This is a genomic window from Streptomyces sp. NPDC050617, from assembly GCF_040654795.1.
Lineage (GTDB): Bacteria > Actinomycetota > Actinomycetes > Streptomycetales > Streptomycetaceae > Streptomyces.
This window is the reverse complement of record NZ_JBFAIS010000011.1, coordinates 81,067-137,668: the sequence shown is the minus strand read 5'-3', so window position 1 is coordinate 137,668 and position 56,602 is coordinate 81,067. Positions and strand designations below refer to the sequence as shown.

General features: G+C 72.0%; 49 protein-coding genes and 7 tRNA genes (1 of these 56 cut by a window edge). 31 read left to right on the top strand and 25 right to left on the bottom strand.

Going from position 1 to position 56,602, the window contains the following annotated elements; translation table 11 throughout:
- A protein-coding gene (locus tag AB0I49_RS17300; protein WP_363227787.1) for an NAD(P)-dependent alcohol dehydrogenase crosses the window boundary here: on the top strand, positions 1-867 show its 3' portion. Its footprint begins 99 nt before the window's first position; only the last 867 of its 966 coding nucleotides appear in the window; the start codon falls outside the window, past its left edge; it ends in the stop codon at positions 865-867.
- A gap of 2,848 nt (positions 868-3,715) precedes the next feature.
- Here AB0I49_RS17300 and AB0I49_RS17295 read toward each other — a convergent pair.
- Positions 3,716-4,423 carry an MOSC N-terminal beta barrel domain-containing protein gene (locus tag AB0I49_RS17295; RefSeq protein WP_363227895.1) on the bottom strand — a complete coding sequence of 236 codons (708 nt, stop codon included), beginning with the start codon at positions 4,421-4,423 and terminating at the stop codon, positions 3,716-3,718.
- A 183-nt stretch (positions 4,424-4,606) separates the two neighbouring features.
- On the opposite strand from AB0I49_RS17295, the gene AB0I49_RS17290 reads away from it, so the two are divergent.
- From AB0I49_RS17290 to AB0I49_RS17255, 8 genes are all read left to right on the top strand, one after another.
- Positions 4,607-5,461, top strand: a complete 855-nt coding sequence (locus AB0I49_RS17290) for a Scr1 family TA system antitoxin-like transcriptional regulator (RefSeq protein ID WP_363227786.1) — start codon at positions 4,607-4,609, stop codon at positions 5,459-5,461.
- 12 nt (positions 5,462-5,473) lie between these two features.
- The gene (locus AB0I49_RS17285) at positions 5,474-5,665 is read left to right on the top strand and encodes a DUF397 domain-containing protein (protein WP_363227785.1); all 192 of its coding nucleotides are present in this window, start codon (positions 5,474-5,476) and stop codon (positions 5,663-5,665) included.
- A gap of 188 nt (positions 5,666-5,853) precedes the next feature.
- On the top strand, positions 5,854-6,132 hold the full coding sequence (locus AB0I49_RS17280; protein WP_363227784.1) for a hypothetical protein: 279 nt from the start codon (positions 5,854-5,856) through the stop codon (positions 6,130-6,132).
- A 38-nt stretch (positions 6,133-6,170) separates the two neighbouring features.
- Positions 6,171-6,419 (top strand): hypothetical protein, encoded by a 249-nt coding sequence (locus tag AB0I49_RS17275; protein WP_363227783.1) that lies wholly within the window; start codon positions 6,171-6,173, stop codon positions 6,417-6,419.
- Between the two features lie 534 nt (positions 6,420-6,953).
- Positions 6,954-7,406 carry an SRPBCC family protein gene (locus tag AB0I49_RS17270; protein WP_363227782.1) on the top strand — a complete coding sequence of 151 codons (453 nt, stop codon included), beginning with the start codon at positions 6,954-6,956 and terminating at the stop codon, positions 7,404-7,406.
- 321 nt (positions 7,407-7,727) lie between these two features.
- The gene (locus tag AB0I49_RS17265) at positions 7,728-9,107 is read left to right on the top strand and encodes an aspartate aminotransferase family protein (RefSeq protein WP_363227781.1); all 1,380 of its coding nucleotides are present in this window, start codon (positions 7,728-7,730) and stop codon (positions 9,105-9,107) included.
- A gap of 193 nt (positions 9,108-9,300) precedes the next feature.
- Positions 9,301-10,077 (top strand): GntR family transcriptional regulator, encoded by a 777-nt coding sequence (locus AB0I49_RS17260; RefSeq protein WP_363227780.1) that lies wholly within the window; start codon positions 9,301-9,303, stop codon positions 10,075-10,077.
- A gap of 247 nt (positions 10,078-10,324) precedes the next feature.
- The gene (locus AB0I49_RS17255) at positions 10,325-10,975 is read left to right on the top strand and encodes a hypothetical protein (RefSeq protein WP_363227779.1); all 651 of its coding nucleotides are present in this window, start codon (positions 10,325-10,327) and stop codon (positions 10,973-10,975) included.
- A gap of 40 nt (positions 10,976-11,015) precedes the next feature.
- On the opposite strand, the gene AB0I49_RS17250 is transcribed toward AB0I49_RS17255, so the two are convergent.
- Complete coding sequence (locus tag AB0I49_RS17250) at positions 11,016-11,765, bottom strand: SLATT domain-containing protein (protein ID WP_363227778.1); 750 nt, start codon at positions 11,763-11,765, stop codon at positions 11,016-11,018.
- Between the two features lie 224 nt (positions 11,766-11,989).
- Between AB0I49_RS17250 and purD the strand changes: the two genes are divergently transcribed.
- The 3 genes from purD (at position 11,990) to AB0I49_RS17235 (ending at position 17,400) form a co-directional block, all read left to right on the top strand.
- Positions 11,990-13,258, top strand: coding sequence for a phosphoribosylamine--glycine ligase (gene purD / locus AB0I49_RS17245; RefSeq protein ID WP_363227777.1), 1,269 nt, complete (start codon positions 11,990-11,992; stop codon positions 13,256-13,258).
- A 336-nt stretch (positions 13,259-13,594) separates the two neighbouring features.
- The gene (locus AB0I49_RS17240; protein WP_363227894.1) at positions 13,595-15,622 is read left to right on the top strand and encodes a hypothetical protein; all 2,028 of its coding nucleotides are present in this window, start codon (positions 13,595-13,597) and stop codon (positions 15,620-15,622) included.
- A 266-nt stretch (positions 15,623-15,888) separates the two neighbouring features.
- The gene (locus tag AB0I49_RS17235) at positions 15,889-17,400 is read left to right on the top strand and encodes a N,N-dimethylformamidase beta subunit family domain-containing protein (protein ID WP_363227776.1); all 1,512 of its coding nucleotides are present in this window, start codon (positions 15,889-15,891) and stop codon (positions 17,398-17,400) included.
- Between the two features lie 37 nt (positions 17,401-17,437).
- Here AB0I49_RS17235 and AB0I49_RS17230 read toward each other — a convergent pair whose 3' ends face one another.
- Positions 17,438-18,352, bottom strand: a complete 915-nt coding sequence (locus AB0I49_RS17230) for a LysR family transcriptional regulator (protein ID WP_363227775.1) — start codon at positions 18,350-18,352, stop codon at positions 17,438-17,440.
- Between the two features lie 101 nt (positions 18,353-18,453).
- On the opposite strand from AB0I49_RS17230, the gene AB0I49_RS17225 reads away from it, so the two are divergent.
- On the top strand, positions 18,454-19,707 hold the full coding sequence (locus AB0I49_RS17225) for an MFS transporter (protein WP_363227774.1): 1,254 nt from the start codon (positions 18,454-18,456) through the stop codon (positions 19,705-19,707).
- A 41-nt stretch (positions 19,708-19,748) separates the two neighbouring features.
- The gene (locus AB0I49_RS17220; RefSeq protein ID WP_363227773.1) at positions 19,749-20,648 is read left to right on the top strand and encodes a phosphoribosylaminoimidazolesuccinocarboxamide synthase; all 900 of its coding nucleotides are present in this window, start codon (positions 19,749-19,751) and stop codon (positions 20,646-20,648) included.
- Positions 20,649-20,785: 137 nt separating this feature from the next.
- Here AB0I49_RS17220 and AB0I49_RS17215 read toward each other — a convergent pair whose 3' ends face one another.
- Positions 20,786-21,796: an SDR family NAD(P)-dependent oxidoreductase gene (locus AB0I49_RS17215; RefSeq protein WP_363227893.1), complete on the bottom strand. Its 1,011-nt coding sequence runs from the start codon at positions 21,794-21,796 to the stop codon at positions 20,786-20,788.
- A gap of 20 nt (positions 21,797-21,816) precedes the next feature.
- A complete protein-coding gene (locus AB0I49_RS17210; protein ID WP_363227772.1) occupies positions 21,817-23,022 on the bottom strand; it encodes a UDP-N-acetylglucosamine--N-acetylmuramyl-(pentapeptide) pyrophosphoryl-undecaprenol N-acetylglucosamine transferase in 1,206 nt (401 codons plus the stop codon).
- Between the two features lie 127 nt (positions 23,023-23,149).
- Here AB0I49_RS17210 and AB0I49_RS17205 point away from each other — a divergent pair, with 127 nt between their 5' ends.
- Both AB0I49_RS17205 and AB0I49_RS17200 read left to right on the top strand, forming a co-directional pair.
- Positions 23,150-23,845: a response regulator transcription factor gene (locus AB0I49_RS17205; protein ID WP_363227771.1), complete on the top strand. Its 696-nt coding sequence runs from the start codon at positions 23,150-23,152 to the stop codon at positions 23,843-23,845.
- Between the two features lie 41 nt (positions 23,846-23,886).
- Positions 23,887-25,386: a HAMP domain-containing sensor histidine kinase gene (locus tag AB0I49_RS17200; protein ID WP_363227892.1), complete on the top strand. Its 1,500-nt coding sequence runs from the start codon at positions 23,887-23,889 to the stop codon at positions 25,384-25,386.
- Between the two features lie 23 nt (positions 25,387-25,409).
- Here AB0I49_RS17200 and AB0I49_RS17195 read toward each other — a convergent pair.
- From AB0I49_RS17195 to AB0I49_RS17160, 8 genes are all read right to left on the bottom strand, one after another.
- Positions 25,410-25,482: transfer RNA gene (locus AB0I49_RS17195), tRNA-Gly, on the bottom strand.
- A 33-nt stretch (positions 25,483-25,515) separates the two neighbouring features.
- Positions 25,516-26,223 (bottom strand): response regulator transcription factor, encoded by a 708-nt coding sequence (locus tag AB0I49_RS17190; RefSeq protein ID WP_363227770.1) that lies wholly within the window; start codon positions 26,221-26,223, stop codon positions 25,516-25,518.
- 62 nt (positions 26,224-26,285) lie between these two features.
- On the bottom strand, positions 26,286-27,776 hold the full coding sequence (locus AB0I49_RS17185; protein ID WP_363227769.1) for a histidine kinase: 1,491 nt from the start codon (positions 27,774-27,776) through the stop codon (positions 26,286-26,288).
- Positions 27,777-27,815: 39 nt separating this feature from the next.
- On the bottom strand, positions 27,816-28,643 hold the full coding sequence (locus tag AB0I49_RS17180) for an ABC transporter permease (RefSeq protein ID WP_363227768.1): 828 nt from the start codon (positions 28,641-28,643) through the stop codon (positions 27,816-27,818).
- A complete protein-coding gene (locus tag AB0I49_RS17175) occupies positions 28,643-29,584 on the bottom strand; it encodes an ABC transporter ATP-binding protein (RefSeq protein WP_363227767.1) in 942 nt (313 codons plus the stop codon). The genes AB0I49_RS17180 and AB0I49_RS17175 overlap by 1 nt, the downstream gene beginning before the upstream one ends.
- A gap of 192 nt (positions 29,585-29,776) precedes the next feature.
- A tRNA-Gly gene (locus AB0I49_RS17170) sits at positions 29,777-29,849 on the bottom strand.
- 76 nt (positions 29,850-29,925) lie between these two features.
- Positions 29,926-29,997, bottom strand: a tRNA-Gly gene (locus tag AB0I49_RS17165).
- A gap of 87 nt (positions 29,998-30,084) precedes the next feature.
- Positions 30,085-30,402 (bottom strand): Lsr2 family protein, encoded by a 318-nt coding sequence (locus AB0I49_RS17160; protein WP_363227766.1) that lies wholly within the window; start codon positions 30,400-30,402, stop codon positions 30,085-30,087.
- 323 nt (positions 30,403-30,725) lie between these two features.
- On the opposite strand from AB0I49_RS17160, the gene purS reads away from it, so the two are divergent.
- From purS to AB0I49_RS17125, 7 genes are all read left to right on the top strand, one after another.
- Positions 30,726-30,971, top strand: a complete 246-nt coding sequence (purS, locus tag AB0I49_RS17155) for a phosphoribosylformylglycinamidine synthase subunit PurS (RefSeq protein ID WP_362160031.1) — start codon at positions 30,726-30,728, stop codon at positions 30,969-30,971.
- Complete coding sequence (gene purQ / locus AB0I49_RS17150; protein WP_363227765.1) at positions 30,968-31,693, top strand: phosphoribosylformylglycinamidine synthase subunit PurQ; 726 nt, start codon at positions 30,968-30,970, stop codon at positions 31,691-31,693. The genes purS and purQ overlap by 4 nt, the downstream gene beginning before the upstream one ends.
- Positions 31,693-33,942 (top strand): phosphoribosylformylglycinamidine synthase subunit PurL, encoded by a 2,250-nt coding sequence (gene purL, locus AB0I49_RS17145; RefSeq protein WP_363227764.1) that lies wholly within the window; start codon positions 31,693-31,695, stop codon positions 33,940-33,942. The genes purQ and purL overlap by 1 nt, the downstream gene beginning before the upstream one ends.
- Positions 33,943-34,054: 112 nt before the next feature.
- Positions 34,055-34,567, top strand: a complete 513-nt coding sequence (locus tag AB0I49_RS17140; RefSeq protein WP_363227763.1) for an ArsR family transcriptional regulator — start codon at positions 34,055-34,057, stop codon at positions 34,565-34,567.
- 69 nt (positions 34,568-34,636) lie between these two features.
- The gene (locus tag AB0I49_RS17135) at positions 34,637-35,503 is read left to right on the top strand and encodes a M23 family metallopeptidase (protein WP_363227762.1); all 867 of its coding nucleotides are present in this window, start codon (positions 34,637-34,639) and stop codon (positions 35,501-35,503) included.
- Between the two features lie 10 nt (positions 35,504-35,513).
- Positions 35,514-36,356 carry a sterol carrier family protein gene (locus tag AB0I49_RS17130; protein WP_363227761.1) on the top strand — a complete coding sequence of 281 codons (843 nt, stop codon included), beginning with the start codon at positions 35,514-35,516 and terminating at the stop codon, positions 36,354-36,356.
- Between the two features lie 164 nt (positions 36,357-36,520).
- Positions 36,521-37,288: a hypothetical protein gene (locus AB0I49_RS17125; RefSeq protein WP_363227760.1), complete on the top strand. Its 768-nt coding sequence runs from the start codon at positions 36,521-36,523 to the stop codon at positions 37,286-37,288.
- Between the two features lie 88 nt (positions 37,289-37,376).
- Here AB0I49_RS17125 and AB0I49_RS17120 read toward each other — a convergent pair whose 3' ends face one another.
- The 4 genes from AB0I49_RS17120 to AB0I49_RS17105 all read right to left on the bottom strand — a co-directional run bounded on the left by AB0I49_RS17120 (position 37,377) and on the right by AB0I49_RS17105 (position 39,889).
- Positions 37,377-37,517, bottom strand: coding sequence for a hypothetical protein (locus tag AB0I49_RS17120; protein ID WP_363227759.1), 141 nt, complete (start codon positions 37,515-37,517; stop codon positions 37,377-37,379).
- A gap of 23 nt (positions 37,518-37,540) precedes the next feature.
- On the bottom strand, positions 37,541-38,035 hold the full coding sequence (locus tag AB0I49_RS17115; protein ID WP_363227758.1) for a hypothetical protein: 495 nt from the start codon (positions 38,033-38,035) through the stop codon (positions 37,541-37,543).
- A 140-nt stretch (positions 38,036-38,175) separates the two neighbouring features.
- Positions 38,176-38,604 carry a hypothetical protein gene (locus tag AB0I49_RS17110; RefSeq protein WP_363227757.1) on the bottom strand — a complete coding sequence of 143 codons (429 nt, stop codon included), beginning with the start codon at positions 38,602-38,604 and terminating at the stop codon, positions 38,176-38,178.
- A 55-nt stretch (positions 38,605-38,659) separates the two neighbouring features.
- On the bottom strand, positions 38,660-39,889 hold the full coding sequence (locus AB0I49_RS17105; protein WP_363227756.1) for a helix-turn-helix domain-containing protein: 1,230 nt from the start codon (positions 39,887-39,889) through the stop codon (positions 38,660-38,662).
- 206 nt (positions 39,890-40,095) lie between these two features.
- Here AB0I49_RS17105 and purF point away from each other — a divergent pair, with 206 nt between their 5' ends.
- Entirely contained in the window at positions 40,096-41,613 is a 1,518-nt protein-coding gene (gene purF, locus AB0I49_RS17100; protein ID WP_363227755.1) for an amidophosphoribosyltransferase, read from the top strand.
- A 49-nt stretch (positions 41,614-41,662) separates the two neighbouring features.
- Positions 41,663-42,757 (top strand): phosphoribosylformylglycinamidine cyclo-ligase, encoded by a 1,095-nt coding sequence (gene purM, locus AB0I49_RS17095; protein ID WP_363227754.1) that lies wholly within the window; start codon positions 41,663-41,665, stop codon positions 42,755-42,757.
- A gap of 89 nt (positions 42,758-42,846) precedes the next feature.
- Here the strand turns inward: purM and AB0I49_RS17090 are convergent, their stop codons facing one another.
- Positions 42,847-43,116, bottom strand: coding sequence for a DUF3073 domain-containing protein (locus AB0I49_RS17090; protein WP_363135364.1), 270 nt, complete (start codon positions 43,114-43,116; stop codon positions 42,847-42,849).
- A 294-nt stretch (positions 43,117-43,410) separates the two neighbouring features.
- Positions 43,411-44,544, bottom strand: coding sequence for a Glu/Leu/Phe/Val dehydrogenase dimerization domain-containing protein (locus tag AB0I49_RS17085; RefSeq protein ID WP_363227753.1), 1,134 nt, complete (start codon positions 44,542-44,544; stop codon positions 43,411-43,413).
- Positions 44,545-44,727: 183 nt separating this feature from the next.
- Here AB0I49_RS17085 and AB0I49_RS17080 point away from each other — a divergent pair, with 183 nt between their 5' ends.
- Together AB0I49_RS17080 and bldC are read left to right on the top strand one after the other, a co-directional pair.
- Positions 44,728-45,564 (top strand): hypothetical protein, encoded by an 837-nt coding sequence (locus AB0I49_RS17080; RefSeq protein ID WP_363227752.1) that lies wholly within the window; start codon positions 44,728-44,730, stop codon positions 45,562-45,564.
- 686 nt (positions 45,565-46,250) lie between these two features.
- The gene (gene bldC, locus AB0I49_RS17075) at positions 46,251-46,457 is read left to right on the top strand and encodes a developmental transcriptional regulator BldC (RefSeq protein WP_003949541.1); all 207 of its coding nucleotides are present in this window, start codon (positions 46,251-46,253) and stop codon (positions 46,455-46,457) included.
- Between the two features lie 583 nt (positions 46,458-47,040).
- Here the strand turns inward: bldC and AB0I49_RS17070 are convergent.
- The 3 genes from AB0I49_RS17070 to hrpA form a co-directional block, all read right to left on the bottom strand.
- Entirely contained in the window at positions 47,041-47,214 is a 174-nt protein-coding gene (locus tag AB0I49_RS17070; RefSeq protein WP_363227751.1) for a DUF6274 family protein, read from the bottom strand.
- 267 nt (positions 47,215-47,481) lie between these two features.
- Positions 47,482-47,556: transfer RNA gene (locus AB0I49_RS17065), tRNA-Asp, on the bottom strand.
- 77 nt (positions 47,557-47,633) lie between these two features.
- Positions 47,634-51,611 (bottom strand): ATP-dependent RNA helicase HrpA, encoded by a 3,978-nt coding sequence (gene hrpA, locus AB0I49_RS17060; RefSeq protein WP_363227750.1) that lies wholly within the window; start codon positions 51,609-51,611, stop codon positions 47,634-47,636.
- Positions 51,612-51,711: 100 nt separating this feature from the next.
- On the opposite strand from hrpA, the gene AB0I49_RS17055 reads away from it, so the two are divergent.
- Entirely contained in the window at positions 51,712-52,857 is a 1,146-nt protein-coding gene (locus tag AB0I49_RS17055) for an ABC transporter permease (RefSeq protein WP_363227749.1), read from the top strand.
- Between the two features lie 86 nt (positions 52,858-52,943).
- Here the strand turns inward: AB0I49_RS17055 and AB0I49_RS17050 are convergent.
- The 3 genes from AB0I49_RS17050 to AB0I49_RS17040 all read right to left on the bottom strand — a co-directional run bounded on the left by AB0I49_RS17050 (position 52,944) and on the right by AB0I49_RS17040 (position 53,217).
- Positions 52,944-53,017, bottom strand: a tRNA-Phe gene (locus tag AB0I49_RS17050).
- A gap of 4 nt (positions 53,018-53,021) precedes the next feature.
- Positions 53,022-53,096 (bottom strand) — tRNA-Asp (locus AB0I49_RS17045).
- Positions 53,097-53,144: 48 nt separating this feature from the next.
- A tRNA-Glu gene (locus tag AB0I49_RS17040) sits at positions 53,145-53,217 on the bottom strand.
- A 213-nt stretch (positions 53,218-53,430) separates the two neighbouring features.
- Here AB0I49_RS17040 and AB0I49_RS17035 point away from each other — a divergent pair.
- From AB0I49_RS17035 to AB0I49_RS17025, 3 genes are all read left to right on the top strand, one after another.
- On the top strand, positions 53,431-53,781 hold the full coding sequence (locus AB0I49_RS17035; RefSeq protein ID WP_363227748.1) for a metallopeptidase family protein: 351 nt from the start codon (positions 53,431-53,433) through the stop codon (positions 53,779-53,781).
- A 138-nt stretch (positions 53,782-53,919) separates the two neighbouring features.
- A complete protein-coding gene (locus tag AB0I49_RS17030) occupies positions 53,920-54,525 on the top strand; it encodes a hypothetical protein (RefSeq protein ID WP_363227747.1) in 606 nt (201 codons plus the stop codon).
- A 298-nt stretch (positions 54,526-54,823) separates the two neighbouring features.
- Positions 54,824-56,602: DEAD/DEAH box helicase (locus AB0I49_RS17025; RefSeq protein WP_363227746.1), on the top strand; the 1,779-nt coding region annotated here is incomplete at its 3' end.

Here is a 56,602-nt window from a genome sequence, read left to right as displayed (position 1 = left end):
GAGGTCCTTGTGAAGGTGCGCGCGTTCAGCGTCAACGGCGGCGAACTGGCAGCCCGTGCCGGCCGCCTCCGCCTCCTGAGCGGCCGCAAATTCCCCAAGCGCGTCGGCCTGGACTTCACCGGCGAGGTCGCCGCTCTGGGCGCCGGCGTCACGCGGCCTGCGACCGGCGACCGCGTATGGGGAGTCTTGGGCCGCACCTCCGGGTTCGGCAGCGCCGCCGAGTACGTGACCGTGCCCGCCGAGCGGGTCGGCCGGCTCCCCGACGGCCTCGACCTGGTGGACGCCGCCGCGCTGCCGGTGGCCACCACGGCCATCACCGTGCTGCGGGACAAAGCCGGGCTGCGCCCCGGCGAACGGCTCCTCGTCCGGGGCGCGGCAGGCGGCGTCGGCAACGCCGCCGTCCAGCTCGGACGGGCGTACGGCGCCGAGGTCACGGCCCTCGCCCGCGCGGCCAACCTCGACTTCGTCCGCGGGCTCGGCGCGCACAAGGCCGTCGACCACCGGACCGCGCGGCCGACAGAACTGGGCCGCTTCGACGTGGTCCTGGACACCGCGGGGACCGACCTGCCGGCCTTCCGCCGCCTGCTGAATCCCGGCGGGCGCATGGTCACCATCGCCCTCGACCTGAAACGGCCCGCCGCGTCGCTCGGCTACCTCGCGGCCAGCACGGTCCACGGACACGGCCGAGTGCGCTTCTTCAGCGGCAACCCCACACAGGCGCACTTCGACGACCTCGCCCGCCATGTGGTCGAGGGCAAACTGAGCCCCGCGGTGGACACGGTCTTCCCCCTGGAGGAGACAGCAGCGGCACACCGAGCACTGGAGACGGGCGGCGTCCAGGGCAAGTACGTGGTCAGGGTCGCGTAGGACCGTAGAACCCCTGTGAAGGCGCTGATCACAGCCACCCGCCGATGGTGGCCGCCGCTACGGTGGCCGCCGCTACGAGGACGGTCGCCTCTTTTAGCGGACCGCGAGCTGCCGGGTGGGGCGGCATTGGGGGAGGGGGTGGGCTGGGGTCGGTTCGCTGGGTGCGGGTGGGTTTGTGGCTGGGGTTAGGGAGGCTCGCTGCGCTTTGCGGCTGGCTGCTGCCGCGAGGTGGTTGTGGTGGGGGCTTCGGGTGCGGGGGCCGGGGGCGAATCGGGCCTGTGATTCAAGGGATCAGCGGTGGTGGGGCGGGGGTTGGTTGGCTACCTGGCGGCCGGTGTGGGGTTGGTGTCGCAGGCGGCTGCCGCGTGGGGCGGCATTGTGCTCGGTTGGGTGCGGTTCTCGTCTCGGACCCTTCGGTCCAGAGCGCTGGCAGCGGCAGGGAGGGGGGCGGCCTGGGGTCGGTTCACTGCCTGCGGGTGGGTTCGTGGCCGGGGTTAGGGCTGGCTCGCTGCGCTTTGCGCTGGCCGCTGCCGCGAAGTGGTCGTGGTGGGGGCTTCGGGTGCGGGTGCGGGGGTGGCTCGGGCCTGTGGTCCAAGGGATCAGCGGTGGTGGGGCGGGGGTTGGTTCGCTATGTGCTGCCCCGTGTGGGGTTGGGGTACCTGCGCGGCTGCCGGGTGGGGCGGCATTGCGCTCGGTTGGGTGCGGCTTTCGTCTCGGACCCTTCGGGTCCAGAGCGTCAGCAGCGGCAGGGGAGGGGGCGGGCCGGGGTCGGTTCGCTGCCTGCGGGTGGGTTCGCAGCTGGGGTTAGAGAGGCTCGCTGCGCATAGCGGCTGGCCGCTGCCGCGAGGTGGCTGTGGTGGGGTCTTCGGGTGCGGGTGCGGGGTGGCGCGGGCCTGTGATCCAAGAGATCAGCGGCGGTGGGACTGGGGGTTGGTTCGCTACATGCTGCTTGTTGTCGCGGGCGGCTGCCGGGTGGGGCGGCATTGCGCCCGGTCAGGTGCGGGCATCGTCTCGGACCCTGCGGGTCCAGAGCGCCAGCAGCGGCAGGGGAGGGGGTGGGCCAGGGCCGGTTCGCTGCCTGCGGGTGGTTTCGTGGCTGGGGTTAGAGAGGCTCGCTGCGCATAGCGCTGGCCGCTGCCGCGAAGTGGCTGTGGTGGGAGCTTCGGGTGCGGGCGGGGTCGGGCTCGGGCCTGTGATCACAAGCAGGGGCAGTGGCGCGCGGCGCTGCACCCGGGAGTACTGGCCGGGGAGGGTTCCCGCCCGTAGAAGAGCGGCCCAGGGCTGGGGAAATCCCACTCCGGCGGCCCGTGTGCCCGGTATGCCCGATAGGCCAGGCCCACCGTTCAACAGAGTGCGCCTACCGCCCGGTTCCGGGTCCGCTATGACGCTTTTGCCGGGTGGCAACTCAACCCTACCTATGAGTAGCCGACGAGCCGCCCCGGGCCGCCGCTCCTCTGCCGCCGCTGGCCGCTGCCGCGAGGTGGTCGTGGTGAGTTGGTGGGGTGCGGGGGTGGCGGGGAAGGTCCGGGGTCCGTTCGCTGGCCGTCGCCCGGCCCGAGGCCGGGCTGCATGAAGCTGCACTGCGCTCCGCAGGGGTACTCGCGGGTAGGGTGGAGTTACCGCCCGACAAAAGTGCCTTACCGGGCACGGAAGTGGGCTGTAACCCCACCCCGTTGCCCCATCAACTTCACAGGCCGGGCATATCGGGCACGCTGACCGCCAGGTGAGGGTTTCCCCACCCCAAGGCCCCGCCCAGCGGGCGGAAACTACCCCCGGGCCCCAAGCCCCGCCCCACGCGCCGCGATCCGCTGCCCTGCTTGTGATCACAGGCCCGCGCCACCCCGCCCCCGCACCCGAAGACCCCACCACAGCCACTTCGCGGCAGCGGCCAGCGCTATGCGCAGCGAGCCTCTCTAACCCCGGCCGCGAACCCACTCGCAGGCAGTGAACCGTCCCCAGGCCGCCCCCTTCCCTGCCGCTGCTGGCGCTTTGGACCCGAAGGGTCCGAGACGAAACCCGCAGTCGACCGAGCGCAATGCCGCCCCACCCGGCAGCCGCCCGCGACACCAAGCAGCACGTAGCGAACCAATCCCCAGTCCCGCCGCCGCTGATTCCTTGGATCACAGGCCCGCGCCACTCTCGCCCCCGAACCCCGCCAACTCACCACGGCCACTTCGCGGCAGCGGCCAGCGCTATGCGTAGCGAGCCTCTCTAACCTCAGCCGCGAACTCACTCGCAGGCAGTGAACTGGCCCTGGCCACCCCCCTTCCCTGCCGCTGCTGGCGCTTTGGACCCGCAGGGTCCGAGACGATGCCCGCAGCCGACCGAGCGCAATGCCGCCCCACGCGGCAGCCGCGCAGGTGCCGCAACCCTTCACCGGGTGCCAGGTAGCCAACCAACTCCAGCTCCACCAGCGCTGATCCCTTGAATCACAGACCCGCGCCACCCCCGCACCCGCGCTCGACGACACCACCGCAACCACTTCGCGGCAGCGGCCAGCGCTATGCGCAGCGAGCCTCCCTAACCCCAGCCCCGAACCCCGCCGCAGGCAGCGAACCGACCCCAGGCCGCCCCCTCCCCTGCCGCTGCTGGCGCTCTGGACCCGCAGGGTCCGAGACGAGAACCGCACCCAACCGGGCGCAATGCCGCCCCACGCGGCAGCCGTGCCCGTGCCCCAACTCCGCTCTGATGGTTCTTGGCCGGTGTCGCGGAGCCAGACGGCGACTGCGTTGCGGCGTCGGTGCTGGGTTTTGCCGAAGGCTGATTACGCTTCCCGCCCCTCTTCGGGGAAGTCGCACGGCAACGGCTCGATCAACCCACCCACCGGACAAGCGCCATCAGGAACGGCCTAGAGCAGAACAAGGGGGTCTCCGGCCCGTACCTGTCCTGGCGACACGACCGTGGCGAGTCCGTCCAGCCGCATGTCGTGCGCCTTTGTGATGGCCCGCAGCACCAGCGAGGAGTGGGGGAGGTCCTGCTGGGCCTCGTTGGTCATCACGCATCGCTCACTCGACCGTACGAACTCGATGCAGGCCGCGTCGCCGATCCGCGCCTTGCTCCCGAACCACTCGTCCTCGACGAAGGGAGGGGTGCCGGGCGGCGTCCGTACCAGGAGGTTCGGTCGGAAGCGTCGTTCATCGACGGGGACGTCGGGCACCGCCGAACGTACCCAGTCCAGGGTGGCCGTGGTCAACACGCTGACCGGCAGCTGGTCGAAGTGGGAGATTTCCCCTTCGCGCGCTACCTCGACGTCCTCGCGGTCCAGGTAGCGACGAAGGTAGGCGCTGGCATCTGGTACCACCGCGCCTCGCGGGTCCAGCAGTTCAGGTTCACCGGCGTCGTCCACGTACCGGGAACGCAGGTGCAGCAGGCCCGACATCCTGCGGAAGCGGCGCGTATTCTTCCCCGAGCCGAATTTTCCCTGAGCGTCGCGCACGGCGAAGAGTCGATCGCCGACGAGCCCTCTCGCCTCCATCTCCGCCCGGTGAAGAAGTTCGCCCCCGGTCGACTTGATCGGATACCGCCAGATCCGTTCGATCACGCCTGCCTTGGTCATCACTTGGATGAGGATACGGAGGGGGCACGAGCGAAGGCGTACGCATTTTCGATGTGCACCCTCGGTGACCAGCCAACCGGTGGCCTCCGGCCGCCCGGCGCAGCGGGGGCCGTTGTCGTGCTCCAGGTCGTTGCGTGTGTGGCGGCCTGGCTACGCTGGGTGCTTCCAGGGGAAGGGGAGCCGATGCCGGTACGTAAGCCTTCGACCGAACGGCAGCGCAGGTTGGGCGCCGAGTTGCGCAAGATGCGTGAGCACGTGGGGCTGAACATCAGCGAGGCCGCCGCGATGCACCGTACGGACCGGACCACTGTCAGCAATACAGAGTCGGCCCGGTCCGGTGTCAGCAGCGACCGGGTGCGGGTGTGGGCCGCCAACTACTCGTGCCCCGACGCCGAGTACATCGACGCGCTCGCGGAGATGGCGCGTGAACGTGGGACGTACTGGTGGGACGAGTATCGAGATTTCGTCAGCGCCAGCGCTCTCGACCTCGCGGAATTGGAGCACCACGCGGTAGCCCTGCGGTCCGTACAGATCACGCACATGCCGGGACTGCTTCAGCACGAGGACTACGTGCGCGCCGTGTTCGCGGAGGCGGTGCCGCCAATGGCGTCCGACGACTTCGAGCGCAAGCTTTCCTTTCGGCTCCGGCGCAGTGGCGTACTCGACCGCTCGCCGTCGCCGCCGGCGTGCACGTTCGTCATCCATGAGATGGCGCTGCGCCTGCTGTTCGGTGGCAGTCGAGTGCTCAAGGCGCAACTGAATCACCTTCTGGAGCAGTCCGAACGGGAGCAAGTAGAGGTCCGTATTCTGCCCCTTGAAGCCGGTGGTTTCCCTGGAGCGGTGAGCTCGACCCTCTTGGCGTGCGGGCCGGTCGCGCAGCTCGATACCGTGCAGATGGATACCCCGGCCGGTTCGCTGTTCCAGCACGCGGAGACCCACCTAGCGAACTACCGTGCTGTGATAGACCGGTTGGAGGAGCGTTCTCTCGACCGGGATCGGTCCCGTGACTTCATCCGCGAGGCAGCGCAGCAACTGTGAAGGTGTACAAGAGTGGACGTCCAGTGGCTTAAGTCATCGTTCTCGGATCAGCCCGAAGGCAACTGCCTCGAACTCGCCGCCTGTGCGGGGGCCATCCTGATGCGCGAGAGCGACGACCCCGGTGTGGTCGTCACGACCACGCCTGCGAAGCTCCGCGCGTTCCTGGCCGGTGCGAAGGCGGGAGAGTTCGACGGCGCGGCGTAGCCGTCGTATCGGCGTACGCCAAATACGCCAAACGGGTGCGGCTTCGCACAACATGTTGTGCGTGGCTTCATGTTGGGACTACCGTCGCAACTGCGCGCTGTAGTCACGCCGTTACAGCGGGCAGTAAGGTGCCCCGGCGGTGTTCGCAGCACCCCGGGGCGCGGCCAACGCCAACAAGGAGCGTCAACATGGCCCACCGTATCCAATCCGCCCTGCGGCGAACACTCGCTCGCGTCACCTCTCTGTTCACCGCCACCACAGAGGGGAGATCTCCCAGTACCCCGGCCACCAGGCCGCACGGCCGCCCGGCCACGGGCCTGGCGGATGACTTGCCGCTGCCGTACGTCGCGCCCGTGTTCGCGTTCAGCGGGATCGACATCGGGCCCAGCGGGATGCGGGTGCGGCTTACGCCGGTCGCGGAGCGGGGCGGCTGCAAGGCTGTCGCGAAGGCCGGGGTGGCCGGCTGATGGGGGCGCGTGCGGCTGCGCCGCTTCGTATCAGCCGGGTGCCGAGCAAGCCGGTGCGGCGGGAGGAGGACGGGCGGATCGCCATTCACCTCTGGTTGCAGTGCGACGGGGAGTTCGGCGGTGATGTCACGCTCCGGCTCGCGCCCGCCGACGCCGAACTCCTGCACGCGCAGCTCTGCTACGCCCTCGACGACTGGCCCGCCGTGGAACCGGCGTCCCTCGGCCAACGGCTGCCGGACTGCCGCAAGAAGGTGCAGGGCGGCAAGAACGGGGGCCCGCGTCCGTAGCGGCTGATCAGCCTCATGGCCCCGCCCGATCCCGCCCTCCTCCTGCGGGCCGGGCGGGGCGCAGCTGGACCCACGCCGCCGAGCGTCGTCGCTTCATGCTTGGTGCCGCCCAGCCACGCCGCCGCCGACCTGTTGCGGTCGTACGGAGCCGACGGGCGGCGTTGAGGGGATCGGGCCTGTTTCCGCTGTTTGCGTTTTTCCTCGCACGAGCCCTCCCGGGGAGGGAATTCGAGGACCGTGCGCGGCATGTCATACCACCCGGCCCGTTCGGCCGAGCCGGTCACGCCGCAGGACGTCGGGGATGTTCGGGGACCTCGGCCCCGGAGCGACCGGGACGGTCAGCGCGTCAGCGCGTCAGCGCCTCAGTGCTTCCCGGCGGGCTGCTCGCGCGCTGCGGGCGGACACTGGGAAAGGCGCGGCAGCGCCAGTGGCCGAAATCCCGCAGCGGCTTCCGATTAAGGGGCCAAGTAAACACCCGAGTAAACACCCGAGTAAGCGCCCGAGGAAGCATCCAGGTAAACGGAGGAAGAAACCATGGCCGGCAAGCTCGAATTCGTCTACGTCACCTATATCGAGAGCACCCCGGAAAGGCTCTGGACCGCCCTCACCGACCCCGGGCAGACCGCCGCCTACTGGGGCCACAGCAACGTCTCGGACTGGCAGGTCGGCTCCGCGTGGGAGCACCAGCGTACGGACGGCTCGCGCACCGCCGACGTCGTCGGCACCGTCGTGGAGAGCAGGTCGCCCACGCGGCTCGTGACGACCTGGGCCGAGCCCGGCACCGGGCAGGAGGCCGACCCCTCGCGCGTCACCTTCGCCATCGAGCCGTACGGCGAGATCGTCCGGCTCACCGTGACCCATCAGGACCTGGCCGGGGAGGCCGAGCGGAACGCCGTCGCCGGGGGGTGGCCCGCGGTGCTCTCCAACCTCAAGACGTTCGTCGAGACCGGGCGCCCGCTGCCGCAGGAGCCGTGGACGATGCCGTAGCCGACCCCCGCCGACCCCCGCCGACCCCCGCCGACCCCCGCCGACCCCCGCCGACCCCCGCCGACCCCCGCCGGCCCCCGTCGGCCCCCGCCGCCCCCGCCGGACCCGTAAGCCCGCCGCCCCCCCCACGAGGAGGACGGCCGCGACCCGCGCCCCGCGATCCGCTCCCACCCCACCCCGCCGGTCGGCAGTGTGTCCATCTCCGTGACCACTGCCATACACACTGCCGGTACCGGCCCTTTCCGCCGGTCCCTACCCTGGCGGTGTCCGTTTTCAGCCCCGGCGGGCCCGAGCGCCCCTGATGGATCCGAGGTACCGACTGTGAGCACGCAGCCTCAGCAGCAGGCCACCGCGCAGCCCGACCCCGCCGCCGGCGCCGCCGTGAAGGCCGCCGACCGCGCGCACGTCTTCCATTCCTGGTCGGCGCAGGGACTCATCGACCCGCTGGCCGTCGCGGGCGCCGAGGGTTCGTACTTCTGGGACTACGACGGCAACCGCTACCTCGACTTCTCCAGCGGCCTCGTCTTCACCAACATCGGGTACCAGCATCCGAAGGTCGTCGCCGCGATCCAGGAGCAGGCCGGGAAGCTCGCCACCTTCGCGCCCGCCTTCGCCGTGGAGTCGCGCTCCGAGGCCGCGCGGCTGATCGCCGAGCGGACCCCCGGCGACCTCGACAAGATCTTCTTCACCAACGGCGGCGCGGAGGCCGTCGAGAACGCCGTGCGGATGGCCCGGCTGCACACGGGCCGCGCGAAGGTGCTCTCCGCCTACCGCTCGTACCACGGCGCGACGTCCGCCGCGATCAACCTCACCGGCGACCCGCGCCGCTGGCCGTCCGACACCGCCTCGGCGGGCGTCGTGCACTTCTGGGCGCCCTTCCTCTACCGCTCGCCCTTCCACGCGCAGACCGAGGCGGAGGAGTGCGACCGCGCGCTCCAGCACCTTGAGGACACCATCGCCTTCGAGGGGCCCGGCTCCATCGCCGCGATCATTCTGGAGACCATCCCCGGCACGGCCGGCATCATGACCCCGCCGCGCGGCTACCTCGCCGGGGTCCGCGAGATCTGCGACCGGTACGGCATCGTCTTCATCCTCGACGAGGTGATGGCGGGGTTCGGCCGTACGGGCGAGTGGTTCGCCGCCGACCTCTTCGACATCGTCCCCGACCTCATGACCTTCGCCAAGGGCGTCAACTCCGGTTATGTGCCGCTGGGCGGCGTCGCCATCTCGGCGGAGATCGCCGCCACCTTCGACACCCGCCCCTACCCCGGCGGCCTCACCTACTCCGGCCACCCCCTGGCCTGCGCCGCCGCTGTCGCGACGATCAACGTGATGGCGGAGGAGGGCATCGTCGGCAAGGCGGCTGACCTCGGCGCCCGGGTCCTGGAGCCGAGGCTGCGGGAGATCGCCGAGCGCCACCCCTCGGTCGGCGAGGTGCGCGGCGTCGGCGCGTTCTGGGCGCTGGAGCTCGTACGGAACCGGGAGACGCGCGAGCCGCTGGTGCCGTACAACGCGTCCGGCGAGGCGAACGCGCCGATGGGCGCCTTCGCCGCCGCCTGCAAGAAGTCCGGGCTGTGGCCCTTCGTGAACATGAACCGCACCCACGTCTGCCCGCCCCTGACCATCTCCGAGTCCGAGGCGAAGGAGGGGATCGCGCTGCTCGACGCCGCTCTCTCGGTGGCGGACGAGTTCACGGTCTGACGCCGGTACGGTCCTGATGTCGGTACGGCCCTGATGCCGGTACGGTCCTGACGCCGATACAGCCCTGACGCCCCCTCTCTCGCAGGCCGCGCCCGTCTCCCCCCCCGACGTGCGCGGCCTGCGTCATGTGCGGCAGCGAAGCAGCCTCCGCAACGCGCCTCGCATATCGTGTGCGCGACGACGAGAGGCGCAGATGTCAGGGAACTCAGCAAAGGGCGGCACAGTACTGCGCACCACGCTGCGCGCGCAGATCGCCGACGCGCTCCGCGACGAAGTGCTCGCGGGACGGCTGCCGCCGGGACGCCATTTCACGGTCAAGGAGATCGCCGAGCAGTACGGAGTCTCCGCCACCCCGGTCCGCGAGGCGCTGCTGGACCTCTCGGCGCAGGGGCTGCTCGACGTGGAGCAGCATCGCGGGTTCCGGGTCCACGAGTTCTCCAGCCAGGACTTCCGCGACATGGTCGAGGCCCGCACGCTGATAGTGGAGGGGATCTTCCGCTGCTCCGCCGAGTGCGCGGTACGGACCTCCACGCCGAACGCGCTGGCCTCCGTGCGCCGCCGGGCCGAGGAGGCGAGCCGCGCGGCGCGCACGGGCGACCTGGACATCCTCATCGGGTACGACCTGCGGTTCTGGCGCGAACTCGCGGGCCTCATCGGAAACCCGTACATCATGGACTTTCTGGACCGGGTGCGGATACAGAGCTGGATCTTCACGGTGCCGCGGCTGAGGCGGCTCCCGGAGCTGCGCGGGCGGCTGTGGCACGGCCACATCGAACTGGTCGAGGCCGTGGTGGGACGGGACTCCGGGGCGGTGGGGCAGATCATCACGGCCTACAACGCGCACTCGCTCGCGCTCGTCGACTCGCCGCCGCGGGTGCCGGGGTGGGACGCGGGGCGGATGGACGCGGGGCGGACGAGCACGGGGCGGATGGACACGGGATTAGGCACGGGGCCGGTGTCCGAGAGCTGAGCCCCGAGCCGTGTCCGTACGGGCCGCGCCGCCGGTCCGATGCCTCCGGACGGCCCGATGCCCCCTGGCGACCCGTCGCATCCAGGCGGACGGAGGCCCGACCCCCGTCCCCCCGCCCCCGCAGCCTCCCATCCCCCGTCCCGGCAGTCCCCCGGTGTAATCGCCGCCGCACGCACTGTGTGATGGACCGCCCGCCCGCACTACGCTTGCCCGACCATCGCATCGACGCGAACGAGAGTGAGTTCACGTGGCCTGTGACCTCTGGCTGGTCCCCCTCGTAGACGTGCTGTGCCACAGCCCCGACAACCCCTTCGCGGAGGAGATCGCCGCCTACGACAAGGCGCTCGGCGAAGCGGGGCTGCCGCCCATACCGGTCTACAACTACATGCCCGGCCTGTCGGGCGACGTCGCCCCGGTGGCGGGCTTCGACTACGACGCGCTGCACTTCCTGCGCCGCGCCTACCTCCTGCACATCTGCGGGCTCGCCGTCACCCCGGTCGACGAACTGGGGGGTGACTACGAGCAGTTGCTGGAGATGTTCGAGTCCACGGCCCAGCAGTCGCACCTGGTGTGGCACTACGACCACGCGGGCGCGTACGTGCCCGTCGACTTCCCGCACCCGCTCTCCAACGACGAACTCCTCGAAGGCGGCGGCCCCTTGGGCTCCGCGTACGGGCTGCTGCGGGAACTGGAGGCGGTGGCACCGGTGTTGGGCATCGACCATGCCAACCCGCCGCCCGCGCCCGCGCCCCCGGCGCGCCCGACCGGCCTGGAGGAACCCGCGGCCCCGGGCCCGTACGAGGACAGCCCCTTCGCGCGCGAACGGCATGTGTGGCTGGGGCTGCACGCGGCCGTGACCCGGAGCCTGGGGCAGGGTTCGATGATCGTCTTCAGTTAGACGACCCGCGGCGGCACGCCGCGCCCGGCGCCCCGACGCGTCAGCGCGGCGGCTCCGGGGGGCGCTGGCGCGGCATGTTCGGGCGGGTGCCCGGCGGCAGCGGGAAGCGGGTGACGGGGCTCCCGCCCTCGGTCCGGGGGCCCCACGCCACCAGCGACTGCAGCAGCAGCGGGCCCGTACCCGACCCGAACTCCACCATCCAGTCCGCCGTCTCCGACCGTACGAGCTCGGTGACGTCCTCCGAGAAGCGCCGCAGCACCGTCAGGCAGCGCTCGGCCGCCTCGCTCGCCGTGCCCTCCGTCGGGCCCAGCACCTCGCGCACGCTCTCCGACGCCCAGTCGAACTGGAGCACCCCGAGGCGGCGTTGCACGGCCTGCGCCGTGGCCACATGGCGCATCCAGCCCGAGGACAGCCCGAAGAACCGGTCGCAGCCCACGCACGCCACCGCCGCGAGCAGCCCCACGAAGCCCCAGGCGGCGCCGCCGTGCAGCACGCCCGCCAGCTCCAGCAGCGGCAGGGCCGCGCCCGCCACCGCGCCGAGGGCGGCGCCCGCCCGCAGCACGCGCGCCCAGCGGCGCTTGTTCACCCGGTCCGCGAGATACCAGGCGATGACGCGCAGCGCGCCGTCCTCCACCCAGCGGTACAACTCGTCCAGCCGGTCCGCGGGCTCGCCCCAGTCGCCGAGCGGGAAGGGCCGGCCGCGCAGATCGTCGCCGTGCCGCGGCTCCTCCTGCTGCTGCTCGCCCTCCTCTCGTGGTGGCCCCTCGGGCTGCATCTCCGGCTGGCTCACCCGTGCGCTCCCTGTATGACTGTGTGGCGGTGTGACGATTGACGGCTTGACGTCTGGCGACTGACGCGCAGCCCCCCATTCCTACCGCCGAACGGCTGGCCTTGAGCCCAAGATCGAGGAATTTCCCATCGGAAGTGGTGCGGCATCGGGTATAGGCCGCGGACCACCCTCACCCGAAAGAGTGGGCGCGGTGACCGAAACGGCGTTCCCGTAGGCTGCACCCCGTGAAGGTCCTCGTCATCGGCGGCGGCGCCCGCGAACACGCCCTGTGCCGCTCTCTGTCCCTCGACCCCGACGTCACCGCCCTGCACTGCGCCCCGGGCAACACCGGGATCGCTGAAGTCGCGACGACGCACCCCGTGGACGTCCTCGACGGCGCGGCCGTCGCGGACCTCGCCCTCGCGCTCGGAGCCGACCTCGTGGTGGTGGGCCCCGAGGCGCCGCTGGTGGCGGGCGTCGCGGACGCGGTGCGCGAGCGCGGCGTCGCGGCCTTCGGCCCCTCGGCCGAGGCCGCGCGGCTGGAGGGCTCCAAGGCGTTCGCGAAGGACGTGATGGCCGCCGCGGAGGTGCCCACCGCCCGCTCGTACGTCTGCGCCGGCCCGGCGGAGATCGACGCGGCCCTCGACGCCTTCGGCGCGCCGTACGTGGTCAAGGACGACGGCCTGGCCGCCGGCAAGGGCGTCGTCGTCACCGACGACGTCGAGGCGGCCCGCGCCCACGCGCTGGCCTGCGAGCGGGTCGTCATCGAGGAATTCCTCGACGGGCCGGAGGTCTCGCTCTTCGCCGTCACGGACGGCGAGACGGTCGTGCCGTTGCAGCCCGCCCAGGACTTCAAGCGCGCGCTCGACGGCGACGAGGGGCCCAACACGGGCGGCATGGGCGCGTACTCGCCGCTGCCGTGGGCCGACCCGAAGCTCGTCGACGAGGTCCTCCAGACGGTCCTCCAGCCCACCGTGGACGAACTGCGCCGCCGCGGCACGCCGTTCTCCGGGCTGCTCTACGCGGGGCTCGCGATCACCTCGCGGGGCGTGCGGGTCATCGAGTTCAACGCCCGCTTCGGCGACCCGGAGACCCAGGTCGTCCTCGCCCGCCTCAAGACCCCGCTGGCCGGGCTGCTGCACGCCGCCGCCACCGGGGAGCTGGCCGCGTTCCCCGCGCTGCGCTGGAGCGAGGGCGCGGCCGTCACGGTGGTCGTCGCCTCGCACAACTATCCGGGGACCCCGCGCACCGGCGACGTGATCGAGGGCCTGGCCGACGTCGCGGAGCAGGACGCCCCGCACGCGTACGTGCTGCACGCCGGCACCCAGCGGGACGGCTCAGGCCGGGTGGTGAGCGCGGGCGGGCGCGTCCTGTCCGTCACCGCCTCCGGCACGGACCTGGGCGAGGCCCGTACCCGCGCCTACGAGGCCGTTTCCCGGCTGCGCCTGGACGGCTCGCACCACCGTACGGACATCGCGGCGCGGGCGGCCGAGGCGGCTGCCGCGGTCGGCTGAGGGAGCTTCCGCGGGCGGTCGAACGCGGCGCGGAGCGTTGTGCTCCATGCCGCTGACCGCTGTGCTCCGCGCCGTCGGCCGCCCTGCTCCGCGCCTCTGAAACGCTTCCTACTCGGAAGTACAGAGTCTTTACCCAAAGCCATTCCATCGAGTGACCGCGCCCCCGTCCTGCTGACGCGCGGCCCACCCCCAACTAGGGTGCGGCGCAAGCCAGCTGCCATCCGGCAACTGGCCCACCGGCATTGCGTTGTCAGTGGCCGGTGCCAGAGTGGGCACGTGGGCGTCGCCGTCGGCGCACGCCCGCGCAACACCCACCGACAGTGCAGGCAGCAGGGGGTGATCGGTCTCGTGGCAGGCCCGGAAGCAGGAGCCCAGGCGGCGCGCGGCAGGGCGCTCGCCGTGCTGCGCATCCGAAGCGCCGCGCTGGCCGTCGCGCTGCTCCCCGCCGCCGTCGCCGTCGTGCTGCTCGCGGGCAGCGCCATGGGCCGGATCGGCGACAGCTGGGACGCGGTGCGCTGGACGGTGGTCGGCGTCGCCGCCGTCGTCCTGGTGCTGGCCGCGGGCGTCGCCGCGGTGGTCGTACGGGCCCGGCCCGCGTGCAGTCCCACCGTGCCCGTGCCGGAGGAGACCGCCCCCGACCTCTACCGCCTCGTCCGCGACCTCGCGGACCGGCTCGACGTCCCCGCCCCCTCGGCGATAGCCCTCACGCCCGACTGCGACAGCTGGCTGGAGGACCGTACGCACCCGGCGCACGGCCCGCGCCGCCGCCGTTCCGGCCGGGACGGGCACGGCGCCGGGGACGAGGCGGCTCCCGTGCTGGTCGTCGGCTCGCCGTTCCTGTGGTGGATGCGCGTCGCCGAGCTGCGGGCGCTGCTCGCGCCCGTCGTCGCGGGCACCGGCCCCGCCGCCAACGCGGACATAGCGGCGGCCCGCCGCTTCGTGCGCGGGCTGGACGCGGCCGTCGCGGTCGGCGCGAGCGGCCGCGCGGGGGAGGGCCGGGGGCCGGCGGGAGGCGCCGCCGCCGTGTTCGCGCCCGTGCTCGCCGTCGTGCGCAGGCCCGCGCTCGCCTTCGTGGGGTGGGTCGCCCGGCTGCTGCTGCGCTCGTGCCGGGTCCACGCGGCCGAGATGGAGCGGTGCGTCGCCGCGGCCGCCTCCGAGCGCGCCCAGGGCGTCGACTACGGCCTGCGGATCGTCGCCCAGGAGCAGGTCGGCCTCGCCTACGCGGGCTGGGACCGGCTGCTGACCCGGGTGGCGCTGCCCGCGTGGCGGATGGGCCGCTGGCCGTCCCGGCTGGACGCGGGCGTCGTCGCCGCGCTCACCGAGCTGTCGCGCCGCGACCGCCTCGCCGACGGGTTCACCACCCGGCTCGGCGAGCGCCCCGCCTGCGATCTGCTGGAGGAGCCCGGCCTCATCGACGAGGCCACGTCGCTGCTCGCCGCCCGCCTCTTCCACGGCGGCCCGCCGGAGCCGGGCCCGGACTGGTCCCCGGTCGCCTGGAGCCAGTATCCGGAGGAGGTCGTCGACCGCAAATGGCGTCAGGAGGCCGCCCGCCTCCACCGCGCCCTGGACGACGTCAGCCTGCCGGCCGGCCTGTCACCCTCGGGCGCGGCGGGTGTCAGGGACGCCGCAGCCGCGGATGCCGCGGCCGATGCCGGGGCAGCGGACGCCGACGCCGGTACGGCAGCGCGCACCCGAAGCCGTACGGAGACGCCCGCCCAGGCCCGTACACCCGCCCGTACCGAGACGTCCGCCCGCGTCGGTACGGCAGCGCGCACACCCGCCCGTACCCCGGCCCGTACGGACGGACTACCGGCGGCTGCCGACGGCGGCCCGGTGAGGGGTACGGACGGGCCGGGCGGTGGTGCGGACCGGGCGGGGGCGCCGGCCGACGCCGGGCCGCCGGCCGCGCCGACGCTGGCCCGCGTCATCGCGCGGCTCACTTCCGCCGATGGCGGTGCGGACGTCGGAGACGGGCTGGCGAGCTGGCTCACCGCCGAGGTCGCGCGGGAGGAGGCGGCCCAGCAGGAGGCCGCCGAGCGGGAGGCCGGGCGCGGCGACCGGGTGGCGGACGACCCGTGGCTGGACGGCCTCGCGCCGCCCTTCCCGCTGCAGCCGCCGCGCACCGGCCGCGAGCTGCTGACCGACCACGTCACCGCGATGGTGTGCTGCGCGGCCATGGACTCCGCGGGCGCGGCGCCGGGCCTGGACTGGCTGGACGGGCCGGCGCTGCTGTTCGGCGGCGCCCGGCGGAGCGATCTGGCCGGGCCCGTCCTCAGCCTCGTCGAGGACGGCGACGACGGGCCGCTGCGCGGCTGGCTGTCGGAGGTCGGAGTGCGCCCGGAGAAGCCCGTCCGGCTGGTGTGAAACCGGGGAGCGCGAGGGTGCCCAGCGCCCGGCGCGGCCCCCGGTCGGCGGGCGACCCGCCGAGAAAATAGCGACAAGCGGTGACGATATGAGTGCGTTATGTGATGTGCTGGGGCCCCGTTGCCTTCGAAGGCCGGGTCCGGCACGGCCTGATCGGTACGGAGCGACAGTCGGCGCGTAGCGGCAACCGCGACAGACAGCACGACAGTGGGCGAGGCAGCGGAGCGGTAGGCGGGGACGCGGCGAGACACAGGGAGGGGACGCACGTGGGAACGGAGCAGATCCGCCGATGGGAGTCGGGGGCGCTGGCACATGCCGTCTCGGACCCCTTCGGCCAAGGCCCGGTGCCCTGGCTGCGCGGGAGCGAGCACTACTTCGACGACACCGGCCAGATCATCCCCTGGTACGTGGACGTCGAGCACGGCCCGGCCGCGGGTCCGGGCGCCGGACCGGCCGCCCGCGCGGCCAAGATCCCCGCGCCGCGGACCCGCGGTCCGCGCATGGCGGACGATGTCCACCGCCAGATCAAGGGCTTCGCGTCGACGGGCTCCGCCGCGCCGGGCGACGCCATCGACTTCCGCATCACCGTGGACCCGCCCCAGCAGTTCAGCGTGGACATCTACCGCATCGGGCACTACGGCGGCGACGGCGCCTCGAAGATCACCACGAGCCCGCGGCTCTCCGGCATCGTCCAGCCGCCCCCGCTCACCGCCGACCGGACCGTCTCCTGCCACCACTGGTGGCTCTCCTGGCGGCTCCAGATCCCCACCTACTGGAACCTCGGCGCGTACGTCGCCGTGCTCACCACCGAGGACGGCCACCGCAGCCACATCCCGTTCACGGTCCGCGACGACCACCCCGCCGACCTGCTGCTCGTCCTCCCGGACATCACCTGGCAGGCGTACAACCTCTACCCCGAGGACGGCCGTACGGGCGCCAGCCTCTACCACGCGTGGGACGACGACGGCCGTCTCCTCGGCGAGGAGGACGCCGCGGTCACGGTCTCCTTCGACCGCCCGTACGCGGGCGCGGGGCTGCCGCTGCACGTGGGGCACGCCTACGACTTCATCCGCTGGGCCGAGCGGTACGGCTACGACCTCGCGTACGCCGACACCCGCGATCTGCACGCCGGCCGCGTCGACGCCTCCCGCTATCGCGGCCTGGTCTTCCCCGGCCACGACGAGTACTGGTCCGCGCCCATGCGCCGCACCGTCGAGAAGGCCCGCGACACCGGCACCTCGCTGGTCTTCCTCTCCGCCAACACCATGTACTGGCAGGTGGAGCTGGCCCCCTCGCCGGCCGGTACCCCCGACCGCCTGCTGACCTGCCGCAAGCGCCGCGGCCCCGGCCGCGCCGCCCTGTGGCGCGAGATCGCCGCCCCCGAGCAGCAGCTGCTGGGCATCCAGTACGCGGGCCGCGTCCCGGAGCCCGCGCCCATGGTCGTACGGAACGCCGGGCACTGGCTGTGGGAGGCGGTGGGCGCGGGGGAGGGCGAGGAGCTGCCGGGCCTGGTGGCGGGCGAGGCCGACCGCTACTACCCGCGGACGGCGCTGCCCGAGCACACCCGCCGCATCCTCCTCGCCCACTCCCCGTACGAGGACAGCGAGGGGAGCACGCGGTATCAGGAGACCTCGCTGTACCGCGCGCCCAGCGGCGCCCTCGTCTTCGCGTCGGGCACGTTCGCCTGGTCGCCGGCGCTGGACCGCCCCGGCCATGTGGACGCGCGCATCCAGCGGGCCACGGCCAATCTGCTCGACCGGATCTGCAAGCGGGACTGAGCTCCCGCCCGCGCCCCTATCCGCCGGCCCGCGCCCCCTATCCGCCGGCCCGCGCCCCCAGCTCGCGCGCCAGCGCCACCGTCAGCGCCCGGAAGATCCGCACTTCCGGGTTGCCGTCCCCGGCGCGGGTCGCCAGCACGCTGTGCGCCCACGGCGCGTCCAGCACCGGCACGTACACCGCTCCGGGCCACGGGTAGTAGCGCGCGAAGGACTCCAGGCCGGAGCCCGCGCCGCGGCCCGACGCCACGCTGGTGAGGATGTCCTGCGGGGTCAGCGCGCAGTCCGGGCTCCGCCGGGGCGCGTCGCCGCCGCGTGTCCCGGCGAAGTACAGATAGTCCGTGAACGGCTGCGGCGTATGGCGCGGCAGCCGCAGGAACGGCAGGTCGAGCACGTCCGCGAGGTACACGCCGGTGCCGGCCGCGTCCGCGAGCGGCGAGGCCGCCGAGACCCCGACGATGCGCCGCTCGGTGGTCAGCACGTCCACGGCGATCCGCTCGTCGTCCGGTACGGGCCGGACGAAGGCGACGTCCACCCGGTCCTCGTGCAGCGCGCTGGAGTGCTCCGTGAAGTTCAGCTGCACGAGCGCCACCGGCGTCTCGGGCCGGGCGCGCCGGAAGGCGTTGACGGCGGCCGGGGTCACCTCGGCGGAGCCGTGACCCATGACGCCGACGCGCAGCGGCCGGCCGTCCTCGCGGCCCCGCGCGACCTCCATGACGTCGTCGACGGCGGCGTTGGCGGCGGCCAGGAGCGTACGGGCGTGCCCGGCGAGGCGCTCGCCGGCGGGGGTGGGGGCGACGGGGGAGCGGTGCAGGAGCGGCGTGCCGAGGTCGCGTTCGAGCTGCTGCACATGGCCGGTGACGGCGGCGGGGGAGAGGAACAGCCGCGCCGCGGCCCGCCCGAAGTGGCCTTCCTCGACCACCGCCAGGAAGGAGGACAGTCGGCGGAGATCCATGCCTTCCACGGTATGCGGGGCGCGGGGCCGCCGGGAAACGCCGTTCACGATCCCTGAACGGCTGGTGCGGGCGGGTGAGGGCGGCCCGTAGAAATGCGGCCATGAGCACGTCCGCAGACCATCTGAACGCAGCGGCCGGGACGGCCCCGGCCCCTGGCCCCGCGCCCTCCGTCCCCCGCCGGGACTGGCTGCGCGCCGGCTGGATCATGACCGCGTCGGGCTGGAGCGCCAACCAGTTCTCGGCGCTGCTCGGCGCGTACCGCGGCGGGGCGGGCCTGTCCACGGCCGCGACCACCGGCCTCTTCGCCGTGTACGTGATCGGCCTGATCCCCGGCCTGCTGCTCGGCAGCCCGGCCGCCGACCGCCTCGGCCGCCGCCGGGTCGCGCTGGGCGCGCTCGCCCTCTCCGCGCTCGCTACCTGCACGCTGATGGCGGGGGCGGGGGCCGTGTGGCTGCTGTGGCCGGGGCGGTTCCTGACCGGTCTCGGGGCGGGGGCGCTGCTCACGGCGGGCAGCGTGTGGATCAAGGAGCTGTCCTCGCCGCCGCACGGCACCACGGCCGCGCCGGGCGTCGCCGCGCGCCGCTCGGGGCTCTTCCTCTCGGCAGGGTTCGCGACGGGCGGCCTCGCGGCGTCGTTGCTCGCGGAGTGGGCGCCGTACCCGATGGTCACGGCGTACGTGCCGCATCTGGTGCTGTCGGCGGCGGCGGGGGCGACGGCGTTCGGCGCGCGCGAGACGAGCGGCGCGGGCCCGGCGGCACAGGCCCCCGCCCTCGCCCCCGCCACGGGACGAACGGGAGGGCGCTTCCTGAAGCTGGTGGCCCCGGTGGCCCCGTGGGTGTTCGCGGCGCCGACGCTCGCGTTCGCGACGCTGCCGGGGCTCGTCGACGGGGGCCTGGACGGCTGGCGGACCGTGTACGCGGGGGTCGCCACGGCCGTCACGCCGGGGAGCGGGCTGCTGGTGCAGCCGCTGGCGCGCCGCCTGGCCGCCCGCCACCGGATGGGGACGGCGGTGGCCGGGATGGCGGCGGTGGCCGTCGGCCTGCTCGTGGCGGCGTTCGCCGTCGCACACGCCGACCCGGCCCTCGGGCTGGTCGCCGCCGCGCTGATCGGGGCGGGGTACGGGCTCTGCGTGACGTACGGGCTCACGGAGGTCGCCCTGCTCGCGCCGCCCGGCGCGCTGGCCCGGCTCACCTCCCGGTTCTGGGTCCTCGCCTACCTGGGCTTCTTCGCCCCGTACGGCTTCACGCTCCTCAGCGGCCCCTTCGACCCCGCCGCGATCTTCCTTTCCGCCGCGGGTCTGGCCGTCGTCACAGGCATCGGAGTGACCCTCGCGGGAAGTCGGGCGGCGGAGTAGGGAAGAATCGGGGGCCTTGGAGCAACCCACCGGGAGGATTCGTGTCCGGATTCGTCGAGAAGCCCGATCCCGTAGAGGTGCCGGGTCTTGTGCATCTGCACACCGGAAAGGTTCGCGACCTCTACCACAACGACACCGGCGAGCTGGTGATGGTCGCCAGCGACCGCACCTCCGCCTACGACTGGGTGCTGCCCACCGAGATCCCCGACAAGGGGCGGGTGCTCACACAGCTCTCCCTGTGGTGGTTCGACAAGCTCGCGGACCTGGTGCCGAACCACGTCCTGTCCACCGACCTCCCGGCGGGCGCGCCCGCCGACTGGGAGGGCCGCACGCTCGTCTGCAAGTCCCTGGACATGGTGCAGGTCGAGTGCGTGGCGCGCGGCTACCTCACGGGCTCCGGCCTGGTGGAGTACGAGAAGACCCGTACGGTCTGCGGGCTCGCGCTGCCGGAGGGGCTGGTGGACGGGTCCGAGCTGCCGTCGCCGATCTTCACCCCGGCGACGAAGGCCGAGGTCGGCGAGCACGACGAGAACGTCAGCTACGAGGAAGTGGCCCGGCAGGTGGGCCCCGAGACCGCCGCCCAGCTCCGCCAGACCACGCTCGCCGTGTATACCCGCGCCCGCGACATCGCGCGCGAGCGGGGCATCATCCTCGCCGACACGAAGTTCGAGTTCGGCTTCGACGGCGACCAGCTCATCCTGGCGGACGAGGCCCTCACCCCCGACTCGTCCCGCTTCTGGCCCGCCGACCAGTGGCAGCCCGGCCGCCGCCAGGCGTCCTTCGACAAGCAGTACATCCGCGACTGGCTCACCTCCCCCGCCTCCGGCTGGGACCGCCACGGCGAACAGCCCCCGCCGCCGCTCCCGAAGGAAACGGTGGAACAGACCCGCGCCAAGTACGTGGAGGCGTACGAGCGGCTCACGGGGACGCCTTGGGGGTAGCGGCGCGGTCCGCGCCGATCCGGCCCGTCCCGCGATCGAGGACGGGCGGCATCCGATCCAGCCCGTCCGGCGTTTGAGGACCGGGGTCCGGGGCGGAGCCCCGGGTGGGAGCGCCGCGTCGGACCCCGGCGGCGGCCTCAGACCTGGTACCGGTCCCCGGCGAACAGCCGAATGTTGGCGCGGACCCACTCCGACGTCCGCTCCAGCCCCTCCGCCAGCCCCACCCGAGGCTCCCACCCCGCCCACTCCGCGGCACGGGAGTTGTCCGAGAGAAGCCGCTCCACCTCGCTCCCGCCCGGCCGCAGCCGCCCGGTGTCCACGACGACCTCCGCGTCCCGCCCGGACGCCTTGATCAGGGACTCGGCGAGGTCGCCGATGGAGATCTCGCGGCCCGTGCCCAGATTGACGACGTGCCCGACCGCGCGGTCGCACTCGGCCATCGCGAGGAACCCCTCGGCGGTGTCGGTGACATACGTGAAGTCGCGGGTCGGCGTCGTCGAGCCGAGCCTGATCTCGCGGGCGCCGGAGTGCAGTTGGGCCAGGATGGCAGGGATGACGGCGCGCGCGGACTGCCTGGGGCCGTACGTGTTGAAGGGCCGTACGACCGTCACCGGCAGCTCGAAGGCGTGCGCGTACGACAGCGCCATCATGTCCGCGCCGATCTTCGAGGCGGAGTACGGCGACTGCGGCTGCAACGGGTGCGCTTCGCTGATCGGCGCCGTCAGCGCGGTCCCGTACACCTCACTGGTCGAGGTGTGCACCATCCGCCGCACCCCATGCCGCCGGCACGCGGCGGCGACATTCTGCGTACCGACCACATTGGTCTGCACATACGCCTCGGGCGCCTCATAGCTGTACGGAATCCCGATCAGCGCCGCCAGATGGAACACCGTGTCGCACCCGGCGACCGCGTCCATCACCCGCCCCGCGTCCCGAACGTCCCCCGCCACCATCTCGACGGGGGAGCCCACCGCGAGATAGCGCGCGAGGTACCCGCGCTCCGCGTACGGCTTGTAGTGCACGAGCGCCCGCACCCGCGCCCCGCGCTCCACCAGCAGGTCCACGAGCGTCGAGCCGATGAAGCCCTCGGCGCCGGTGACCAGGACCGTACGACCGGCCCAACTGCTCTCGTCCGTCAGTGCGTCCATGCGTGCGTCCATGCGCGCGTTCATGCGTGTGTCCTCTCAGTGAAAGTGTCGGAAAGCGGGGCGGACGGGGCCCGCCCCGCCAGCCGCAGCACCCACCCCGCCATCAGCTCGGCCGCCCGCGCGTGCGTGCCCGGGTCCGCCGCCGCGCTCATCGCCGCCAGCCGCGCCGGCTCGGCCAGCAGCGGTTCGACCAGTTCGGCCAGGCGCGCACCACTCGTCTCGCCGTCCGGCAGCAGCAGCCCGGCCCCCGCGTCGGAGAGCACCCGCGCGTTGTGCGTCTGGTGGTCGTGCGGCGCGTGCGGATACGGGACGAGGACGGCCGGCATCCGTACGCTCGACAGCTCGGCGACCGTCGCCGAACCCGCCCGGCACACCACCAAGTCGGCCGCCGCGTACGCGAGATCCATCCGGTCCAGATAGCCGACGGCCCGCGCCGACTCGGCGCAGCCGTCCGCGACGAGCCGCGCCCGTACCGCGTCCAGCGCCTGCGGCCCGGTCTTGATCACCAGCCGTACGTCCGGCCGGAACCGCCACCGCCGCGCCAGCTCCACCGCGGCCTCCGTCAGCCGCGCCGCGCCCAGGCTGCCGCCGTTGAACAGCACCAGCCGCGCGCCCTCCGGCACCCCGAACTCCGCTCGCGCCTCGGCGCGCAGCGCCGCCCGGTCCAGCCCGGCCACCGCCCCCACCAGCGGCATCCCGACCGTCTCGGCGGACAGGGCGGCCTTCGTCGGCAGATGCTCGCGGCTGCGGTCGAAGGCCAGCGCCACATTGCGGGTCAGCGCGGTCGCGAACCGGTTGGCGCGCCCCGGCACCGCGTTGGACTCGTGGACGAGCGAGGGCCGCCCGGCCAGCCGCGCCCCGAGCACGGCGGGCGCGCTCGGATAGCCGCCCATGCCGACGACGACCTCCGCGCCCTGCGCCTCGATCAGCCGCCGGGCCTGCCGCCCGGAGCGCAGCAGATCCGCCGGGAGGAGGAAGCGGCGCGAGCCGAGCGAGGGGTCGAAGGGGATCATGTCGACGGTGTGCAGCCGGTATCCGGCGGCCGGGACCAGCCGGGTCTCCAGCCCCCGTTCCGTGCCGATGAAGCTGATCACGGCATCCGGTTCGGCCCGCCGGATCGCGTCGGCGACGGCCAGTCCGGGATAGATGTGCCCGCCGGTGCCGCCCGCCCCGACGATCACCGAGAGCGGGCCGCGCGGCCCGTGGGTGTCGTGTGCTGTAGCCATGGAGGCAGCGTCGCGAGCTGCTCTAAGAGGGTTTTAAGAACCGTTCTGCCAAGGTATGCGTGGAAACGCACCCACGTGAGAGGCCCCGCCCATGCCCGACGCGCAGCCCCCGGGGCCCCTTGACCGAGTGGATGTCCCGCCCGACATCCTCGCCGTGGACGACGACCCCGAGGTGCTCGCCGCCGTCGTCGACGGGCTCACCGTCGAAGGGTATGCGGTCCGCTCCGCCGCCGACGGCCTCGAAGCGCTCTCCGCCATCGCCGCCGCCCCGCCCGCCGCCATCGTCCTCGACCTCGCGATGCCCGTGCTCGACGGCCTCGCCGTCTGCCGCCGGCTGCGTGAGATGGGCGACCGTACGCCCGTACTCGTGCTCACCGCCCGCGACGCCGTCTCCGACCGCGTCGCGGGCCTCGACGCCGGAGCCGACGACTACCTCGTCAAGCCCTTCGCGCTGAACGAGCTCTTCGCCCGGCTGCGCGCCCTGCTGCGCCGCGCCTCCGCCGCCCTGCCGCCGCCGGACGAGGCGGAGCTGGCCTTCGCCGACCTCACCGTCGACCCCGTCACCCGCACCGGCCGGCGGGGCGGCCACCGCATCGACTTCACCCGCACCGAGTTCACCCTGCTCGAAGTCCTGCTGCGCCACCCCGGCCAGGTGCTGCCCCGCGAGACGATCCAGCAGCTCGTCTGGGGTACGGACTTCGGGCCGGACTCCAACTCCCTTGCCGTGTACGTCGGTTACCTGCGCCGCAAGCTGGAGGCGGACGGCGCGTCCCGACTCGTCCACACCGTGCACGGCATCGGCTACCTGCTGGCCGAACGGTGAGCGGCGGCCACCGGCGCGCCCCGCTGAGCCGCCGCAGCCCCCTGAGCCGCAGCCCCCTCAGCCGCAGCCCCCTCCGCACCCGCCTCGCCCTCGTCACCTCCGCCGCCGTCGCCCTCGTCGCCCTCGGCGTGCTCGCCGCCGCGTACGTCGTCATCCGCTACGAGCTCGTACGGCAGCTGGACCTCCAGCTCACCCAGCAGTCCACGCTGATCAAACAGGAGGACTGGAGCGGTAAGACCGGCGCGCTGCAAAGCGACTGCCGCTGGCTCTCCGCCCCCGCCTGCGCGCAGATCGTCCCCGCCGACCCCGGGAAGACCGGCGCCCCCGGCAAGCTGGCCCTGCCCGTCACCGAAGCCACCCGGCAGGTCGCCGCCGGCGACCGCGGCGCGTACTACAGCGACATCACCCACCAGGGCCACCCGCTGCGCATGCTCACCACCCGCACCAAGAACGACCGCGCGCTCCAGGTCGCGATCCGCTCCGACATCGTCGAGAAGGGCGTCCGGCAGGCGGGCCTGCTGCTCGGCGCGGTCGGCGGCGCGGGCGTGCTGCTCGCCGCGGTCCTCGGCTACTTCGCCTCCCGTACGGCCCTGCGCCCCGTCACCCGCCTCACCGCCACCGCCGAACGCATCGCCGCCACCCGCGACCCCGCCCACCGCATCGAACTCGCCCCCTACGAGGCCCGCCGCCAGGACGAGATCACCCGCCTCGCCGACAGCTTCAACACCATGCTCGGCGAGCTGGAGCAGTCGGTGGCGGCCCAGCGCCGCCTCGTCGCCGACGCCTCCCACGAACTGCGCACCCCGCTCACCGCGCTGCGCACCAACGCCGAACTCCTCGCCCGCGCCGAACGGCTCTCCGCCGCCCAGCGCGACCGGGCCGCGGGCGCGCTCGGCCGCCAGCTCCGCGAGGTCACCGGCCTGGTCAACGACCTGATCGAGCTGGCCCGCGAGGAGGAGCCGCAGCCGCTCGTCGAACAGGTCCGGCTGGACCTCCTCGCGCGACGCTGCGTCGAGCAGGCCCGCGAACACTGGCCGGACACGCCGTTCACGGTGACGCTCGCCGCCGTCGGTACGGGCACGGGCACGGGTACGAGCACGGGGGCAGGGACAGGGACAGAGGCAGGAGCGGCAGAGGTTACGGGCCCGGCGACCGTCCCCGGCGTCCCCGCCCGCCTCGCGCGGTTGATCTCCAACCTCCTCGACAACGCGGCCAAGTTCAGCCCGCCCGGCGGCGCGGTCGAGGTCGCCCTCACCGGCTCGTACGGCGGCGGCCTCGATCTCACCGTGCGCGATCACGGCCGCGGCATCGCCGCCGAGGACCTCCCGTACGTCTTCGACCGCTTCTACCGCTCCCGCCAGGCCCGCGCACTGCCCGGCTCCGGCCTCGGGCTCGCCATGGCCCGCCAGATCGCCCGCGCGCACGGCGCGGAACTCACCGCCGAACAGGCCGAGGGCGGCGGCGCCCGCTTCCGCCTGCGCTTCCCCGGCGGGTCCACCGGCGGATTCCTGCCCGAGAATGCCGAAGGCCCCAGCCGCTGAACGGCTGGGGCCTTCACTCTCTGAGCGGACGACGAGACTCGAACTCGCGACATCCACCTTGGCAAGGTGGTGCTCTACCAACTGAGCTACGTCCGCGTGCGCCGCGCTGTGCGTGCGGTGCGGAACCAACTATAGCCAACCTTGAGCGCGCGCTGTGCGTGCTGCGGCATGACGGTTCTCCGCACCGAGTTTCGCGGCGGCCGCCGAGAGGTAGTTGCGGACGGTTCCCTGGGTCAGTCCGGCCCGCTCGGCGATCTCCGCGATCGGCGCCCCGTTCTCCGCCAGCTCCAGCAGTTCGGCCTCCCGGGCGGTCAGCGGGGAGTCCCCCGAACTGATGGCGTCAGCTGCCAATTCCGGGTCCACATAACGGCTTCCGGCGTGCACGGTACGGATGATCTCGGCGAGCCGCTGCGCCGAAACGGTCTTGGGTACGAACCCCCGCACCCCCGCCTCCAGCGCCCGCTTCAGATGGCCGGGCCGCCCGTGGCTCGTCACGATCATGGTGCGGCAGGCGGGCAGTTCGGCCCGCAGGGATGTGGCGACCTTCACACCGTCCGCCCCCGGCATCTGAAGATCCAATACCGCCACGTCCGGCCGGTGCGCCCGCGCCATGGCCACCGCCTCCGGCCCGGTCGCGGCCTCGGCGACGACCTGGAGATCGTCCTCCAGCCGCAGCAACGCGGCCAACGCCCCTCGGATCAAGTGCTCGTCGTCGGCGAGCAGCACCCGAATAACCGCCCCCGCGCCCCCGACCGCCCCCGCGCCCGGCCCCTGGGCCGCCCCCGCGCTCAATCCGCCCGCCGCTCCCGGCCCATCGGCCGACCTGTTCGCTCCCATGACCCGCTCTCCTCCAACTGCCCGCGCCGTACCCGATGCCCCGTTCCGCCCGTTCCCCGCCGCTACGGAGCGCCCTCCGCCGCGCCGCCCCGTAGGCTGTTCCGCCCCCCGAGCCGAAGCCGGGGCAGCCTGCGGGCCGCGCCCCGGAGGGCGGGACGGCGACCGGCCGACTCCACCGGGGCGTACGGCAGGGCGGCCTCCCCGCCGCCGACCCTGCCGCCGTCCCCGCCGCTTTCCCAGCCATCCCCGTCCCCGGCCGCCCCCGCGCCCAACGGCACCCGCGCCGTCAGCCGGAACGAGCCCCCCGCCCGATGCTCGGCCACGACCGTGCCGTCGAGGTCCGCGAGACGCTCCCGCAGCCCGTTCAGCCCCGAACCGCCCCCGCCGGACGCGGCCCCCGCCACCACCCCGTCGTTGTCCATCACGAGCACGGCCACGCCCCCATCGGCCCCGGCCCCGGACCCGGCTGTCACCGACACCCGCACCGCGCAGTGCAACGCCTCGGCGTGACGCAGCACATTCGTCGTGCCCTCCCGTACGACCCAGCCCAGCGCCGACTGCACCGCCTCCGGCAGCGCGCCCCCGCCGCCGGCCCCGGTCCCGTACTGCGCCGTGGTCCGGGCGCCCGCCGCCGTGCCGACCGCGTCCATGTCGACCCGGCAGTCGATCCCGGCGGCGGCCAGCACGCTCCGCGCGCCCGCCAGCTCCGTGTGCAGATCGGCCTCGCGGTAGCCGCGCACCACGTCCCGCACCTCCCGCTGGGACTCCCGCGCGATCCGCTGCACCTCGGTCATCTCGTCCAGCGCGGCGGGCGACCCGCGCCGCGCGAGCTGCACCGCCAGCTCGCTCTTGAGGGCGATCACCGCGAGGTTGCGGCCCATCACGTCGTGCATGTCCCGCCCGAACCGCAGCCGCTCCTCCGCGACCGCCAGCCGCGCCTGCGTCTCGCGCGCGGCCTCCGTCTCCCACACCACGGACAGGTGCCACCCGGAGCAGCGCACCACGGAGGCCACCCACAGCCCCACGACGAAGGTGACCAGCGCCACGGCCATCAGCCCGGCCCTGCCGACGCCGGCCGGAAGGAACGCCAAGGCCGCCAGTACCGCCGCGACGGCGCAGCCGAGGACGTACGTACGCAGCCGCACCATCAGACACACCGCCCCGGCGACCGGCAGCAGGCTCGCGATCGGCACCCATCCGCCCCCGGAGGGGTGCTTGGGCTCCCCGTGCGCGACGAGCGCCACCAGGATGGCCAGCGAGCCCAGCAGCGGCACCGCGTGGACCGCCAGCCGCCGCCACGGGGCCTCGCCCTGGCCGAGGTAGCAGGCGAGCGCCCGCCGGGTCAGCCCGACCCCGAACACGCAGTGCACGAGGCACAGCGCGATCAACGCGCCCGCCAGGACAGGTTGCTCGCTGTCGGCGAGCAGCGCGGGGGCGCCCAGGGCGAAGAAGAACCACGGGAACCCGTACAGCGTCCACCGCGTGTAGCAGTCGACCTTCGAGACCTTAGACCTCTCCCGCCACCGCACCCGCCGCGCCCCTCGCCCGAACATGCGCCCCCTACTCCCTGCCGGGCCGGCCCCGCCGGCCCCTCACCGCCGCGATTCCCAGCGGAACCACTTCCGTACAGCAAACACGGCCAGTACGACCCAGGCCAGCGCGGTCCCCAGGTACCCCAGCGCCTCGTACAGCCCGAGAGTCCCGAGCCAGCCGCCGCGCATCAGCTCCACGACGGGCGTCATCGGCAGCAGCTTGCAGACGTCCCCGACGACGTCCGGCATGACCGTCAGCGGCACGACCATCCCCGAGCCCGCCACCGAGAGGAGCAGCAGCGGCATCGACAGCAGCTGCGCGCTCTCCGCCGTCTTCGCGCCCGCGGCGGTCACGGCGGCCAGCGCCACGAACAGGACGACGCCCAGCACGAACCCGGCGATCAGCAGGTCGGGCCGGGCCGGTACGCGCAGGTGGAGCCAGGCCGCACCGGCCACCAGCAGCACCACGCACTGCGCGAGCGCCAGCCCCACGGCGGGCAGCGCGGAACCGGCCAGGATCTCCGGGTCGCTCGCCTCGCTCGTACGGAGCCGCTTGAGCACCAGCTCCTCGCGCCGGGCGACGAACGCGCCGGACAGGTTCTGGTAGACGGCGAAGATCAGCACGAAGCCGAACGCCCCGGTCAGCGACGTCTCGTTGACCGACATCCCGGTCTTCGCGATGTCGATCTTCGCCGTCGCGGAGCGCATCGCCCACACCATGAAGACCGGCATCAGCAGCGCCATGTACAGCGCGGTCTTGTTGCGGCTCATCAGCGTCGCCTCGGCGCGCCCCAGCGCCAGCATCCGCGTCGCCGTGACGGCCGCCGCGCTCCGGGGAGCCGCCCCCGCCGCCGTCCGCACCGCTTCCCCGCGTTCCGTCACAGCCATCAGGCGGCCCTCCCCGCGATCGACAGGAACGCCTCTTCCAGCGAGGCGGTCCGCGGGTCCAGCCCGGTCAGCTCCACGTTTTTCTCCCGTGCCCAGAGCAGCAGCCCGGTCAGCGCCCGCTGGAGCTCACGGGTACGCAGCTCGACGCCCCGGTCGGTCTCCGTGTAGTCGTCCACGCCCAGCTCGCCCAGCGGCGGCAGATCGCCGACGAACCAGCCCTCGGGCAGCGAGAAGCGAATCCGGGCCGGGTGCGCGGCGATCACGTCGGCGAGCGTCCCGGAGGCCGCGATTCGTCCCTTGTCCATGATCGCCACCCGGTCGGCCAGCTCCTCGGCCTCCTCCAGGTAGTGCGTGGTCAGCAGGACGGTCGTGCCGTTCTCGCGGAGCTCCCGCACCAGCCGCCAGGTCTCGTGCCGGGCCTCCGGGTCGAGCCCGGTCGTCGGCTCGTCGAGGAAGAGCACCTCGGGCCGGCCCAGCAGCGCCAGCGCCAGGTCCAGCCGGCGGCGCTCGCCGCCGGAGAGCTGCTTGACCCGCACGCTCCGCCGGTCCGCCAGCTTCACCAGGTCCAGCGCCTCGTCCACCGGCCGCGCCCCCGTCGTGCACCCGGCCCACATCCGTACGGTCTCGGCCACCGTCAACTCGGCCGGGAATCCGCCCTCCTGGAGCATCACCCCGATCCGGGGCCGCACCATCCGCCGTTCCCCGTACGGATCGTGGCCCAGCACCCGCACCGAGCCGCCGCTCGGCCGGGCCAGGCCCTCGATCAGCTCCACCGTGGAGGTCTTGCCCGCCCCGTTCGTCCCGAGCAGCGCGAACAGCTCACCGCGCCCCACGCGGAACGAGATGTCCCGCACCGCCTCGAAACTCTTCTTGCCGTCCCCGGGCGGCCCGTAGCGGCGGCGCAGCCCGGTGACGTCGATCACGTTCTCCCCGATGTCCATGGTTCAAGGGTTTCGTGCGGCCGGCGTCATGGTCAGTGCGAGCTGTCATCAGTGCGACTGACGAATGTCATATGCCCGGGGTGGCGGACATACGGGCCAGGTATGCGAGACGGGTATACGGGGCGGGATTACGGGAGGGGCCGTGAACACGACGAAGGCCCGGTCTCCAGGAGACCGGGCCTTCATTCTCTGAGCGGACGACGAGACTCGAACTCGCGACATCCACCTTGGCAAGGTGGTGCTCTACCAACTGAGCTACGTCCGCACGCGACCGGTCAGCTCGCACTGACCGGCACTTCCATCAACCCCGCTGATCCACTCGCGTGGAACAAGGAGATGAGAGCGGGTGACAGGAATCGCACACTGCGCCTCCCCCTTGGAAAGGGGGCGCTCTACTACTGAGCTACACCCGCGTGATCCGTGAGTCCTGGCTTTTCCGGCCCGGCCCCTCGGTGTGCTCCAGACTGTAGCGGATCACCTGGGGTGTCATGCAAATCGGCTCAGGCGGCGGCGTTGAAGGCCTCGTAGACCTTCTTGGGGATGCGGCCGCGGGGCGGCACGTCCATGCCGTTCGAGCGGGCCCAGGCGCGCACGGCGGCCGGGTCGGGGGCGACGGCGGTGCGCCGGTAGACCTTGCCGGAGCGGGACTGCTTGCGGCCGGCCTCCAGGTAGGGGGCGAGGGCCACGCGCAGTTTCTTCGCATTGGCGGTGTTGAGGTCGATCTCGTACGACTTACCGTCGAGGCCGAAGGCGACCGTCTCCGCGGCTTCCCCGCCGTCGATGTCGTCGGAGAGTGTGACCACTACGCGCTGCGCCACGAAAATCGGTCCTTTCGGCCAGCAGCTCCACGAGGACGTGCGGAGATGCGATGGGGTCGGTTGTTCCGGATCAATGCTTTTTCATTTGTACAGCGACAGACATTGCATTGTGAAGCCCAGTTAATTCCGCCCGCGTGTCCCTCCGCAATCCGGACAGTACGTTTTTCCCGGAATTTTCCCCGGCGCTTACGCGCGGCGCTGCCTGAACGCGACCGTGCGGCGGGAGTTGGGCCGGTGAAGACCCCATCGTATCTACGCGAGTAGACTTTTCGGGCGGGTACGCTGGCGGGACCGCCTTACGCACCACACCACCGGGAGTGCCAGTGGCACGCGTCGTAGTCGACGTCATGCTCAAGCCGGAGATCCTCGACCCGCAGGGGCAGGCGGTGCACCGTGCACTGCCACGCCTGGGTTTCGAGGGGATCGCCGACGTCCGTCAGGGCAAGCGCTTCGAACTCGAAGTGGAGGGCCCGCTGGACGACGCCGCCCTCGCCCGCATCCGCGAGATGGCCGAGACGTTCCTCGCGAACACCGTCATCGAGGACTTCACCGTCCGGGTCGACTCATGACCGCGACCCCCAGCGCGAACGCCGGGGGCCCCGCCGGCCTCGGCAACGTCCGTATCGGCGTGGTCACCTTCCCCGGCACGCTCGACGACCGCGACACCCAGCGCGCGATCCGGCTGGCCGGCGCGGAGGCGGTGGAGCTGTGGCACCGCGACAAGGACCTCAAGCAGGTCGACGCCGTGGTTCTGCCCGGCGGCTTCTCCTATGGCGACTACCTGCGCGCGGGCGCCATTTCGCGTTTCTCGCCGGTCATGGAGATGATCATCGAGGGCGCCCGGCAGGGGCTGCCGGTACTCGGCATCTGCAATGGCTTCCAGGTCCTCACCGAGACGCACCTGCTGCCCGGCGCGATGCTGCGCAACAACCATCTGCACTTCATCTGCCGCGACCAGCGGCTCCGGGTGGAGAACGCGGAGACGGCCTGGACGAACATGTACGAGCCCGGGCAGGAAATCAGTGTCCCGCTGAAGAACATCGACGGCCGGTACGTCGCCGACGAGCGCACCCTGGACGAGCTGGAGGCCGAGGGGCGCGTCGCATTCCGGTATCTCGGGATGAACCCCAACGGATCGCTGCGCGACATCGCCGGCATCACCAACGCGGCGGGCAACGTCGTCGGCCTGATGCCGCACCCCGAGCACGCGGTGGAGCCGCTGATCGGCACCGGCCGCACGGACGGCCTCGGATTCTTCACCTCGGTCCTGAAGCAGTTGGTGAGCGCCTGATGACTCTCGACACCGTTAAACACGCCGAGCAGACCCCCGACGCCGAGCAGCCGTGGGCCGAACTCGGGCTGAAGCCGGACGAGTACGCGCGTATCCGCGAGATCCTCGGCCGCCGCCCGACCGGCGCCGAGCTGGCCATGTACTCCGTCATGTGGTCCGAGCACTGCTCGTACAAGAGCAGCAAGGTCCACCTGAAGCAGTTCGGCGAGAAGGCCCCCGCCAACGACGCGATGCTCGTCGGCATCGGCGAGAACGCGGGCGTCGTCGACGTCGGCCAGGGCTACGCGGTCACCTTCAAGGTCGAGTCGCACAACCACCCCTCGTACGTCGAGCCCTACCAGGGCGCGGCCACCGGCGTCGGCGGCATCGTCCGCGACATCCTCGCCATGGGTGCGCGCCCCGTCGCCGTCGTGGACCCGCTGCGCTTCGGCGCCGCCGACCACCCCGACACCAAGCGCGTCCTGCCGGGCGTCGTCGCGGGCATCGGCGGCTACGGCAACTGCCTGGGCCTGCCCAACATCGGCGGAGAGGTCGTCTTCGACCCCTGCTACCAGGGCAACCCGCTGGTCAACGCCGGCTGCATCGGCGTCATGAAGCACGAGGACATCCACCTCGCGAAGGCGTCCGGCACGGGCAACAAGGTCATCCTGTACGGGGCCCGGACCGGCGGCGACGGCATCGGCGGCGTCTCGGTGCTGGCGAGCGAGACCTTCGATGACGCGAAGCCCGCGAAGCGGCCCGCCGTCCAGGTAGGCGACCCGTTCCAGGAGAAGCTCCTCATCGAGTGCACCCTGGAGATCTTCGCCGAGAAGCTCGTCGCGGGCATCCAGGACCTCGGCGGCGCGGGCCTGTCCTGCGCCACCTCGGAGCTGGCCAGCGCCGGCAGCGGCGGCATGCGCGTGGAGCTGGACACCGTGCCGCTGCGCGACTCCTCCCTCTCGCCCGAGGAGATCCTCATGAGCGAGTCGCAGGAACGCATGTGCGCGATCGTCGAGCCCGACAAGGCCGACCGCTTCCTGGAGATCTGCGAGAAGTGGGACGTCATCGCCACCGTCATCGGCGAGGTGACGGAGGGTTCGCAGCTGGAGATCTTCTGGCACGGCGAGCAGATCGTGGACGTGCCGCCGCGCTCCGTCGCGCATGACGGCCCGGTGTACGAGCGTCCGTACGCCCGTCCCGAGTGGCAGGACGCGCTCCAGGCCGACGACGCCGCGAAGCTGCCGCGCCCGGCCACCGGCGACGGGCTGCGGGCGCAGGTCCTCCAGCTCGTCTCGTCCCCGAACCAGGCGTCGAAGTCCTGGGTGACGGACCAGTACGACCGGTTCGTGCAGGGCAACACGGTGCTGGCGCAGCCGGAGGACTCCGGCATGGTCCGCATCGACGCGGACACCAACCTCGGCGTCGCGATCGCCACGGACGGCAACGGCCGCTACGCGAAGCTCGACCCGTACACGGGCGCGCAGCTGGCGCTGGCCGAGTCGTACCGCAACGTCGCCGCCTCGGGCGCCAAGCCGCTCGCCGTCTCCGACTGCCTCAACTTCGGCTCGCCCGAGGACCCGGCCGTCATGTGGCAGTTCGCCGAGGCCACGCGCGGCCTCGCGGACGGCTGCCTGGCGCTCGGCACCCCGGTGACCGGCGGCAACGTCTCCCTCTACAACCAGACCGGGGACACGGCCATCCACCCGACGCCGGTGGTCGCGGTGCTCGGCGTCATCGACGACGTCAGCCGCCGCACGCCGGTCGCGTTCGCGGAGGAGGGCCAGCTGATCTACCTCCTCGGCGACACGAAGGAGGAACTGGGCGGATCGGCCTGGTCCCAGGTCGTCCACAACCACCTCGGCGGGCTGCCGCCCCAGGTGGACCTGGAGCGGGAGAAGCTGCTCGCGGAGATCCTGATCTCCGCCTCCCGCGACGGCATGGCGGACGCGGCGCACGACCTCTCCGACGGCGGCCTGATCCAGGCCCTCGTCGAGTCCTGCCTGCGCGGCGGCAAGGGCGCCCGGATCGTCGTCCCCGACGGCCTGGACCCCTTCGTCTTCCTCTTCTCCGAGTCGGCGGGCCGCGCCATCGTCGCGGTCCCCCGCAGCGAGGAACTCCGCTTCAACGACATGTGCGGCGCCCGCGGCCTCCCCGCCACCCGCATCGGCGTGATCGACGGCACGGACATCACCGTCCAGGACCAGTTCACCCTCCCCCTGTCGGAGCTCCGCGAGGCCCACGAATCCACCATCCCGGGCCTGCTGACCTGACAACCGTCCCCCGCAGCACGCACCGACGGCCCGCCCCCGCGCTGGGGGCGGGCCGTCGGCGTTTCCGTCACTGGACTTGCCAGATCTTACGTAATTACGTAACTTCTAAATCGTGGATCTTGAAGAGCGCGTGGCAGAGCTGGAGAGACGGCTCGCGGCACTGGAGGAGCGGGGCGGCGACGGCCCTCGCGCGGCGCCGGAGGCGGACGGCGGTGACTTCTGGGCCCTGGAAGGGCTGAAGGAGCGGCTGGCCGAGGGCGGGGCCGACACCGGCGGGGTGCTGTTCACCGGCGCCGCGCGGATGCCGACGGGGCTGCGGTACGAGTGGCAGTACGGGCTGACCACGGACACCGTCCTGGACGCGGACTGGGCCGCCGCCGCCGAGTCGTTCGCCGCGCTGGGACAGGCCGTGCGGCTGCGGCTGCTCCGCGAGATCCTCGACGGCCGCGACACCGCCGCGGCCCTGACCGAACTCGACGGGATCGGCACGACCGGCCAGATCTACCACCACCTGCGGCAGTTGACCGCCGCCGGCTGGCTGCACGCGCCGTCGCGGGGCCACTACGAGGTCCCCGGCGCCCGGGTCGTCCCACTGCTCGTGATGCTGGCCGCCGCCCAGCCCTGAACCGGCGGTCGCGCCCGTCGCACGCACTGAAACGGCCGCCCCACCGGCCGTACGACACAAGGGGGAACAATGTCCGTACGCAAACTCAGCATGGTCGCCGGCCGCTGCTGCCTGGTCATCTTCTTCGCGATGGTCGTCGCGGGATTCTTCGCGGACATTCCGCGCTGGGCGACGTGGATTCCCCTCGTGGCCTCGGTCGTCCTCATGCTCGCCCCGCACCGCAAGGCCGCCGACCCGCACAGCACCCCGGCCGAGCCCATCGAGGTCGCCCCGCCCGTCACCGGCCGCTGGTCGGCCCTCAACAGCCCCGCCGACAAGGTGCCGAGCCACGGCACCCGCGCGTACGGACAGGCGTACGCGATCGACATCGTGGCGGAGTCCGAGGAGCACCCCCGCCCCGGCCGCGGCTGGTGGCCCATCGCCCGGCGCAACCGCGACTTCCCCGGCTTCGGCGCACCCCTGACGGCCGTCGCCGACGGCACGGTCGTACGGGCGACCGACCGGGCCCGCGACCACCTCAGCCGCACCTCTGTCCTCTCACTGCTCTACCTCCTCTTCTTCGAGAGCTCCTTCCGCGAGGTCGGCGGCGCCGGAAAACTGGTCGGCAACCACCTCGTCCTCGACCTCGGCGGCGGTACGTACGCCATGTACGCCCACCTCCAGCGCGGCTCCCTGGCCGTGCGCGAGGGGGAGCGGGTCCGGGCGGGGCAGCCCGTCGCGCGGTGCGGGAACTCCGGCAACTCCAGCGAGCCGCATGTGCACTTCCAGCTGATGGACGGCCCGGACCTGGACACCGCCCGCGGCGTCCCGTTCCGCTGGACCGGCGTCGGCGTGCCCGGCAACGGCGAGGTCTTCACGGTCGGGGCGGCGGTCGTCGAGAACGAGGTCTTCACGGTCGGGACGGCGGCCTCCGAGAAGACGTCGCTCCGCGATTAAGGTCGGTTCCATGCCTCCCGCTCAGCGCAAGCCCCGTGCCCGTACGTACGACCCCGCCAAGGTGCGCGGCGCCCTGGACGGCCAACTGCGCGCGGTGCGCGGCGCGGTGGGCACGCTGTGCGCCGCACCCGACGCGGAGCCGCTGCTCGCGGCCCGTTCGCGGCTGGGGGAGTGGACGGTGCGCGATCTGATCGTGCACATCGCCGTCTGCCTGGAGACGCTGCCGCGCGCCCTCGCCGAGCGGCCCGCGCCCGCCGCGGCCGAACTCGACCTCCAGCGCTATCTGGCGGCCCTCCGCGAGCAGGCCGACGACATCGCGGCGGCGACGGTGGCCGAGAGCGCCGAACTGGCCGCCGCGGGGGAGCCGGGCCCGGAGGCCGTCGTCGCCCGGCTGGACGCGGCCGTCGGCCGGCTGACGGCAGCCGTCGCCGAGGCCGGCCCCACCACCCTCGTCCCGACGGACTACGGGGCCATGACCGTCAACGACTTCCTGGTGACCCGGCTGCTGGAGACCGTGGTGCACGCCGACGACCTGACGGCCGCGACCGGCACCGCCGTCTCCCACGACCGGCAGGCGCTCGCCGCCGTCACCCGGCTGCTCGCCGACGCGCTCGCGGCCAAGGCGCCCGGCGGGTCCGTCGAGGTCCGCGTGCCGCCCTTCGCGGTCGTCCAGTGCGTGGCGGGCCCCCGCCACACCCGCGGCACCCCGCCCAACGTGGTCGAGACCGACCCGCTGACCTGGATCCGGCTCGCCACCGGCCGTACGGACTGGGCGACCGTCATCGAGGCCGGCACGGTCTCGGCGAGCGGGGAACGGGCGGACCTGGCGGACCAGCTGCCGCTGCTGGGCTGACGGTCGAACCGCCGGGCGCGCCCCGCGACCAGGGCCGGGGCCTGCGCCGTTTCGGCAAGCGGGTGAAGCCCCGCACCCCTAATAACCCTCTGGGGTCGCGCCATCACTACGAGTGGCATTCCGTGGTGTATGCGAATCGACCGTTCAGAAGGGAACGTCACGCAATGTCCTCATTCACGCCTGCCACCTCCCGCTCCGCCCTGACCCGCGGCGCCGCCGCCGCGGTCACCGGCGCCCTCGCGCTCGGCCTCGCGGCGGTCCCGGCGGCGGCCTCGGCCGCCTCCGGCGCCCCGAGCGGGGCCGCCCGGATCGCGCCCGTCCCCAAGGCCGAGATCGCGGTCAAAAGCGGCGTCACCAAGATCACGGTCTCCGCCGAGACCGTCGCCCAGCTCCGCGCCAAGGGCATCCTCCTCACCCGGCTGGACGCCCGCGGCAACCTCGGGGCCAAGGTCGACGCGGAACAGACCCTCGACTTCGGCGTGAAGTCCGGCGCCGTCTCGAACGTCAAGGGCAAGGTCGGCGGGCGGCTCGCCTTCAAGACCGCCGGCATGGCCATGGTCAACCTCCGCAACCAGCGGATCGCCCGGCTCACGGCCTTCCAGGCCGACCTGACCACCGGCACCATGCGCGCCAACCTCGACCGCAGGACCCCCATCGAACTGGGCACCTTCTCGCGCCCCGCGGTGAACACCGCCGTCAACACCAAGGCCCGCGAGGTCAACGTCCAGGGTGGTCTGGTGCTCGGCGCCAAGGCGGCGGTCCAGCTCAACAAGGCCCTGCACACCAAGGCGTTCGTCCCCGGCGTCCCCCTCTTCGACGCCAACAGCAGAATCACCCTCGACGAGAAGGCCGACCCCCGCGCCGTCCACGAACTCGGCCGCGAAGCCGCCCCGTCCAAGGCCGTACAGGCCCCGCAGCACGCCGTCCGGTAACCACCGGAGCAGTCCCGTACGGACACAGGGGCGCGGACCGGTCGACAGGCCCGCGCCCCTCACACGTGCCTGGGCAGGGGGCGGTTTCTCACCCCTCGCCGCGTTCTCCGGCGCCGGGGACGACGAACCCGCGGACGGGCGGTTCGCCGCCTTCCCGCGCGGCCTGCTCCCGCGCCACGCGCCACGCCTCCGCGAGGTCGGCGTACCGAGGGTCGATCCACTCAGTCATGGAGCCTCCAATCGACGCTCAACCTACGCCCCCGCCGGCCCGGACACCTTTTGGCTGCACGGCGGTTGCGGCGTCGGCATGGGACGGATGGTGCACTCCGTCGAGTGCTGACAGTTCGCGGCCACGGGCACGAGCGGAACGCCCGCAGGCGGTCCCCACAGCGCTTCGTCCACGTCGTACCCGCAGGCCCGGACCTTCTCGCGGGTCCGGTCCAGCACGTCCGGGTCGTAGTGCATCGGGTCCCATCCAGGGAAGTGATGTACGAACCCGACTCCCAGCGACGCGCACAGGTCCGCGTACAGCTTCGTGTGCAGGATGAGTCCGTGCCAGCCTTCGTCGACGACGCGCGAGGGCGCGAGGCCGGCCCCCGGGAAACGGGTACAGGCGACGACGAATTTCAGCCCCTCGTCCACGATCCGGCCGGCGGTCCGGTCCGCCATACCGGGGTTGTTCCCCTTGACCGTGGCGACGACCGCGGCCCACTGCTCTTCGGCCAGGTGGTCCCTTACCGTGTTCATGTGCGACCTCACTTCGGTGTGTCGTGTTCCGTGAGCCGCCAACGGCCGCGATTGCCGTACGGGCGTGCGGCCGGAGGCGGTTGTCCTCTTGGAGCTGCGGGCGGGAGGGCCGGACGAGGAGTGCCGGTCCGTGGGCGCGCTCACCACTGGTTCTCGCGGAGCTCGATGAGCTGATCGAGCTGGATGCGGTACAGCTCGATCTGCGCGGGCGTGAGGATGAGCACCGACTCGGATGTGCCGCCGTCCTCGTGGTGGACCACGACCGGTAGGGCGGCCTGCTGCGCCCGTCTGTCGTAGATCACGTCCCGTGCCATGGGAACGACATGCGTCACGGGTACGGGAACGCGGCGCAGGGTTGTGCCGTCGTACCTGGCCGACCAGACCTGTCCGCCTGCCGGCGGACGCAGGTGGTACGACGCCGAGGTTTCGTCCGGCAGGGCGATGACGATGCCGATACGCCCGCCCTTCGCGAGGTCGGAGGCGACGTCGCCCAGCCGGGGGTGGAACGAGATGTCGTCGCTCGACTCGGCGAACTGGGACGGGCGCCGCTTCGCGGTCTGTTCGGCCATACCTCGAAGCTAGAAGCAGGGCGGCGGGTGAATATGAACCGGAGGAATACAGCTCTCAGCCGTCGAGGTGGAACCGGTCCGACACGCGGCGCAGCTTCTCGCGGGTGACCGCTCGTTCGGCGTAGACGATACTGCGCAGTGTGGACCGTGCGATGGGGTGGTTGCGGATGAGCTGCGGCGCGGTGCGCTCGGCCGTCTCCAGTTCCTGCAGCGCCTTGTCCCGGTTGCCGTCCCAGAGCCACGCGCGGGCGAGGTCCATGTGGTGGTGGCCTTGACGGGAGTTGGGGAGCGCGGCGACGAGTTCCGGGCTGGTGCGCCGGTTTATGGCCAGGGCCTTGCGCTGCTCGCGCAGTTCGAGGGCGACGCTGATCGCGTGGATCTGGACGTTGCCCGGCGAGAAGGTCAGCGAGTGCCGGTCGTACACCGGGGGGCCGGAGTACTGCCCCAGGCGCTCGGCGGCGGTCCTCGCGTGCTCGATGCGGTCCTCGGCCTCGGCGCCGCTCCCCGCGCGCGCGGCGGAGACGGCCGCACGCAGCTGTAGGGAGCCCCAGGCCCGGACGGCCAGCGGCTCGCCCTGTTCGTAGCCCTGCTGCACGCTGTGCAGCGCCTTGTCCGACAGGGCGACGGCGTCCGCCCAGTCGGCGGTGGCCCACATGTCCCATACCCGCATCCAGTCCGCCACGGCCGGCATGACGGAGTCGCTCGACAGCCGGGCCGCCCAGGCGGCTCGTTCGCAGGCCATGGCGACCAACTCGGGGTGCCCGAGGGCATGTGCGGCGGTGTGTGCGAACTTGCAGCACACGGTGTAGACGGCGAACGCCTCTTCCCGCTCGTGGCCGGTGGCCGCCTCCGCGAGGGCGCGGGCCTCGCGGAACAGGTCGGGCAGCACCTGCATGATCGCCACGTTCGCGGCGGCGTCCCGCAGGCGGTGCAGCCGCGTGGTCTCCTGCCAGAGCTGGACGGACGTCCGCGGAGTTCCTTCGAAGACGGGGGCGAGGTCGTACCGGCGCAGCTCGCGCAGGATGGAGGATGCGGCGACCTGCCACTGATTCTCACTGGGCGAGCTGTTGTACGGGCGTCCGATCAGGTCGTTGGGGTGTATGTGCAGTTCGGAGGCCACGAGGTTGAGCAGGCCGACGCGGTCGAGTTCGATCAGGCCGCGTTCCATCTTCGAGACCCAGCCCTGGGTCTTGCCCAGAGCGGCGGCGAGGTCGGCCTGCGGCATTCCGAGTCGGAGCCGGGCGCGCCGGGCGCGGCGGCCGATCTCCTCGGCTTCTTCCAACATCAGCGCTCCGTCCGTCGGGCCGTTCCTCAGAACGGTACCCACGGCCTGCGACGGATGTGGAGGGCCGCGGAGCACGGAGCGCCCCACCGGTCATGCCCGAACCCGGTGGTGATCCCCCGTGTGCGGCAAGTGGCTGTCCGTGGTGTGAGCAATTCCTGGCAATCCCCGGTTCGGATGAACCTGTTCCCTGCCCTAGACTCGAAGACGTGCCACGTGGTGACGGACGACTCAACCACGACCTGCTCCCCGGCGAGAAGGGCCCCCAGGACGCTTGCGGCGTCTTCGGTGTCTGGGCTCCGGGCGAAGAGGTCGCCAAGCTCACCTATTTCGGGCTGTATGCGCTGCAGCACCGGGGACAGGAGTCCGCGGGCATCGCGGTGAGCAACGGCTCCCAGATCCTGGTCTTCAAGGACATGGGCCTGGTCTCCCAGGTCTTCGACGAGACATCGCTCAGCTCCCTGACGGGACATATCGCGGTCGGCCAGGCCCGCTACTCCACCACCGGAGCCTCGGTGTGGGAGAACGCGCAGCCGACCTTCCGGGCGACCGCCCACGGCTCCATCGCGCTGGGCCACAACGGCAACCTGGTCAACACGGCCCAGCTCGCCGAGATGGTCGCCGACCTGCCCCGCGACGGCGGCCGGGCCACGCATGTGGCCGCGACCAACGACACGGACCTGGTCACGGCGCTGCTGGCCGGACAGGTCGACGGCGACGGCAAGCCCCTGACCATCGAGGACGCGGCCGCCAAGGTCCTGCCCGAGGTGCTGGGCGCGTTCTCCCTCGTCTTCATGGACGAGCACACGTTGTACGCGGCCCGCGACCCGCAGGGCATCCGCCCGCTGGTCCTCGGCCGGCTGGAGCGCGGCTGGGTGGTGGCGTCCGAGACCGCCGCCCTGGACATCTGCGGCGCCTCCTTCATCCGGGAGATCGAGCCGGGCGAGCTCGTCGCCATCGACGAGAACGGGCTGCGCTCCACCCGCTTCGCCGCAGCGAAGCCCAAGGGCTGCGTCTTCGAGTACGTGTACCTGGCCCGTCCCGACACGGACATCGCCGGCCGCAACGTGCACCTCTCCCGCGTGGAGATGGGGCGCAAGCTGGCCGCCGAGGCGCCGGCCGAGGCGGATCTGGTGATAGCGACTCCGGAGTCGGGCACCCCCGCCGCCGTGGGGTACGCGGAGGCCAGCGGCATCCCGTTCGGCACCGGCCTGGTCAAGAACAGCTATGTCGGCCGGACGTTCATCCAGCCGAGCCAGACCATCCGGCAGCTCGGCATCCGCCTCAAGCTCAACCCGCTCAAGGACGTCATCCGCGGCAAGCGCCTGGTGGTCGTCGACGACTCGATCGTCCGCGGCAACACCCAGCGCGCCCTGGTCCGGATGCTCCGCGAGGCCGGCGCGGCCGAGGTGCACATCCGGATCTCGTCCCCGCCGATCAAGTGGCCGTGCTTCTTCGGCATCGACTTCGCGACCCGCGCGGAGCTGATCGCCAACGGTCTGTCGGTCGAGGAGATCGGCAAGTCGCTGGGGGCCGACTCCCTCGCGTACATCTCCACGGACGCGATGATCGAGGCGACCACGATCGCCAAGCCGGACCTGTGCCGGGCCTGCTTCGACGGCGAGTACCCGATGGAGCTGCCCGACCCGGAGCTGCTGGGCAAGCACCTCCTGGAGACCGAGCTCGCGGGCGGGCCCGACGCGGCGGACGCCCTCCGCCGCCCGTAGCGCCGCAGCTCTCGCAACGCCGCAGCTCACCGACGAGAAAGTTCCAGCAATGCCTGCAGAGTCTTTTGAGGCCGCGCCGCGTCCGGACGCGGGCGCCAGCTACGCGGGCGCCGGCGTCGACATCGAGGCCGGCGACCTCGCCGTAGAACTGATGAAGGAGTGGGTCCGCAAGGCCACCCGCCCCGAGGTCGTCGGCGGGCTCGGCGGCTTCGCCGGGCTCTTCGACGCGAGCGCCCTGAAGCGGTACGAGCGCCCGCTGCTGGCCTCCGCGACCGACGGCGTCGGCACGAAGGTCGACATCGCCCGCCGGATGGGCGTCTACGACACCATCGGCCACGACCTGGTCGGGATGGTCGTCGACGACCTGGTGGTCTGCGGCGCCGAGCCGCTCTTCATGACCGACTACATCTGCGTCGGCAAGGTCCACCCGGAGCGGGTCGCCGCCATCGTCAAGGGCATCGCCGAGGGGTGCGTCCTCGCGGGCTGCGCCCTCGTCGGCGGCGAGACCGCCGAGCACCCGGGGCTGCTGGCCGTCGACGACTTCGACGTCGCGGGCGCCGGTACGGGCGTGGTCGAGGTCGATCAGGTGCTGGGCGCGGATCGCATCCGTACGGGTGACACGGTGATCGCCATGGCGTCGTCCGGTCTTCACTCGAACGGGTACTCGCTCGTGCGCCACGTGCTCTTCGACCGGGCCGGCTGGGCGCTGGACCGCGAGGTGGCGGAGTTCGGCCGCACCCTCGGCGAGGAGCTGCTGGAGCCCACCAAGATCTACTCGCTGGACTGCCTGGCCCTGGCCCGTACGGCCGAGGTGCACGCCTTCTCGCACATCACCGGCGGCGGGCTCGCGAACAATCTGGCCCGGGTGATCCCGGACGGGCTGCACGCCGTAGTGGACCGCTCGACCTGGACCCCGGGCCCGGTCTTCGACCTGGTCGGACGGCTCGGCGGCGTCGAGCGCCTGGAGCTGGAGAAGACGCTGAACATGGGCGTCGGCATGGTGGCCGTCGTGCCCGAGGCGGCGACGGACGTGGCCCTCACGGCACTGGCCGACCGCGGCGTGGACGCCTGGGTGGCCGGCGAGATCACCGAGCGCGGCACAGACGTCGAGGCAGTGGCACTGACCGGTGACTACGCAGGCTGATCCGGCGCGGGGCAGCACAGAACCCGGTCCGGGGGCGGGCCCTGGACCGGGTCAGTGGTCGTACCGCGGAGGCGGACGCTTGAAGGGCGTCAAGTGCGGCGACGATGTGAGTGCTGATCCGACGACTGGTCGTCGTCCTCGCCCTCGGCATCGTCAGTGTTGTAACGATCCGCGTACTGAGCGTACGGATCGTCGTCCAGCTTGTCCTCGTCCTCAACAAGCGGCTCGCTCTTCGGCGGCTGCTTCGTGGGAGTTGCACCCAGCTCGTTGGCCAGGCGCGAGAGGTCCGTCCCGCCGCTGTTGTACTTCAGCTGGCGGGCGACCTTCGTCTGCTTGGCCTTGGCCCGGCCGCGCCCCATGGCTCGACCCCCTCAATGACGGGGCTCGACGGCCCCAGAGTCTTGACACGCGTTCATGAGTCAGAGCGGACTCTCGACGGAGAGACCGGTCTGTAGGGCTTCAACGGTACCTGCTTCCGCGGTCATACGGTACGTCGCCCGCGTGACGCGCCCCGGAGCAGAACCCGCAAGGAGCCCCGTCCTCGCTGGTCATCTGCGATTTTAACGTGTCCCGCGCGGCGACCCGCCGACGGGTGGTGAGAGATCTCTCCCTTCCCGCCCGCCGTACGGTTGTCGTTAACGACTGTGAACGGGCTACAGAGCCGCCGCGCGGGCGTCGGCGATGCGCTGCTCGGCCAGCCGGTCGGCTGCCTCGGCGGGCGGGATGCCCTCGGACTTCGCGCGGTCGAATATGGCCAGAGTCGTGTCATAGATCCGCGTCGCCTTGGCCTTCGCCCGGTCGAAGTCGAAGCCGTGCAGCTCGTCCGCGACCTGAATCACGCCACCCGCGTTCACGACGTAGTCCGGGGCATAAAGGATGGACCGGTCGGCGAGGTCCTTCTCGACGCCCGGATGGGCGAGCTGGTTGTTGGCCGCGCCGCAGACGATCTTCGCGGTGAGGACGGGCACGGTCTCCTCGTTCAGCGCGCCGCCGAGCGCGCAGGGCGCGTACACGTCCAGCTCGGTGCGGATGAGCGCGTCGGTGTCGGCGACGGCCCTGACCCCCTCCCGGTGGTGGGCCAGGACGCGCTCGACCGACTCCGCCCGCACGTCCGTGACGACGACCGACGCGCCGTCCTCGACGAGGTGCCGCACGAGGTGGTGGCCGACCTTGCCGACGCCGGAGACGCCGACCGTGCGGCCGCGCAGCGTGGGCTCGCCCCAGGCGGCCTCGGCGGAGGCGCGCATGCCCTGGAAGACGCCGAAGGCGGTGAGCACGGAGGAGTCGCCGGCGCCGCCGTTCTCGGGCGAGCGGCCCGTGGTCCAGCGGTTGGCGCGCGCGACGACGTCCATGTCCTGGACGTACGTGCCGACGTCGCACGCGGTCACATAACGGCCGCCGAGGGAAGCCACGAACCGGCCATAGGCGAGCAGCAGTTGCTCCGACTTCGCGCCGCCCTCCGCCACCGGGGCCGGGTCGCCGATGATCACCGCCTTGCCGCCGCCGTGGTCCAGCCCGGCGAGCGCGTTCTTGTACGACATGCCGCGGGACAGGTTGAGGGCGTCCTGGACGGCGTCGTCCTCCGAGGCGTACGGATAGAAGCGGGTGCCGCCGAGGGCCGGGCCCAGGGCCGTGGAATGGAGGGCGATGACGGCCTTCAGCCCGCTCTCCCGGTCCTGGCAGAGCACGACCTGCTCATGGCCGCCCTGGTCCGATCGGAAGAGCGTGTGCAGCACATTGTCGGCGTCGAGGGTGGGACGTACGTCGGTCACGGTGGTGACTCCCATATGTCGCGGAGGAAGCCCTCCGAGGGGTGGGGGAGGGCCGGTCGGCAAGAGCGTAAGACCTGGCGGCCCGGCAGATCAGGTAGGTGCCGAGGATCACTCTCCCAGGCGGCGGTGGCGTGGGACGATTTGGCCAGTACGGGGAGGACAACTCCCAGTGACGGACTCCGGCTTGAGGGAGCGGGCGTGACCTTGGCGTCGTCAGTGATTGTCCCGTATACAGCGTATCTGCGGGTTTACGAGCCACTGGCCGCTTTCCCGGAACCCGAGCGTGGTCACTGGGCGCGCTACGCGAAGCGCGAGACGCTCCCGAGCGCCCAGGACGAACTCCGCCGCTCGCTCGCGGACTTGCTGCCGACGCCGCCCGTCGCGGTTCCGGTGCACGAGAGCGGCGACGCGTTCGTGGCGGTCGTGGACGGCGTGACCTGCGTCTGCCCCTGGCGGACGCGGCTGCGCGGCTGGCAGGCGCTCGAAGGGCTCACGGAGCAGCTTCCGGGGCTCGTCCTGGACGCGGCCCTGCCCCCGGTGGTGCGCCGGCAGGCGGAGGCGGACTACGAGCGGTGGCGGGAGCGCAATCCGGACGCCCGGCCGTGGATCAAGACGGCGACCTGGCACGTCCCGGTGCGCTGGTTCGTCCTCTTCGCGGCCGAGGAGCGCGAGTACGACAAGGGCGACGACGGGCTGGTGCTGCGCTACCGCACGCCGATGGTCGAGGCCCGGCGCCGGGTGGCGCGGGGGCTGCGCACCCTCAAGGACTCCCTCGAAGAGGGCCCGTTGATCGACGGCCTGATGGAGGTGGGGCGCTGGCTGGAGGAGTTCCACCCGCGTTCCCTGGTGGAGCTGGACTACGGCGGGCTGGTGCACGTGGTGCCGGAGGCGGACCTCGCCGACGACCGGTCGGTGGAGGACGTGGCGGAGGGGCTCGCCGCGCTGCGCGAGGGCGACGGCGCGGGGGCCGGCGCGGCGTACGAGCGGCTGACGGACCGGTGGAGCGCGGTCCGGGACCGCCAGTACGCGAGCTGAGGCCGGCGTGGGCCGAGCCCGGCACGAAGCTGGGCCCGGCGCGGGCCGAGCCCGTGGAGCAGGCGGCCGGGACAGCCGAGTCGTCGGAGTCCGAACGCGAATTGGCGACCGTACGGGAACCAAGATGCCCGTGAGGCTGTCGAAGTCTCAAGAGGCAGTCGTGTCCCAAGGGATGAAAGAGTCGGCAGTGGCAGCAGCGCTGGTGAGATGCTGTTGTGGCGGATGAGTTGCCACCCAGGTAAGGACCTAGGTCCCGATCCGGGCCATTGCCGCAACCGTGACCTAAAGCACTGACATCGGGCCTTGCGCGCATCCCCCACTGTCGTGTCAAAATAGGACAAGGAGTCTGGGAATGGCTCCTTCCGCTCAACTTCGGGCGGATTGCTCGGCATTGCACTCCTTGGCGGGTCTGGTGACCCCTGATCCCACTGTGACTGATCGTCACGGTGGCGTGACTGTCCGCTATGGCATGGTCCATCGGGTTCCGTCGAGGTTGAACACCTGAGAGGGCAATTCCATCGGTTTGGCCGACGCGGCTGGACGGATGGTGTAGTTGTAGTGCCGAGGACAAGCCGTTCGTCCTATAACCGACTCGGCCCGCGTCTGCCATTTCGGGCAACGCGGGTCAAGGTGCAGAATTTAGAGGAAAGAACCGTGATGGTTCGGTTCTCCCGAGGAGGCCGCTCATGACCGCTCGCACCCCTGATGCCGAGCCGCTGCTGACCCCGGCTGAGGTTGCCACGATGTTCCGCGTGGACCCGAAGACGGTCACGCGCTGGGCCAAGGCAGGCAAGCTCACGTCCATCCGCACGCTCGGAGGGCACCGGCGTTACCGCGAAGCGGAGGTCCGCGCGCTGTTGGCGGGCATTCCGCAGCAGCGCAGCGAAGCCTGAACAACCGCTACACCCTTGCGTCACCGGGCTGTTCGCCGGGTCCCCCAATCCGGTAGCCGCTCGTTCAGCTCCACTGGCAGTACCCGCTTCACCTGCGTCATCAGCTTCACCTGTTGCACCCGCAGCACCTGCTCCATCAGTTCCACCTAGCTGCACCACGACTAGGCGCCTGCCCCAACAGGCCCCACGCCCGGCTCCTCTAGGGCAGTCGTCGATCGCGCTGGACTCCGCCGGGTCCAGCGCGATCTTTTTATGCCCTGATCGCGTCGGCCGGCGCGCGGCCGGCGGGGGCTCGTATGGGCTCGGGCGAACTCTTACGAGTGGTTGCGGGACGTCCGTACGGGTGGCTCGGGAGGGTTCGTGCGGCTCCGTCCGGAGTCCGTTTAAGGGGAGTGCAATTGCACATATTAAATTGACCCTTTGTAGGTGAGGGGTGAGTTCCTCCCACCTTGAAACTCTTTCGGTGACTCCCGTCACAGTGCGTCGTTCTTGTGGCCTACGGCACAGCTGCGGTAATGAGACGGATGAGAACGCTCCCACGCTCAGCCTTCCACCCGACTGACCCCCAACCGCCCGCCGTTGGTCACCGAGCCGGGGGACTTTCGTCCCTGCTGCGCTCGGCCGGCCGTTCCAGGGCGGCGAGGCGCAGCAGCCGGTGGCAGATCGGGCAGTGCCTCGACAGATGGCGGTAGCTCGAAGCGGCCGACAGATGAGCGCGCAGCAGCGCCCTGGTCTCGTGAGGGGAAGTTCTCGTCATGGAGCGCGGCACCTCCTTCTGCCTGGGTACCGGCGGACCATGCCGCCGTCAAGAGCCACGGAAGAGCCAGCGGCCCGGCGGGCGCCGCCGGGACCTCCGGAGGCGCTCCAGGCGGGCTCCAGGGGCGTCTGAGGGGCGTTGGTGATCTTCTGGGGCGGGAGGGCCGGGCGCGGCCTTCGGCGGCGCGTACGGACGTCCGCCGGGCGCAGGCCGCCGGGGACGGCAGAAGGGCCCGCATCCGATCGGATGCGGGCCCTTCAACTACTGCGGTCCTGACGGGATTTGAACCCGCGGCCTCCACCTTGACAGGGTGGCGAGCACTCCAAACTGCTCCACAGGACCTTGCTTCGCCCCGCACTCTCGTGCGGCTGCGAAGCAAGACTCTACAGCAGCTCAGGGGGTGCGGTCGAACCAGTGGCTCAGGGGGCCGCCTCGTCGATCGCTTTCACGATCCGCTTGTCCGAAACGGGGTAGGCCGTGCCCAGCGCGTGCGCGAAATAGCTCACCCGCAGCTCCTCGATCATCCAGCGGATGTCCAGGACCTGCTGCGGCACCGGCCGCCCCTTCGGCAGCTGCTCCAGCAGCCACGCGTACTCGTCCCGCATCTCCTTCACCTTCTCCAGCCGGGCGCGGTCCCGCTGGGCGTTGGTGGGGAGCTGCTGGAGCCGCCGGTCGACCGCCACCAGGTAGCGCATCAGGTCGGGCAGCCGGCGGGCGCCGTGGGCCGTGACGAAGCCCGGCTTGATCAGCTCGGCCAGCTGCTCCTTGATGTCGGTCAGCGACGGCAGGAGCACCGGCGAGGTGGTCGCCTTCAGCCGGCGCTCGCACGCCTGCCAGGCCGCGAGGACCTCCTGCACCTTGCGGATCGCGTCGAGCGTCGCGTCGACGATGTCCGCCCGTACCGCGTCGAAGAGCTTGCGGAACGATTCCTCGTCCCAGGCCGGCCCGCCGCGCGCCGCGATCAGCCGGTCCGCGGCGGCTGACACGCAGTCCTCGAAGAGGGCCGCGATCGAGCCGTGCGGGTTCCGCGAGAGCGCGAGCTTCTGCTGGTTGGACAGCTTGTCCTGGGCGAACTTCGCCGGGTTCGACGGCAGGTTCAACAGGATCAGTCGGCGCGTGCCGCGCCACATCGCCTGGCGCTGCTCCGGCTCGGTGTCGAAGAGCTTCACCGCCACCGACGCGCCCTCGTCGACCAGCGCCGGGTACGCCTTCACCGGCTGCCCGGCCCGCCGGGTCTCGAAGGTGCGCGGCAGCGTGCCCACCGTCCACGACGTGAGCCCGGAGCGCTGCTCCGGACCGCCGCCGCCGGAGCCCTCGGACGCCTGCTCGAAGGCTTTGGTGATGGCCGCCCGCGTCTTCGGCTTGAGGGCGAGGCGCAGCGCCTCCAGGTCCTTCTCCTCGGCGATCTTGCGGCGCCGCTCGTCGACCACCCGGAACGTGATCTTCAGATGGTCGGGGACCCGGCTCAGATCGAAGTCGTCCGGCTCCATCCGCACGCCCACCATCCGCTGCAGCTCCCGCGTCAGCGTGGTCGTCAGCGGCTCCTGGAGCGGTACCGCGCGCTCCAGGAACGCCTTGGCGAAGTTCGGCGCGGGCACGTAATTGCGCCGGATCGGCTTGGGCAGCGACCGGATCAGCTCGGTGACCAGGTCCTCCCGCAGCCCCGGGATCTGCCAGTCGAAGCCTTCGGCGGAGACCTGGTTGAGGACCTGGAGCGGGATGTGGACGGTCACGCCGTCGGCGTCCGCGCCCGGCTCGAACTGGTAGGTCACCTTGAACTTCAGGCCGCCCTGCCGCCAGGTGTCCGGATAGTCGTCCTTGGTGACCTGCTCGGCGTTCTCGTTGATGAGCATGGAGTGCTCGAAATTGAGCAGCTCCGGCTCCTCCCGGCGCTTGCGCTTCCACCACGAGTCGAAGTGCGCCCCGGACACGACGTCGTCCGGCAGCCGCTCGTCGTAGAAGTCGAAGAGCGTCTCGTCGTCCACCATGATGTCGCGGCGGCGGGCCCGGTGCTCCAGCTCCTCGACCTCGCCGAGCAGCTTCCGGTTGTCGTGGAAGAACTGGTGGTGCGTGCGCCAGTCGCCCTCCACGAGCGCGTTGCGGATGAAGAGGTCGCGGCTGGTCTCCGGGTCGATACGGCCGTAATTGACCTTCCGCTGCGCGACGATCGGCACGCCGTACAGCGTCACCCGCTCGTACGCCATCACCGCCGCCTGCTTCTGCTCCCAGTGCGGCTCGCTGTACGTGCGCTTGACCAGGTGCTGGGCGAGCGGCTCGACCCACTCCGGCTCGATCTTCGCGTTGACCCGCGCCCACAGCCGGGAGGTCTCCACCAGCTCCGCCGACATGATCCAGCGCGGCGGCTTCTTGAAGAGCGCCGACCCCGGGAAGACGGCGAACTTGGCGCTGCGCGCGCCCAGATACTCGTTCTTCTCCGCCTCTTTCAGGCCGAGGTGCGAGAGCAGCCCGGAGAGCAGCGCCGTATGGATGTGGTCCGGTGCCGCGTCCTCCTCGGAGAGGTGGATGCCCATCGTCTTGGCGACCGTACGCAGCTGGCTGTAGATGTCCTGCCACTCGCGTATCCGCAGGTAGTTCAGGAACTCGCCGCGGCACATGCGCCGGAAGGCCGACGACGACAGGGCCTTCTGCTGCTCGCGCACATAGCGCCACAGGTTCAGGAAGGCGAGGAAGTCGCTGCTCTCGTCCTTGAACCGGGCGTGCTGCTGGTCCGCCTGCGCCTGCTTGTCGGACGGCCGCTCGCGGGGGTCCTGGATGGAGAGCGCCGCGGCGATCACCATGACCTCGCGGACGCAGCCGTTCCGGTCGGCCTCCAGGACCATCCGGGCCAGCCGCGGGTCCACCGGCAGCTGCGAGAGCTTGCGGCCCATCGGGGTGAGCCGCTTCTTGACGTCCTTCTGCTTCGGGTCGATCGCGCCCAGCTCGACCAGCAGGTCCACGCCGTCCTTGATGTTGCGGCGGTCCGGCGGGTCGATGAAGGGGAACTTCTCGATGTCCCCGAGCCCGGCGGCGGTCATCTGGAGGATCACGGAGGCCAGGTTCGTACGGAGGATCTCCGCGTCCGTGAACTCCGGGCGCGAGAGGAAGTCGTCCTCGGAGTAGAGGCGGATGCAGATGCCGTCGCTCGTACGGCCGCAGCGGCCCTTGCGCTGGTTGGCGCTGGCCTGCGAGACCGGCTCGATCGGCAGCCGCTGGACCTTGGTGCGGTGGCTGTAGCGGGAGATGCGGGCGGAGCCGGGATCGATCACGTACCGGATGCCGGGCACGGTCAGGGAGGTCTCGGCGACATTGGTCGCCAGAACGATTCGCCGCCCCTGATGGCGCTGGAAGACCCGGTGCTGCTCCGCGTGCGAGAGGCGCGCGTACAGCGGCAGGATCTCGGTGGATCTGAGCTTCTTCTTCTCCAGGGCGTCCGCGGTGTCGCGGATCTCGCGCTCGCCGGAGAGGAAGACCAGGATGTCGCCGAAGCCGTCGCCCTCGCGCTGGAGCTCGTCCACGGCGTCGCAGATCGCGGTGATCTGGTCCCGGTCGCTGTCCTCGGACCCCTCCTCCAGGAGCGGCCGGTAGCGCACCTCCACGGGGTACGTACGGCCGCTGACCTCCACGATCGGCGCGCTGTTCCCGCCCTCGTCGCCGGCCACGGACGCGAAGCTCGCGAAGTGCCGGGCGAAGCGCTCCGGGTCGATGGTCGCCGAGGTGATGACGACCTTCAGGTCCGGTCGGCGCGGCAGCAGCTGGGCCAGATAGCCGAGGATGAAGTCGATGTTGAGGCTGCGCTCGTGCGCCTCGTCGATGATGATCGTGTCGTACTGGCGCAGCTCGCGGTCGGTCTGGATCTCCGCGAGCAGGATGCCGTCCGTCATCAGCTTCACGAGGGTGTCGCCGCCGACCTGGTCGGTGAAGCGGACCTTCCAGCCGACGGCCTCGCCCAGCGGGGTGTTCAGCTCCTCGGCGACGCGCTCGGCGACGGTACGGGCCGCGAGCCGGCGCGGCTGGGTGTGCCCGATCAGCCCTTTGACGCCGCGGCCCAGCTCCAGACAGATCTTGGGGATCTGGGTGGTCTTGCCGGAGCCGGTCTCGCCGGCGACGACCACGACCTGGTGGTCGCGGATGGCCGCCAGGATCTCGTCCTTCTTCTGGCTGACCGGCAGCTGCTCGGGGTAGCTGATCTTCGGCACGGCCTCGCGGCGGGCGGCCACCCGCAGCTCGGCCGCGTCGACGTCGGCCGCGATCTCGGCCAGTACGGCCGAACGGGCCTCGGGTTTGCGGATGCGGCGCGCGCCGTCGAGCCGGCGGCCCAGCCGCTGCTGATCGCGCAGCATCAGGTCGGGGAGCCGCTCCAGGAGGGCGGGCAGGGCGGGGGCAGGCTGACTGGACATACGTCCTCCAGGATCTCACCTCCCGGAAAAGACTGGCGAACCATTTGTGGTCTGCGAACCCAACCGAGAATGTCCCCTATAGGTGCTTTAGCGTGGCCTTATGGATGATCAACAGGACGACCAGGAGACTTCTTCACCCGGTGCCCCACCCGGCGACTCATCCGGCGACTCATCCGGCGGGAGCCACGCCCACGGCGCCCACGGCAGGCCCCCCAGCGCGGCCGACCGGTGGACGGCCTTCAAGAACTCGCCGTTCCTGCCCGCGACGGTGCTGCTGTTCATCCTCGCCGCCGCGGCCGGACTCTTCGCGGGCTCGTACACCTACACGATGGCCAACCCCACCCCGCACCACATCCCCACCGCCGTCGTCGGCGGCAAGCACACCCCGCGCGGCGAGGCGTTCATCGGCGGCATGGAGAAGGCCCTCAACGCCTCGCTGAAGCTGCACGACTACCCGTCGTACGAGCAGGCCCGCCGCGCCGTCGACGAGCAGCAGGTCTTCGCCGTCCTCGACGTCGCCGACGGCCACGTCCGCCTCGACGTGTCGGGCGCCTCCGGGGCCACCGTCGCCCAGGTGCTGACCCAGGCCGCCCCGAAGGTCGGCAAGGCGGTCGGGGTGCCCGTGACCGTCAAGGACGTCAAGCCGCTCCAGGAAGGCGACCCGCGCGGCCTCGCGCTCTTCTACATTTCGCTGGCCGCCGTCATCATCGGCTTCGTCGGGGCCATTCAGCTCAGCGTGCACGCCCGAGGGCTCAATCCGGCCGAGCGGATCGCCTTCACCGCCGCGTACGCGCTGCTCGGCGCCTTCGCCATCGCCGCGGTCGTGGACTGGCTGCTGGGCGCGCTGGACCTGCCGTTCGTCGAGTCCTGGCTGATCCTGGCGTTCACGATGTTCACGTCGGGCATGGTCTTCACGATGTTCAACACCCTCATCGGCCGCTGGGCGATGATCCCCACCTGGGGCGTGATGGTGCTCCTCGGCAACCCGTCCTCCGGCGGCGCCGTGTCCTGGCCGCTGCTGCCGTCCGTACTCGGCGAGATCGGCCGCTGGCTGCCGCCGGGGGCCTCCGTCAACGCGCAGCACACCGCGGTCTACTTCGGCCGCTACCAGCACGCCTTCCCGTTCCTGGTGCTGGCGGCCTGGGCCGTCGTGTCCACCGCGGTCTTCTGGATCTGGCGCCACCGGCACCCCGGCGGCCGGCCCGCCGTACGGTCGCACACGCACGCCGCGTCCCCGTCCGGCTGAGCCGGCACGGGCCCTCCGGGGCCTGCCCGGGCCCGTACAACGCGACAGGCCCCGATCCGGGGGATCGGGGCCTGTGCCACAGGGTGTGGCTGGGGCCGGGGTCGAACCGGCGACCTATCGCTTTTCAGGCGATCGCTCGTACCAACTGAGCTACCCAGCCGCAGCGGTCCTGACGGGATTTGAACCCGCGGCCTCCACCTTGACAGGGTGGCGAGCACTCCAAACTGCTCCACAGGACCTTGCATGGTGCGAAACCGGCCTGAACCAGTCTCGCACACGGTAATGCGTGCCCCCAACGGGATTCGAACCCGTGCTACCGCCTTGAAAGGGCGGCGTCCTGGGCCACTAGACGATGAGGGCTGATGGCCCACCTGGGCGCTTCGCAGCGCGTCGGGGACGTGAGAAGCATATGGGATGCGGGGAGGTATCGCCAAAACGGTTTCCCGAAGAGCTGCAAAAGGGGGCTCCGGGGGCTTCTGGGGGAGAGGGTGCGGCCTCGGGCGGCTGCCGGGGGCCGTGCCCGGTGCGGCGTCCGCCCGGCGGGGCCGGGGCCCGTCGCGGACAATGGCGGGTGTGCTGGAGATGACGCGCGAGGAGTTCGAGGGGCTGGTCGCCGAGGCGCTCGACCGGATCCCGCCGGAGCTGACGAGGCTGATGGACAACGTCGCGGTGTTCGTGGAGGACGAGCCGCCCGCGGAGGAGCCGGAGCTGCTCGGGCTCTACGAGGGGACGCCGCTCACCGAGCGCGGCGAGTGGTACGCGGGCGTGCTGCCCGACCGCATCACGGTCTACCGGGGTCCGACGCTGCGGATGTGCGCGTCCCGCGAAGACGTGGTCGCGGAGACGGAGGTGACGGTCGTTCACGAGATCGCCCACCACTTCGGCATCGACGACGAGCGGCTGCACGCGCTGGGCTACGGGTGACGGTCCCCGGCCGCGCCGCGCCGGCCGGCGGGGTGGCGGGGGCGGGCGAACCGCGCCGGGCGCGCGGGGCGCGTGTCCTGCGCGGGGGGAGGTCAGTTGGGCAGGGGGCCCGTGCTCCGCGACCCGAAGGTGGTCCCCATGCCCATGCGCGCGATGTCCCCGCCCGCGTCCCAGGTACCCGTCGCGCTCGTCCGCGCCGCGGCCGTCGCCGTCGCGGCCATGGCCCTCGGCGGCTGCATGAGCGTGAGCGACCCCGCGAAGCCCGCGCCGTCCAAGTCGTCGGGCCACCGGGGCGGCGGCCCGCAGCCGGACGGCGGCGTGGCGCGAGACGACGGCCGGGCGCGTACGGGCATGGGTACGGGCACGAAGACGGCCAAGGGCGGCAAGAGCCCGCGGCCGGGGGACGAGGACGGCAAACCCTCCTCGAAGGGGTCGGCGACCCCCGCCAACGCCTCGTCCTCCGCCTCCGAGTCCGAGTCCGCGGGGGCCGCCGAACCGGAGCCCGGGAAGCGGCCAGAGCGGCCGGGTACGCGGCCGAAGCCGCCGACGTCCGGGCGGCCGGGCCCGCCGTCCTCGCCGGGCGAGCCGTCGAAGCCGAAGGACCCCCCGAAGCCGACGGACCCGGTCGAGCCGACCCCGCCGCCGACCGTCTCGCAGCCGCCCGCGTCGCCGACGACGTCCTCGGCGGCCTCCGCGCCGCAGCGGGAACCGCTGGTCTCGCCGCAGGCCGGCCCGGTGGCGTAGCGCCCGTACGGCGTATGACGAGGGCGTACGGCGAGGGCGTACGGCGAGGGGCGCGCGGCCGGGCGTGCGGCCGGGCGTGCGGCCTGTGGCGGCGGCTGATCAGGGGGCGACTTGCGTGGCGCGGGGTGGGGTGCGTATGGTGGTAGATCGTTTGATCCCATTTGCCCGGCGCCGAACCGAAGCGCGCCGCGTGGCGCGTTCCTTACCTTGCCGTGGCTGACCGCATTGAGGCGGTCATTTGTGAAGCCGACACGGAGCTTGGGCGCGTGCCGAGACTCCGGAAGGTTTCGCATTTCGCATGTCCATTTCCAGCACAGCCGTCTCCGCCGACAACGCCGTGAACGACGAGAGCGTTGCGAGCGCAGCTGACGAACAGCCCATCGTGAGCACCGAGAACACCGCGGTGTCCGAGGCCGCCGAAGCCGTCGAGGAAGCCGCGGCCGAGGCAGTCGAGGAGGCCGAAGAGGGGGTCGGCGAGCCGACCGTCACCTTCGGCGACCTCGGGCTCAACGAGCACATCGTCCGCAAGCTGGCGCAGAACGGCGTCACCACGCCGTTCCCGATCCAGGCCGCGACGATCCCGGACGCCCTGTCCGGCAAGGACATCCTCGGCCGCGGCCGTACGGGCTCCGGCAAGACCCTCTCCTTCGGCCTCCCGCTGCTCACCCAGCTGGCCGACGGCCACACCGAGAAGAAGCGCCCCCGCGGCCTGATCCTCACCCCGACCCGCGAGCTGGCGATGCAGGTCGCCGACGCGCTCCAGCCCTACGGCGACGTGCTCGGCCTCAAGATGAAGGTCGTCTGCGGCGGCACCTCGATGGGCAACCAGATCTACGCCCTGGAGCGCGGCGTCGACATCCTCGTCGCCACCCCGGGCCGGCTGCGCGACATCATCAACCGCGGCGCCGCCTCCCTCGACAAGATCGAGGTGGCCGTCCTCGACGAGGCCGACCAGATGTCCGACCTGGGCTTCCTGCCCGAGGTCACCGAGCTGCTCGACCTGGTGCCCAGCGGCGGCCAGCGGATGCTGTTCTCCGCCACGATGGAGAACGAGATCGGCACCCTGGTCAAGCGCTACCTGACCGACCCGGTCAGCCACGAGGTCGACGCCGCCCAGGGCGCGGTCACCACCATGAGCCACCACGTGCTCGTCGTGAAGCCGAAGGACAAGGCGCCGGTCACCGCCGCCATCGCCGCCCGCAAGGGCCGCACGATCATCTTCGTACGGACCCAGCTGGGCGCCGACCGCATCGCGGAGCAGCTGATCGACTCCGGTGTGCGCGCGGACGCGCTGCACGGCGGCATGACGCAGGGCGCGCGCACCCGCACGCTGGCGGACTTCAAGGACGGTCACGTCAACGTCCTCGTCGCCACCGACGTCGCCGCCCGCGGCATCCACGTCGACGGCATCGACCTGGTGCTCAACGTCGACCCGGCCGGCGACCACAAGGACTACCTGCACCGTTCCGGCCGTACGGCCCGCGCGGGGCAGTCCGGCACCGTCGTCTCGCTCGCCCTGCCGCACCAGCGCAAGCAGATCTTCCGGCTGATGGAGGACGCGGGCGTGGACGCCTCGCGCCACATCGTCGGCGGCGCCGGCGCGTTCGACGACGAGGTCGCCCAGATCACCGGCGCCCGCTCGCTGACCGAGGTGCAGGCCGACTCCGCGAACAACGCCGCCAAGCAGGCCGAGCGCGAGGTCCAGGACCTCGGCCGGCAGCTGGAGCGGGTGCAGCGCCGCGCGACCGAGCTGCGCGAGGAGGCGGACCGCCTGCTGGCGCGCTCCGCCCGCGAGCGCGGCGAGGACCCGGAGGCCGCCGTGGCCGCCGCCGCCGAGGCCGCCGCCACCGAGAAGGCGCAGGAGACGGCCGCGGCCGCCGCTGCGTCGGTGCCGGCCCAGGCGAACGACCGCCGTGACGAGCGGGGCAACTTCGAGCGCCGTGACGACCGTCGGGATGACCGGCGTGACGACCGGCGTGATGACCGTGGCGGCCGTTCGTACGAGCGTCGTGACGACCGCTCGGGCGGTGGTTTCAACCGTGGCGGCGACCGGGACCGTCCGGCTCGTTCGTTCAAC

Coding starts and splice junctions, on each gene's coding strand:
- AB0I49_RS17185 (WP_363227769.1), bottom strand. CDS start 27,776: ATGTTCGGGCGAGGGGCGCGGCGGGTGCGGTGGCGGGAGAGGTCTAAG.
- AB0I49_RS17280 (WP_363227784.1), top strand. CDS start 5,854: ATGGCCCACCGTATCCAATCCGCCCTGCGGCGAACACTCGCTCGCGTC.
- AB0I49_RS17210 (WP_363227772.1), bottom strand. CDS start 23,022: ATGGCTACAGCACACGACACCCACGGGCCGCGCGGCCCGCTCTCGGTG.
- AB0I49_RS17130 (WP_363227761.1), top strand. CDS start 35,514: ATGCCTCCCGCTCAGCGCAAGCCCCGTGCCCGTACGTACGACCCCGCC.
- AB0I49_RS17030 (WP_363227747.1), top strand. CDS start 53,920: ATGCCCATGCGCGCGATGTCCCCGCCCGCGTCCCAGGTACCCGTCGCG.
- AB0I49_RS17295 (WP_363227895.1), bottom strand. CDS start 4,423: ATGACCAAGGCAGGCGTGATCGAACGGATCTGGCGGTATCCGATCAAG.
- AB0I49_RS17115 (WP_363227758.1), bottom strand. CDS start 38,035: ATGAACACGGTAAGGGACCACCTGGCCGAAGAGCAGTGGGCCGCGGTC.
- AB0I49_RS17260 (WP_363227780.1), top strand. CDS start 9,301: ATGTCAGGGAACTCAGCAAAGGGCGGCACAGTACTGCGCACCACGCTG.
- AB0I49_RS17055 (WP_363227749.1), top strand. CDS start 51,712: ATGGATGATCAACAGGACGACCAGGAGACTTCTTCACCCGGTGCCCCA.
- hrpA (WP_363227750.1), bottom strand. CDS start 51,611: ATGTCCAGTCAGCCTGCCCCCGCCCTGCCCGCCCTCCTGGAGCGGCTC.
- AB0I49_RS17225 (WP_363227774.1), top strand. CDS start 18,454: ATGAGCACGTCCGCAGACCATCTGAACGCAGCGGCCGGGACGGCCCCG.
- AB0I49_RS17230 (WP_363227775.1), bottom strand. CDS start 18,352: ATGGATCTCCGCCGACTGTCCTCCTTCCTGGCGGTGGTCGAGGAAGGC.
- AB0I49_RS17085 (WP_363227753.1), bottom strand. CDS start 44,544: ATGGGAGTCACCACCGTGACCGACGTACGTCCCACCCTCGACGCCGAC.
- purM (WP_363227754.1), top strand. CDS start 41,663: ATGCCTGCAGAGTCTTTTGAGGCCGCGCCGCGTCCGGACGCGGGCGCC.
- AB0I49_RS17105 (WP_363227756.1), bottom strand. CDS start 39,889: ATGTTGGAAGAAGCCGAGGAGATCGGCCGCCGCGCCCGGCGCGCCCGG.
- AB0I49_RS17180 (WP_363227768.1), bottom strand. CDS start 28,643: ATGGCTGTGACGGAACGCGGGGAAGCGGTGCGGACGGCGGCGGGGGCG.
- AB0I49_RS17070 (WP_363227751.1), bottom strand. CDS start 47,214: ATGACGAGAACTTCCCCTCACGAGACCAGGGCGCTGCTGCGCGCTCAT.
- AB0I49_RS17270 (WP_363227782.1), top strand. CDS start 6,954: ATGGCCGGCAAGCTCGAATTCGTCTACGTCACCTATATCGAGAGCACC.
- AB0I49_RS17135 (WP_363227762.1), top strand. CDS start 34,637: ATGTCCGTACGCAAACTCAGCATGGTCGCCGGCCGCTGCTGCCTGGTC.
- AB0I49_RS17290 (WP_363227786.1), top strand. CDS start 4,607: ATGCCGGTACGTAAGCCTTCGACCGAACGGCAGCGCAGGTTGGGCGCC.
- AB0I49_RS17090 (WP_363135364.1), bottom strand. CDS start 43,116: ATGGGGCGCGGCCGGGCCAAGGCCAAGCAGACGAAGGTCGCCCGCCAG.
- purQ (WP_363227765.1), top strand. CDS start 30,968: ATGACCGCGACCCCCAGCGCGAACGCCGGGGGCCCCGCCGGCCTCGGC.
- AB0I49_RS17175 (WP_363227767.1), bottom strand. CDS start 29,584: ATGGACATCGGGGAGAACGTGATCGACGTCACCGGGCTGCGCCGCCGC.
- AB0I49_RS17215 (WP_363227893.1), bottom strand. CDS start 21,796: ATGGACGCACTGACGGACGAGAGCAGTTGGGCCGGTCGTACGGTCCTG.
- AB0I49_RS17125 (WP_363227760.1), top strand. CDS start 36,521: ATGTCCTCATTCACGCCTGCCACCTCCCGCTCCGCCCTGACCCGCGGC.
- bldC (WP_003949541.1), top strand. CDS start 46,251: ATGACCGCTCGCACCCCTGATGCCGAGCCGCTGCTGACCCCGGCTGAG.
- AB0I49_RS17190 (WP_363227770.1), bottom strand. CDS start 26,223: ATGGGAGCGAACAGGTCGGCCGATGGGCCGGGAGCGGCGGGCGGATTG.
- purL (WP_363227764.1), top strand. CDS start 31,693: ATGACTCTCGACACCGTTAAACACGCCGAGCAGACCCCCGACGCCGAG.
- AB0I49_RS17120 (WP_363227759.1), bottom strand. CDS start 37,517: ATGACTGAGTGGATCGACCCTCGGTACGCCGACCTCGCGGAGGCGTGG.
- AB0I49_RS17110 (WP_363227757.1), bottom strand. CDS start 38,604: ATGGCCGAACAGACCGCGAAGCGGCGCCCGTCCCAGTTCGCCGAGTCG.